We start from the raw sequence: 56,842 nt of genomic DNA, 5'->3' as shown, positions 1-56,842 counted from the left end.
GCTCCCCGCCGAGTTCGGTGCTCCCCGGCACCGAGCTCGGCGACAGGCACCGAAGACGACGCGCCGCGCTCAGGACCCCGCGCGGTCCAGCGCGAGGTTGAGCTCCAAGACGTTCACGCCCGCCTGGCCCAGGAAGCCCAGGTCCGGCCCGGTGGTGGCCGCCGCCACCAGCCCGCGGACCTCGTCCTCGGGCAGCCCGCGCGCGGCCGCGACCCGCGGCGCCTGCAGCTCCGCGTACGCGGGGCTGATCTGCGGGTCGAGCCCCGAGCCCGACGCGGTCACGGCGTCCGCCGGCACCGCCGCCACGTCGACCCCTTCGAGGGCCGCGACGGCCTCGCGGCGCGACTCGATCGCGGCGATCAGGTCCGGGTTCTCCGGCCCCAGGTTCGACCCCGACGACGCGGCCCCGTCGTACCCGTCGCCGGCCGCGGACGGCCGGGACTGGAAGTACTGCGGCAGCGGCGCGCCGTCGGCGTCGGTGAACGACTGGCCGATCAGCGACGACCCGACGACGGCGCCGTCCGCCCCGGTCACGAGGGACCCGTCGGCCCGCACCGGCATCAGCCGGCCGAGCCCCGTGACGAGCAGCGGGTACGCGACCCCGAGGATCACGGTGAGGACCAGCATCGCCCGCAGGGAGACGACGAGGTGCGACCAGGTGGTGCGAGGGGAGCTCACGGCTCTCTCCTTCAGTCCGAGGGGGGTCAGAAGCCGGGCAGCAGGCTGACGACCAGGTCGATCAGCTTGATGCCGAGGAAGGGCGCGACGACGCCGCCGAGGCCGTAGACCAGCAGGTTGCGGCCGAGGATCGACGACGCGGCCGCGGCGCGGTACCGCACCCCGCGCAGGGACAACGGGATCAGCGCGACGATGACCAGCGCGTTGAACACGATCGCGGAGAGGATCGCGGACGCGGGCGATGACAGCTGCATGATGTTGAGCGCTGCCAGGCCCGGGAACACCCCGGCGAACAGCGCGGGGATGATCGCGAAGTACTTCGCGACGTCGTTCGCGATGGAGAAGGTCGTCAGCGCGCCGCGGGTGATGAGCAGCTGCTTGCCGATCCGGACGACGTCGATCAGCTTGGTCGGGTCCGAGTCGAGGTCGACCATGTTCCCGGCCTCCTTGGCGGCCGAGGTGCCGGTGTTCATCGCCACGCCGACGTCCGCCTGCGCGAGCGCGGGGGCGTCGTTGGTGCCGTCCCCGGTCATCGCGACCAGGTTGCCGCCCTCCTGCTCCCGCTTGATGAGCGCGAGCTTGTCCTCCGGGGTGGCCTCGGCGAGGAAGTCGTCGACGCCGGCCTCGGCGGCGATGGCCTTGGCGGTCAGGGGGTTGTCGCCGGTGATCATCACCGTGCGGATGCCCATGGCGCGGAGCTCGGCGAACCGCTCGGCCAGGCCGTCCTTGACGACGTCCTTGAGGTGCACGACGCCGAGGACCCGGCCGCGGCCGGACCAGTCCTTCGCGGCGACGACGAGCGGGGTGCCGCCGTCGGACGAGATGCCCTCGACCAGGCCGTCCAGCTCCCGGCGCACGGGAGCCGGCAGCGTCCCCTCCTCCTCGAGCCACGCGACGACGGCCGAGCCGGCGCCCTTGCGGATCCGGGTGACGTCCGGCAGGTCGACGCCGCTCATCCGGGTCTGCGCGGTGAACGGCACGACCTCCGTGCCGGCGGCGATGGTCGCGGCGTCGCCCGCCACGCCCTGCCCGGCGGCGAGGTCGACGATCGACTTCCCCTCCGGGGTCGGGTCGGCGGCGGAGGCCTGGGCGGCGGACCGCACCAGGTCGTGCGCGTCCACCCCGGCCAGCGGCAGGAAGGCCACGGCCCGCCGGTTGCCGTAGGTGATCGTGCCGGTCTTGTCGAGCAGCAGGGTCGTGACGTCGCCCGCCGCCTCGACGGCGCGGCCGGACATCGCCAGCACGTTCCGCTGCACCAGCCGGTCCATGCCGGCGATGCCGATGGCCGACAGCAGCGCGCCGATCGTCGTCGGGATCAGGCACACCAGCAGGGCGACCAGCACCGGCACGCTCACCGACGCCCCGGAGTACCCGGCGATCGGGTTCAGGGTCAGCGCGACCACCACGAACACGATCGACAGCGACGCCAGCAGGATGTTCAGGGCGATCTCGTTCGGCGTCTTCTGCCGGGCGGCGCCCTCCACCAGGGCGATCATCCGGTCGACGAACGTCTCGCCGGGCTTGGACGTGATCCGCACGACGATCCGGTCGGACAGCACCCGGGTGCCGCCCGTGACGGCCGACCGGTCGCCGCCGGACTCCCGGACCACGGGCGCCGACTCGCCGGTGATGGCGGACTCGTCGACCGAGGCGATGCCCCAGACGATGTCGCCGTCCCCCGGGATCAGCTCCCCGGCGGTCACCACCACGACGTCGCCGAGCGCCAGGTCCGGCGAGGCGACCGGCCGGGTGCGGGCGCGCTCGGCACCCGGGTCGCGCACGGGGTCGTAGCCGTCGACCACCGCGGCCGTGGTGCTCGACCGGGTCTGCCGGAGACTGTCCGCCTGGGCCTTGCCGCGGCCCTCGGCGACGGCCTCCGCGAAGTTCGCGAACAGCACCGTGAGCCAGAGCCACACGGCGATGCCGGCGGTGAACGTGGCCGGGGTGTCGGTCCCGCCGGACTGCTCGGGGCCGCCGGTGAACGGCTCGACGACGGCCAGGACCGTGGTGAGCGCCGCACCGACCTCGACGACGAACATCACCGGGTTGTGCCACATCAGGCGCGGGTCGAGCTTGCGGAACGTGTCCGGGAGCGCCTCCCGGGCCTGGGCGGGGCTCAGCCCCCGGGGGCGGCGCGGGGCGGGCGCGGCCGGGTCGGCCGGGCCCGTCGTCGGGGCGGCGTCGTGCTGCAGGGCAGTGCTCATCGTCGTCACAGACCTTCCGCCAGGGGACCCAGCGCGAGAACGGGGAAGTAGGTCAGGGCGGTCACGATCACCGCGACGCCCGTGAGGAGGCCGACGAACTGCGGCCGGGAGGTGGGCAGGGTGCCGGCGGTGGCGGGGACCTTGTCCTGCGCGGCGAGCGAGCCCGCGAGCGCCAGCACCAGCACGATCGGGACGAACCGGCCGAGCAGGATCGCGACGCCCAGCGCGGTGTTGAACCACGGGGTGTTCGCGGTCAGGCCGGCGAACGCCGAGCCGTTGTTGTTCGCCGCCGACGTGAAGGCGTACAGCACCTCGGAGAAGCCGTGCACCCCGGGGTTCCAGATCGACGTGGACTCCACGGACTCCCGCACCGCCGGGACCGCGAACGACAGCGCGGTGCCGGCCAGGACGAGCGTCGGGGTCACCAGGATGTACAGGGACGCGAGCTTGATCTCGCGCGGGCCGATCTTCTTGCCCAGGTACTCCGGGGTGCGGCCGACCATCAGGCCGCCGACGAAGACCGCGATGACCGCGAGCACGAGCATCCCGTAGAGCCCGGACCCGACGCCGCCGGGGGCGATCTCGCCGAGCATCATGTTGACCATCGGGAACAGCCCGCCGAGCGCCGTGAACGAGTCGTGCATACCGTTGACCGCGCCGGTCGACGTCAGCGTGCTGACGCTGCCGAACAGCGTGGACGCCGCGATGCCGAACCGCTGCTCCTTGCCCTCCATCGCGGCGCCCGCGAGCTGCGGGGCGGTGCCCGCGCCGTGGCTCTCGACGACGGTGAGCAGGACGGTGCTGGCCAGGAAGATCGCGCCCATCGCGGCGAGGATCGCGTAGCCCTGCTTGTGCGAGCCGACCATGCGGCCGAACGTCCGGGGCAGCGCGAACGGGATCGCGAGCATGAGCACGACCTCGAACAGGCTGGTCCAGCCCGTCGGGTTCTCGAACGGGTGCGCGGAGTTCGCGTTGAAGAACCCGCCGCCGTTGGTGCCGAAGAGCTTGATGACCTCCTGCGAGGCCACCGGTCCGCCGGGGATCGACTGCACGCCGCCGGCCAGGGTGGTGACGTCCGTGGGGGCGGCCCAGTTCTGGATGACGCCGCCGGCGATCAGCACCACGGCCCCGACCACCGAGACCGGCAGCAGGACCCGCAGCGTGCCGCGGGTGAGGTCGACCCAGAAGTTGCCGATCGTGCCCGTGCGGCGGCGGGCGAACCCGCGCACCAGGGCGACCGCGACCGCCATGCCGACGGCCGCCGACACGAAGTTCTGCACCGCGAGCCCGAGGACCTGCACGGAGTACCCGAGCGTCTGCTCGGGCGAGTACGACTGCCAGTTGGTGTTGCCGACGAAGGACGCGGCCGTGTTGAACGCCAGGTCGGGACGGACCGCGGGCAGGCCCAGGTCCCACGGCAGCACGGCCTGCGCCCGCTGCAGCAGGTAGACGAGCAGGACGCCGACCAGGGAGAACGCCAGCACGCTGCGCACGTAGGAGCGCCAGGACTGCTCGGACCGGGAGTCGACGCCCACGAGCCGGTACAGGCCGCGCTCGACCCGCAGGTCGCTCGGCGACGTGTACACGTGGGCGAGGTAGTCGCCGAGCGGCCGGTACAGCGCCGCGATCACGACGGCCACGAGCAGCAGCTGACCCGCGGCCAGCCAGCCGGCCATCAGAACCGCTCCGGCTTCACGAGCGCCCACACCAGGTAGACGACCGCCGCGACGCCGAGCGCCGCCGCGACGAGGTCGAGGACGATCACAGCCTCTCGACCCCCGCGGCGACGGCGCTCACGAGCGCGAACAGGGCGACCACGGCCGCCACGAGCACCAGGTCCAGCACGGGGGGACTCCAGACGTCGAACCGCGCCGGCGGGCCCCGGGGTGGGCGCCGCGCCGGCGGACCCGGGTCGGTTCCCCGGGCCGAGTCCCATCCGACCCCCGCCGCGGCGCGGCGGCGGCCGTCCTCACGGGTTCCATACGGGCCGCGGCCGGTTCCTGACGGATCGCGTGCGGACGACCTCCAGGTCAGCCGACGTCGAGCCCCACCGCGCGCGAGCAGCGCTCGACCTCCTCGGCGGTGAGCGCCAGCTCGGCCGCCCGCGCGGAGTCGGCGATCGACGCCGCGCGCCGGGCACCCGGGATCGCGACCAGCACGTCGCTCAGCGCGAGCTCCCACGCGAGGACGACCTGCTGCGGGCTGACCCCGTGCGCCTCGCCGATCTCCCGGAACACGGAGAACCGGTCGCCGACGCCGCGGCCGCCGCCGCCCGTGCCGCCCAGCGGGCTCCACGGCAGGAACGCGATCCCGTGCTCCTCGCAGTACCGCAGCTCGTCGTAGCTGCCGGGGTGCCGCGGCGAGAACTCGTTCTGCACGCTCACCAGGCCGCCGTCGCCCAGCACCTGCTGCGCGATCTCGATCTCCTCGACGCTGGCGTTGGAGATGCCGATCTCGCGGATCTTGCCCTCCTGCTTGAGCGTCGCCAGGTGCTCCATGATCTCGCCGTAGACGAGCCACCGGTCGGGCCGGTGGTACTGGTACAGGTCGATCGCCTCGACGCCGAGCTCGCGCAGGGACTTCTCGACCGCCGACCGCAGGTAGGCCAGGGAGCCGTCGCGGCCCCACTGCTCGCCCTCGCTGCGGGTGATGCCGCCCTTGGTGGTGATCAGCAGGCCGTCGGTGTCACCGCCCCAGGTGCGGACGGCCTCCGCGACGATGCGCTCGTTGTGGCCCATCTGGTCCCACGTCGGCGCGTAGATGTCGGCGGTGTCGATGAGCGTGACGCCCGCGTCGAGCGCGGCGTGCACCGTCGCGATCGCCTCGTCGTGGTCCGGGTAGACCTTGTCGTTGTTCATCGACATCGGCATGGCGCCGAGGCCGATCGCGGAGACGGTGTACGGGCCGATGCTGCGGTGCTGCACGGGTGCTCCTTCGCGGCGGGTGCGCCCCGCGGCGGGCTGCGGCGGGGCCGGGGTCCAGCATGGCGCGGCTCCTGCAGCGGGGCCATCGCGGTCCGCCGCTCGTCAGAATACTGGCGTTGCGCCAGAATAGTTGCATCCGGTCTGGACGAGCGCGAGGATCGACGCATGGACCTGTCCGACCCGCTCCGGTCGCTCATCCCCAGCCTCGACTCCGCGGCCCTCGCGGTGCTGGCGGGCACGGAGTCGGCGCTGTCCGCCAGCCAGGTGACCCGCCTCGCAGGGCGGGGCAGCCGGGCCGGGCTGTCGCTGGTGCTGGAGCGCCTGAGCGTGACCGGCCTGATCACCGCCGAGCCGTCCAACACGGGAGCGATGTACCGCCTGAACCGGAGCCACGTGCTCGCCCCGGCGGTCGAGTCCGCGGTGGCCGCGCGCCGAGAGGTCGTGTCCCGCCTCCGCGCGGCGGTCGGGGCGCTGACGCCCGTGCCGGCGCACGCGTCGCTGTTCGGCTCCTTCGCGCGCGGCGCAGGCGACGAGGCCTCCGACCTCGATCTTCTGGTGGTGACACCGCCCGGCCTGGACCGGCAGGCTGAGTCGTGGCGCGCGCAGGTGCGGGCCCTGGAGGACGACGTGCTGACCTGGACCGGCAACACCCTCGAGCCCCTCGTGCTGTCCACCGACGAGCTCGTCGCCGCGGCCGCCGCCGGGGAACCGCTCGTGGAGGAGCTCGCGCGCGACGCCCTCGTGCTCGTCGGGTCGGCGTTCGACGCGCTCCTGCCCGGACGGAGCGGCCCGTCGTGAACGCACGGCGGCTCGCCACCCGGCGGCAGGACGCGCCGCACGCGACGGCGCGGCGGAGGATCGCGGAGAAGTACCTGGAGGTGGCCGAGCTGATCGAGGCCGAGGACGGCGCGGCGGTCAACGTCTGCGTCGGGCTGTGCGTCCTGGCAGGCATCGCCGCCGGTGATGCGATCTGCGTCGCCGCGACGGGCGAGCGGTATGCAGGTCAGGACCACGCCGCGGCGGCCGAGCTGCTGTCGCGGGTCGACAGCCGGCAAGGCAAGGGACTGCGCGATCTGGTCGCGCTCAAGCCGGCCGCCCACTACGGCACCGGCCTCCTGACCGACCGGGACCGTCGGGCCGCGCTCCGCGCGGCGGGGTCGCTGGTCGAGGAGGCCCGGGCACGCACGACCTGATCGCGCGTCCCGTCCCCTCACCCCACGCGGAAGCGGGCCACCAGGTCGTCCATCACCGCGTCCAGGCGTGCGTCGACCGCGCGGCGTGCCGGGTCGGCGTCGTGCCAGTCGACGATCTCCCGCGCGCCCTGCTCGAACCGGATCGTCGTCGCGAACTCCGGCACCAGCCGGCGCAGCTTCGTCGTGTCGAACACCATCGAGTGCGCCTTGTCCCCCAGCAGCCCCGCGCCCCACTCCGGGTCGGCCGCGGCGATCGCGACGGACGGCACGTGCACGATCCGCGGCTCGACGCCCGCGGCGGCCGCGAGCGCCCGCACGATCTGGTCCCAGGTGAGCGCGTCGTCCGAGGTGATGTGGAACGCCTCGCCGAGCGTCCGCGGGTTCCCGAGCAGCGGCACCATGCCGCGCGCGAAGTCCGCGTGGTGCGTCAGCGTCCACAGAGAGGTGCCGTCGCCGTGCACGACGACCTCCCGGCCCTGGCGCATCCGCTCCATCGCGGTCCAGCCGCCGTCGAGCGGCACGAGCGTCCGGTCGTACGTGTGCGAGGGCCGGACCACCGTCGCCGGGAAGCCCGAGTCGCGGTACTCCCGCACCAGCAGGTCCTCGCACGCGATCTTGTCCCGGGAGTACTGCCAGAACGGGTTGCGCAGCGGCGTCGACTCGGTGACCGGCAGCCGCTCCGGGGGCGTCTGGTAGGCCGACGCGGACGAGATGAACACGTACTGGCCGGTCCGCCCGGCGAACAGGTCGACGTCGGTCTGCACGTGCTCCGGGGTGAAGGCCACCCAGTCGACGACGGAGTCGAACTCGCGGGACCCGAGCGCGGCGCGCACGGACGCCGGGTCGCGCACGTCGGCCTGGACGACCTCGGCGCCGTCCGGGAGCGGGCGGGTCGCGCTCGACCCGCGGTTGAGGACCGTGACGTCGAGCCCTCGCTCGACGGCGAGCCGGGTGACGGCCGAGCTGATGACGCCGGTGCCGCCGATGACGAGGAGCCGCGTTGCTGCCATGCCCGGCACGCTAGCCGAGCGACCGCGGCGCCGCCGGTCCGTGCCGCAGGGCGCGCCCCGGCCGCGCGTCCGTGCGCTCGCCGTCCGCGACCACCGGCTCGCCTCCGAGCAGCACCCAGGGGATCCCGGCCGCGGTCAGCCGCGGCTCCGCGAACGTCGCACGGTCGGCGACGGTCGCCGGGTCGAACGCCACCAGGTCCGCCAAGTACCCGGGGGCGACGCGCCCGCGGTCCCGCAGCCCGAGCCGCTCCGCCGGCGTCCCGGACAGGTGACGCACCGCCTCGGCGAGCGTCAGCACGCCCTCCTCGCGGACGTAGTACCCGAGGTAGCGGGCGAACGTCCCCGCGCCGCGGGGGTGCGGCTTGGCGCCGACGAGGATGCCGTCGCTGCCACCGGTGTGCCGGGGGTGCCGCATGACCGCGCGGACGTTCGCCTCGTCGCCGACGTGCTGCAGGATGCCCGTCCCGAGCCGGTCGGCCACGAGCAGGTCGAGGAACACCTCGGCCGCGGGCCGCGCCTCGTCGCGCGCGATCCCGGCGACGGTCCGGCCGACGCGGTCCGTGAGCGCCGGGTCCCGCACGCCCGCCACCTCGATCGTCGACCAGTCGACGGGCACGCCGTGGCAGCCGTCGCTGCCGACGACCTCGACCTCGTGGGCGACCCACGCCCGGGTCGCGGGGTCCCGCAGCCGCTCGACCGTTGCCTCCGGCCCGCCGGTGGCCACCCGGCTGGGCAGGAGCGCGGACAGCGTGGTGGCGCCCGGCAGGTAGGGGTAGGAGTCGAGCGTGACGTCGACGCCGTCGGCGAGCGCGCGGTCGACGAGCGCGAGCAGCTCGCCGGCCCGGCCCCGGTTCTCCGGGAAGTTCATCGTGGCGTGCGTGAGGTGCAGCGCGCAGCCCGCGCGGCGCGCGACCTCGACCACCTCGGCGTACGCGGCGAGCGCCCCGGCGCCGTAGGAGCGCTGGTGCGGCGCGTAGTACCCGCCGTGCGCGGCGACGACCCCGCAGAGCGTGACCAGCTCGTCGGCGTCGGCGAACATCCCCGGCACGTAGGTCAGCCCCGACGACATCCCGAACGCGCCCTCGCGCATCCCCCGGTCCACGAGCGCGCGCATCGCGGCCACCTCCGCCGCGGTCGCCCGGCGGTCCTCCGTGCCGACGACGTCCATCCGGATGGTGCCCTGCGGCAGCAGGTAGGCCACGTTCGTGGCGCTCCCCCGCCGGTCCACCTCGGCCAGGTACTCCGCGACCGAGCGCCAGCCGTAGCCGGCGTCCGGGACCCCGTTCCAGCCGGCGATCTGCTCGCGGACGGTCGCCATCGTCGCGTCAGTGACCGGCGCGTACGACAGGCCGTCCTGGCCCAGCACCTCGGTCGTGACGCCCTGGGTGGTCTTCGCGAGGTGGTCGCCGTCGACCAGGACCGCCAGATCGGAGTGCGCGTGCATGTCGACGAAGCCCGGGGCGACCGCGAGCCCGTCGGCGTCGACGACCCGGGCCCCCGCGGCGTCCGCGGTCGCCACCCGCCCGACCGCGGCGACCCGGCCGCCCCGCACCAGCACGTCGGCGGTCACGGGATCGGCGCCGCTGCCGTCGACGACCAGCCCGCCGCGGAGCAGCAGGTCGTGCGGCGGCCGAGCACCGGGGTCGGCGAGGCTCACCCGAACGCCGTCTCGACCAGCCCGGTCACCCGCGGCTCGGCGGCCCGGTCGTCGTCGACCGTCACGATCCCGCGCCACTTGTCGAACGTCGTGCACGGGTGGGACAGCCCGAGCCGGACCACGTCCCCGACCTCGACGCCCGCAGCGGGGTCGACGGCGAGGAACGTGTGCTGGTCGTTCATCGCGGTCACCCGCGCGCCGGACAGCGGCTCGGCCACGGCGGCGCCGAGCCGGCGGAGCAGCTGCGGCTCGGGCAGCCCCTCGTCGAACGCGAGGTCCCGCTTGCCGGCGTCGAGCAGCACCAGCCCGGGCTCGGGGTGCGACACGACGGTCGCCCAGCCGTGCAGCGCGGTCCGCAGCGCCGTCGGCCCGGCGCCGCGGGACAGCGGGCTGATTCCCCGGTAGAAGCCGTCGTCGTGCACCACGTACGCGCCGGACCGCAGCAGCACCCGGGTGGGCAGACCGCGGTCGCCCGCCGGGTCGTGCCGGGGTGCGAGCACCTCCGCGACCAGGTCGAAGTACGCGCTGCCCCCCGCGGTGACCAGCAGCTCGCCGCCGTCGTCCGGGTACAGCCCCGCGGCGCCGACCGCGTCGTGCAGCGCGCCGAGGTCGGCCAGGTAGCGGCGCACGGTCGCGAGGGACACGTCCGACGCGTCGTGCGCGAGCGCGCCCTCGTAGCCCGCGATCCCGGCGAGGCGCAGCACCGGCGACGCGGCCACCGCCTCGGCCACCGCCAGCGCCTCGGCGGGGGTCCGCGCGCCGGTCCGGCCGCCGGCCGCCCCGAGCTCGACGAGCACCCCGAGCGGTGCCCCGACCCCGGCCGCCGTCAGCGCCTCGTGCATGATCGCGACCCCGCGGAGCGAGTCCGTCCACACGGTCAGCCGCCCCGCGTCGGCCGCGAGCGCCCGCAGCGCCGCCGGCTGCACCAGGGCGTTCGCGAGCTGCACCCGCGGCACGCCCCAGCCGAGCGCGACCGACGCCTGCCACGGCGTCGCCACGGTGATGCCCCAGGCCCCCGCGGCGAGCTGCCGCTCCCAGAGCGCCCGGCTCATCGTGGTCTTGCCGTGCGGCGCGAGGTCGACGCCCGCCGCGGCGCACCAGGCCGCCATCGTGGCGACGTTGTGCGCCACCGCGGCGTCGCTCAGCGTGACCAGCGGCGTCGGCAGCACGGTCAGCGGCGGCCGGCTCTCCGGCCAGGCCGCGACGTCCTCGGCCGTGGCGCCGAGCGGGACCGCCTTGTGCGCCTCCACGGCTCAGCGCGCCCGGGCCGGCTCGGCGGGCGCGTGCTCGACCCGCACCAGCTCGGTCACCCCGCGCGCGGCGAGCGCGGCCGGGTCGGCGGCGGTCGCGCTGGTCACGACGGTGACGGCCGCACCCCGCTCGCGCAGCTCGTGCCAGCGCCCGAACACGGCCCCGCCCGGCGCGAGCGCGACGCGCGACACCGGCCGGTCGTCCTCGTCGACGTCGACGACCACGCCCACCGTCCGGGGCTCGGCGAGCGGCAGCGCCCCCCGGCGGGCCTCGGCGACCACCTCGGCGAACCGCCGACCGAGCGGCTTCACGCGGTTCTCCGTGTCGAGCAGGCCGAGCGAGTACTCGAGGTCCTTGTAGTCGGCGAGGTCCCGCGAGACGTCGTGCGAGCACCACCAGGTCACCGCGTACAGGTCGGGCGCGGTCAGGGCCGCCGCGATCGTCCGGGAGGCGAACTCCGGCATCTCGGCCTCGGCCAGGTTCATCGACGGGGCGCCGACCTCCTGCAGCCAGACCTGGCGCGCCGGGTCGGTCGCGAACGCCTTCGACAGCTCGACCATCCACTCGGCGTGCCGCACCGACTGCGGCGACAGCGCCCCGTAGCGGGTCGCGGTGCCGTTGAAGATCCACGAGTGCACGGTGGTCATGTCGCCGAGCCGGGAGGCGTGCACCGGCACGAACGGGTGCTCGTCCCGATACCAGAGGTGGTCGTTCTCGCTGTGCGTGATCACGTGCCGGGGGTCGCGGTCCCGCGGGGCCCCGAGCAGCGAGGTCAGCCAGTGCGCCACCTGGTCGGTCGACGCCGGCATGGCCGCGGGGTTGGGCGGCTGGAACTGGTTGACCTCGTTGCCGAGCGTCAGCCCCAGCAGGTTGGGCCGGTCGCGCACCGCGTCGTAGACCGCGGCGACCAGGGCGGCCTGCGCCTCGACCGCACCCGGGTCGGTGAACATGTTGCCGGTGTGCCAGTTGACCAGCCACGCCGGGACGAAGTCGAAGCCCGACATGTGCCCCTGGATCACGTCCACGGCGATGTCGAGCCCGGCCTCGGCGGCCAGGTCGGCGACCAGCGCGACGTCGTCCAGCGCGCGCTGCCGGATGAGCGTGCGGTTGGGCTGCAGCACGGGCCAGAGCGGGAACACGCGGACGTGGTCGACGCCGAGGCCGGCGATCGCCTCGAGGTCGCGCCGCACCACGTCGGCGTCGACGGCGTGCCACTGGAACATCCAGTCCTGCGACGGGGTGTAGTTGACGCCGAAGCGGGGCACACGCGGGTCGGTCGGGGTCACGGGGCTTCCTCTCGGTGCTGCGGGGGCGCGGCGGCCGTCGAGTCACGGACGACCAGGCGGCGACCGCTGACGGTCTCGGAGCCGGCGGGCTCGCCGCGCACGAGGCGCGCGAGCAGCGCGACGGCGGTGCGCGCGCTCTCCTCCACCGGGGCGTCGAACGCGGTGAGCCGCGGCCGGACCAGCGTCGACACCCAGGAGTCCTCCCAGGCGACGACGGACAGCTGCGCGGGGACGGCGACGCCCACCTCGGGGGCGTGCGCGACGATCTCCGCGGCGACCGACTCGGAGTCGACGACGATCGCGGTGGCGCCGCCCAGCCGGCCGAGCAGGTCGGCGACGGGGTCGGCGGCGTCGGGGTGCCAGGCCAGCGACGACGCCGCGACCCCGCGCTCGGCGGCGGCGCGCGCGAACCGCTCGTCGCGGGCGCGGGTGTGCGCCAGCCCCGGGGCGTCGGTGACGCGGGCGACGGCGCGGTGGCCGAGGTCGGCGAGGTGCCCGACGACGGTGGCGAAGGCGGACTCGTCACCGACCGTCACCGCCGGCACCCGGTCGTCGACGGGGGCGCCGAGCAGGACCGCGGGGGCGCCGAGCTGCTCGACCAGCCCCAGGCGGGGGTCGTCCTCGCGCACGTCGACGAGCAGGAACGCGTCGACCCGCTGCTCGGACCACCACTGCCGGTAGACCTGCTCCTCCTCGTCCGCCCGGACGAGGGTCAGCGACAGCGACCAGCCGATGTCGGCGAGCGGCTCGGTCAGCCCGGCGAGCAGGCGCATGAAGAACGGATCCCGGCCGAAGGTGCCGCTGGCGCGGGCGATGACCAGCCCGAGGCTGCGGCCGCCCTGGCCGGAGACCTTCCGGCTCGCGTAGTTGGGGCGCCAGCTCAGCTCGTCCGCCGCCGCCCGGATGCGCGCGGCGGTCGCCTCGGAGACGTTGGGGCGTCCGTTGAAGGCGTGGGACACCGCCGAGGTGGACACCCCGGCGCGGCGGGCCACGTCGGCGATCGTCACGCGTTTCGGTTGCGTTGCAGTCATGGTGCAGCCGAGGTTACGGGGGTTGACCGTCGCCTGTAAAGCGGTATACGTTCCTCGCCAATCGCAGATGTATACCGCTATACACGACGCGGCGGAGGCATTCTCGCTCCGCCTCCCGACGCACCGCAGCCTCAGGAGGACCAGTGACCGAAGGCGTCAGCAGGCGCACCGTCTTGAAGGCCGCGATCGGCGGCGGCGTCCTCGCCCCGCTGCTGTCCGCGTGCGGCGCGCTGACCCCCGCCTCGAGCGGCCCCCGGTCGATCTCGGTGCACACCCAGCTCAGCGGCGCCGTCGCCGGCGCGCAGGTGTTCGCCCAGGTCGTCGCCGACTACCAGCGGCGCACGGGTCGGACCGTGGCGCAGCTCAAGAACGGCTCGGACCTGCCCATCGTGTTCGAGACCAGCACGCTCGCCGGCAAGGAGGCCGACGTCGCGGTCGTCAACATGATGGGCCGCACCCTCGGCTGGACCGGCGCCGGCGCCACGATCCCGGTGGAGGACCTGCTCGACGCCTGGGGCCTGCGGGACAAGATCATCCCCGAGGCCGTGCAGGAGTGGACCGACGAGGACGGGCACCTCCGGGCGTTCCCGTTCACCCGGACCAACTGGCCGGTGTCGTTCAACACCGCGCTGCTCGAGGAGGCCGGCGTCGGCATCCCGACCACCTCCGACGAGCTGATCGCGGCCGCGGACGCCCTGCGGTCGAAGGGCATCGGGCCGGTGACGGTCGGCGGCTCGGACTGGAGCGGCCAGAAGCTGTTCCTGCAGATCCTCCAGGGTTTCGTGACGCAGCAGGAGGCGCGCACCGTCTTCTCGACCGGGAGGCTGTCCGAGAGCCCGGGCGCGATCGCCGGGGTCCGGCACTTCGTGGAGCTGCGGGACGCGGGCGTGTTCGTCGACGACGTCCAGGGCTTCACCTCGGACTCGGAGCTCACGCAGTTCAACACCCGCAAGGCCGCCGTCGTCCCCGCGATGTCGTCGGCCCTGGCGCTGGTGCCCGCCGAGCGGGCGGCCGAGGTCACCGTCGGCGGCTGGCCCGTGCCGTCGGGCGGCGGCGTGATCGAGCGGCCCAGCGTGATCCGCTCGTTCAACGGGCACGGCATCTGGATCAGCGAGAACGGCCGGGAGAAGCTCGACCTCATCGAGCCGTTCGTCAAGGAGCTCTACTCCGACGCCGTCACCGACGCGTTCATCCTCGGCTCCGGCCGGGACATGAACCGGGTCACCGACACCGTCAGCCGGGATTTCCCCCTGGTCGCGCAGGCGTCGCGCCTCACCGACGAGGACGTCACGCCCGTCATGCTCCCCGACCTGCTCATCCCCGACTCCGTGTTCGAGCCGATGATCCGCGTGACCGCGATGGCCTACGGGTCCGCGGGCGCCGACCAGATCGTCGACGCCTTCGAGAAGTCCTACGCCTCGGCGGCCTGACCGCCGGCGCCCGGAAGGGATCCCCCCATGACCGCAGTCGTCGACGCCGTCCGCACCGCGCCGCCCGGCTCCCCCGCACCCGCCCGCCGCCGCGGCGGCCGCACGCTCCGCGACCGGTTCCCGGGCCTCGCCCTGCCCGCCCTGGTCTGGTACGCGGTGTTCATGATCGGCCCGGTGGTGGCGATGCTGGTCATCGCCTTCCTGTCCTGGCCGGGCATGCTCGTCACGCCGTCCTGGACCGGGCTGGACAACTTCCGCGCTGTGCTCGCCGACGCGACCTTCTGGGCCGCGGTGCAGAACTCCGCCGTCCAGATCGTCGTCGGGCTGCCGATCATGATCGTGCTGGCGTTCCTGCTGGCGTTCTACGTCGTGCAGAAGCCCCGCGGCCACCAGGTGCTCCGGTACCTGCTGTTCATCCCCGCGCTGATCTCCGCGCCGGCCACCGCCATGGTGTTCTACGCGATGCTCAACCCCGACGGCCTGGTCAACGGCGTGCTCCGGCCGCTCGGCCTGGAGGGCACCGCCTGGCTCGCCGACCCCGCCACCGCGCTGGGCGCGATCATCGCCGTCGAGCTGTGGAGCGGCATCGGCTACTCCGCCGTGCTCATCGCGGCCCGCCTCGACGGCGTCGACGGCGAGGTCGTCCAGGCCGCGCGCATCGACGGCGCCGGCGACTGGCGGATCGCGTGGCAGATGTACTGGCCCATCGCCCGGGAGTTCATCGGCGTCGTCACGATGCTGCAGTTCCTGTCGATGCTGTTCAACTCCGCGCAGAACGTGCTGCTGCTGACCCAGGGCGGCCCCGGGACGTCGACGACGACGCTCGCGTACCTCATCTACCAGAAGGCCTTCGTGGAGGCGGACCTCGGCTACAGCCAGGCGGTCGGCGTGATCCTCTTCGTCCTCGGCCTCGTGGGCATGGGCGCCATCCGCCGCGTGCTGCGCGCCACCCACTGACCCCGCCGAAGGAGACCGCCATGGCCCGGCGCACCGCCGCCCTCCCCCTGCGTGAGCGCATCGGCTCGATCACGAGCGGCACGCTCGCGTGGCTCTACGCCGCCCTGCTGCTCGTCCCGCTGTTCTACTTCGTCGTCTCCGCGTTCAAGACGAACGAGCAGATCTTCGAGCAGCCGCTCGCGCTCCCCACCTCGTGGGACCTGTTGAACTTCACGACCGCGATCCGGCAGGCCGACCTCGGCCTCGCCGTCGCCAACTCGGCGATCACGACGGTCGCCGCCCTCGCCCTCACGCTGCTGCTCGCGCTGCCGGCGTCGTTCGCGCTGGCCCGGTCCCGCGGCCGCGCCGGCCGGGTGGTCGAGGGCGTGTTCGCGCTCGGCTTCCTCATCCCGTCGTTCGCCGCGCTGTTCCCGACCTTCCTGCTGGCGGCGGCGCTCGGGCTGTTCCACACCCGGACGTTCGTCGTCTTCCTGCTGCCCGCCACGGCACTGCCGCTGTCGGTCGTCATCCTGACGTCGTTCATGCGGACCATCCCGCGGGAGCTCGAGGAGGCCGCCTCCATGGACGGCGCGTCCTCGCTCCAGGTGCTCCGCCAGGTCTACCTGCCGATCTGCGTGCCGGGCATCGCGACCGTGCTGCTGCTCAACTTCCTGTCGTTCTGGAACGCGTACCTGTACCCGCTGATCCTCATCGGGCCGGACACCGCCCAGCGCACCATCCAGGTGGCCCTGCCGACGCTCAAGGTCGACGCCGGCACCGACTACGGCGTGCTGATGGCCGGCACGCTGTTCACGCTGCTGCCCGTGTACCTCGTGTACTCGCTGCTGCAGAAGCAGATGCAGCGCGCGCTGCTCTCGGGGGCGGTGAAGGGATGACGGCGACCGCCCCCGTCGCCGCGGCGGCGCTGCCGCTGCGCACCCGGATCGGCCAGGTCAACCAGCGGCTCAAGGGCTGGGAGGCCGTGCGCTGGGTCGACGGCGCCCCGCGGGTCACCGACGTCCTGCGCCGCGAGGTCGACCGGTGGGGCGGGCTCGGCGCGCTGTACGGCGTGCTCCGGGCCGACCCGTGGTCGGCGGTGCGGTGGTCGGACGGGATCCCGCCCGAGCGCAGCGCCGAGGCGTACGCCGCCGTCCAGGAGCACGTGACCCGGTACGGCGACGGCCTGCCCGTGCTGTTCGTCGAGGAGGCGCCGCACGGCCTGATGGCGCTCGGCGGCACGACGCTGCCGGTCAACCTCGCGCTGGGGGCCGGGATGGACGAGGCGCTGACCGAGGAGCTCGGCGCGCTCGTGGCCGCCGAGGCCCGGGCGCGCGGCACGCACGTCGCGCTGGTGTCCGGGCTGGACGTGCTGCGCGACCCGCGGTGGGGCCGCGCCGAGGAGTGCTTCTCCGAGGACCCGGCGCTGGCCGCGCTGCTGGTGGCGGCGACCGTGCGCGGGATGCAGGGCTCCGCGTCCCCGGGCGCACCGATCGGCGGCGCGCACGTGGCCGTCGTCGCCAAGCACCTGGCCGGCCAGGGCGCCGGCATCGGCGGCCGGAACGGCTCCGGCGCGCCGATCGGCCCGCGCGAGCTCGGCGAGATCCACCTGCGCCCGGCGCACGCCGCGGCCGGCGCCGGCGTCGCGGGGTTCATGGCCGCGTACAACGACATCGACGGCGTCCCGTGCAGCGCCAACCGCGACCTGCTGACCGGGACGATCCGCGACCGCTGGGGCTGGGACGGGCTGGTCATGGCCGACGGCACCGCGATCGACCGGCTACGGGACAGCGCGCCCGACCCGGCGGCCGCGGCGGCGCTCGCGCTGGGGGCCGGGGTCGACCTGAGCCTGTGGGACGAGGCGTTCACCCACGTCGAGGAGGCGCTGGACCGCGGGCTGGTCGGCGAGGACGTGCTGGACCGGGCGGTGGACCGGGTGCTGGACCTGAAGCGGCGGCTGGGGCTGCTCGGGAACGCGGCGCCGGCGCCGGGGGACGCGTCGGCAGCAGCGGCGGCGCGGGACGTCGCCGCCCTCACCGCCCGCGCCGCCCGGCAGTCCGTCGTGCTCGTGCGCGACGCCGGCGTGCTCCCGCTGCCCGCCGGCGCCACGGTCGCGGTCGTCGGCCCCAACGCGGACGACCTCGACGCCCAGCTCGGCGACTACACCCCGCCGCGCCCGCCGGACGACCCCGACGCGTCCACCGTGCTGTCGGCGCTGGCGGACCGGCTCGGCGCCGCACGGGTGCGGTACGCGCCGGGCAGCCGCCTGCGGGGGCCGCTCGACGACCCGGACGCCCTCGACGCCGTGTCGCGGGTGTGCGCCGCCGCCGACCTCGCCGTCGTGGTGCTCGGCGGCAGCAGCCGGCGGAGCTACGAGGACGAGTTCGCCGCGAACGGGGCCGTCGACGGCCCGGCGCCCGACACCACGAACGGCGAGGGCGTCGACCTGTCGTCGGTCGCGCTGCCGGAGGCGCAGCTCGCGGTCGCGCGCGCGGCCCGGGCGGCGGGGCGGCCCGTGGTCGGTGTCGTCGTGGACGGGCGCCCTCGAGTGCTGTCCGCGCTCGACCCGCTGGTGGACGCGCTGCTCGTCGTGCCGTTCCCCGGGCCGGCCGGCGGCGACGCGGTGTCCGAGGCGCTCCTCGCCGGCACCGCCCCCGGGCGGCTGCCCGCGACCTTCCCGGCGGCCGACGGCGTGTTCCCGGTCGCGCACGACGAGCGGGCCGAGACCGCCCGCGGGTACGCCGACAGCCGGGCGCTGCGTGCGCTGCCGCTGGGCACGGCGCACGCCCCTGGCCTGACGGCGACGCTGCGTCCGGATGCCGGTGCGTCGGTCGCGGCCTCGGCGCTGGCCGCCGGCGCCGCGGTCGAGGTCACGGTCGACGTCCGCAACGACGGCCCGACCGCGCTCGACGTCCCGGTCCCGCTGTACGGCCGGCGCCGCGAGCGCGGGGTCCGGCCTCGGCGGCGCGGCCTGCTGGGCGTCCGGCGCGCGCGCCTCGCCCCGGGTGAGACGGTGGTCCTGACCTACCCGCTCGGCCTGGACGCCCTCGGCTCCTGGGCGACCGGCGAGCCCGTCGCCCTGCCGGTGGCCGTGGCCGTCTGGTGCACCCCGGACGCCGACGAGCCCGAGGGCGCCGCCGTCGTGCGGGTCACCGACGACGAGGGGACGACGCCGTGGGAGCGGTGACCACCGGGCTGGACCCGGCGATCGAGGCCGTGCTGGCCGACGCGGCGGAGCGGGTGCGCGCGGTCGCGGGCGACCGCGTGGGCGCCATGGTCGGCGACGCGCTGCGCCGGACCCTGACCGGCACGATCACGGTCGGGGCGGACGGCAGCGCCTTCGTCATCACCGGCGACATCCCCGCGATGTGGCTGCGCGACTCCACCACCCAGCTCACCCCGTACCTGCGGTTCCTCGCGGGGTGCCCGCCGCTCGCCGACCTGGTCGCCGCCGTCGTCCGCCGGCAGCTCGCCTGCCTGGACCACGACCCCTACGCCAACGCGTTCAACGACGGCCCGACCGGCGCGCACTACGACCCCGAGGACGTCTGCGACGACCCGCACGTGTGGGAGCAGAAGTACGAGGTCGACTCCCTGGCCTACCCCGTGACCCTGGCGCACCGGCTGTGGCGGTCGACAGGACGGACGGACGTGTTCGACGACCGCGCGCTGCGCGTGCTGCGGACCGTGGTCCGCCAGCTCCGCGCCGAGCAGCGGCACGACGACTCGCCCTACCGGTTCTCCCGGTCGACGACGATCCCGACCGAGACGCTGGCACGGGACGGGCGCGGCACCCCCGTCGGGTACACCGGCATGACGTGGAGCGGCTTCCGGCCCTCCGACGACGCCTGCACCTACGGCTACAACGTGCCCGCGAACCTGTTCGCCGCGCAGGCGCTGCTGGCGGTCGCGGAGATCGCGGCGGACGTCTACCGCGACCCGGTCCTCGCGGCCGAGGCGCGGGGGCTGTCCCGCGAGCTCGTGGCCGGCGTCGCGGAGCACGGAGTCGTCCCCGACCCCGGCGGCCCGGTCTACGCCTACGAGGTCGACGGGCTCGGCGGCGTGCTGTGCATGGACGACGCCAACACGCCGTCCCTGCTGTCCCTGCCGCTCATCGCGCCCGACGTGCTCGACCACGGCGTCTACGAGCGGACCCGGCGGTTCGTCCTCAGCCCGGCCAACCCGTACTGGTTCGAGGGCACGGTGGCGCGGGGCGTCGGCAGCCCGCACACGAAGCCCGGCCGCGTGTGGCCGATCGCGCTCGCCGTGGAAGGCTTGACCGGCACCCCCGGTGACCGCGAGCGCCTCCTCCGCCTGATCGCCGACACCGACGGGGGCACCGGGCGGGTGCACGAGAGCCTCGACCCGTCCGACCCGACGCAGTTCTCGCGCCCGTGGTTCTCGTGGGCCGACTCGATGTTCTGCGAGCTCGCTCTCGCCGTGGTGGACGACGCCGCGGCGGGTGACGCACCGCACGACCCCCGCACGACAGGAGATCCCGCATGACCGGCAAGACCGCGGTGTCCACCACGGACGCCCCCGCCCCCGCGCACACGTTCCACCAGGGCGTCCGCACCGGCCCGTTCGTCCAGGTCTCCGGCCAGGGCCCGGTCGACCCCGCCACCGGCGAGTACCTGTTCCCGGGCGACGTCGCCGCGCAGACCACGCGGACGCTGGAGAACGTGCGGGCGATCGTCGAGGCGTGCGGCGCGACGTTCGACGACGTCGTCATGCTGCGCGTCTACCTCACGACCCGCGACGACTTCGCCGCGATGAACGACGCCTACGGCGAGTTCGTCACCCGGTACAGCACGCGCGGCGTGCTGCCGGCGCGGACGACCGTGATGGTCGGGCTGCCCCGCGAGGAGATGCTGGTGGAGATCGACGCGTTCGCGGTCGTCGCGGGCTGATCGCCCGCCGCGGGCACCCGGCCGGGGGGGGCGACCCCCGGCCGGGACCGGCCTCAGCCCTCCTCGGCGACGCGGACGAGCATCTTCCCGGTGTTCGCCCCGCGCATCATGTCGAGGAACGCGTCGACGGCGTTCTCGATCCCGTCGACGATCGTCTCGTCGTAGGCGATCTGCCCGGCGCCGAGCCAGCCGGCCATCTTCTCGGAGAACTCCGGGGCGAGGTGCACGTACCCGGCGAGCGTGAAGCCCTTCAGGGTGAGCCCGCGCGTGATGACGTTCGCCATGTTGTCCGGCCCGGCCGGCTTCTCGGTGGCGTTGTACCCGGCGATCGCGCCGCACAGGGCCACCCGCCCGCCGGGGTTCATCACGTCGAGGGCCGCCTCCAGGTGGTCGCCGCCGACGTTGTCGAAGAACACGTCCACGCCCTCGGGGGCGAGCGCGGCGAGCTGCTCCCGCACCGGGGCGTCCTTGTAGTTGAACGCCGCGTCGTAGCCGTACTTGCCGGTCAGCAGCGCGACCTTCTCGGCCGAGCCGGCGGACCCGATGACGCGCTTCGCCCCGAGGAGCCGCGCGATCTGCCCGGCGGCGGTGCCGACGGCGCCGGCCGCCCCGGAGACGAACACGGTGTCCCCCTCGCGCATCCCGGCGATCGCCGTCAGACCCACGTACCCGGTGAGGCCGGTCATGCCGAGGATGCCCAGGCGCACCGAGAGCGGCACACCGGGCAGCTCCGGGACGAGCCGGAAGGCCGCGCGGTCCGCCTGGGCGACGTCGCGCCAGCCGAGCTCGTGCTGCACCAGCGACCCGACCGGCACGTCGTCGGCGGCGGACTCGACCACGTGGCCGATGGCGCCGCCGGTCATCGTCTCGCCCAGCGCGAACGGGGGGGTGTAGCTCTTGACGTCGTTCATCCGGCCCCGCATGTACGGGTCGACCGAGAGGAAGGCGTTGCGGACGCGCACCTGCCCGGGCTCGAGGTCGCCGTACTCGACCGTCACGGTGCGGAAGTCGTCGTGGGTCGGCCACCCCTGCGGACGCGCGACGAGCTGGATCTGGGTGCTGGTGGTGCGGGACATGCATCTCCTCGTCCCGACGACGCCGGGACCTCTGGTTTTTGGACTGACCGGTCCACTATATGCTGGAGGCCTCGGTCCGCACACCGGAGGGATCCCATGGGGCGCAACCAGGCGTTCGACACCGCGGAGGCGGTCCGCGCCGCGAGGGCGGTGTTCTGGGAGCGCGGGTACGAGGCCACGGCGCTGCCCGACCTGGAGCGGGCGACCGGCCTCAGCCGGTCGAGCATCTACCACGCCTTCACGTCCAAGCGCGGACTGTTCGACGCCGCCGTCGACAGCTACCTGGACGAGGTCATCCGGCCACGCCTGCGCCCGCTCGTCGGGGACGACGTCGCCCCCGACGCGCTGGACGACTACCTGCTCGGGCTCCGCGACGCCCTGCTGCGCGGTGGCACGCTCCCGGCGACCAGCGGCTGCCTGCTGGTCAACTCGGCCAACGCGCCGATCGGGCACGAGGACGGCGTCGCCGCGGTCGTCGAGGCGTACGCCACCGAGCTCCGCACAGCGATGGCCGCGGGCGTCCGGGCTCGGCTCCCCCACCTGCCGGCCGACGCACGACGCACGCTGTCCGGCGTCTGCGTCGGCCTGGTGATCTCCGCGTTCGCGCTCGTCCGGGTCAACGCGCAGGAGGCGGCGCGGACCCTGGACACCGCGCGCGCGGTGCTGGCGAGCGCCGTCGCGTTCGCGGACAGGGGCGGCGGAACGGCCTGAGCCGCGCGGCGTCTCGCGCGCGCCGCCGCCAGGAGTCGCTGCGGTCCGAGCCCGACGTCGTCCTCGTCATGCTCGGGACCACCGACGCCCAGGACGTCGGCCGGGACCCGCGGCGCCCGGTGGCGCGCCGTCCCGGGCGTGCTGGATGCTCGTCCCGTGTTCGAGGGCTTCACGGTCGCGGACGTCCCGGTGGACGGTGCCGTCATCCACGTGCGGCACGGCGGGGCGGGCCGGCCCGTCCTGCTGCTCCACGGGCACCCGCGCACCGGGTCCACGTGGCACGCCGTCGCGCCGGCGCTCGTCCGCGCGGGGTTCTCGGTGGTGGTCCCGGACCTGCGCGGCTACGGACGGTCCCGCGGCCCCGCCCCCGCTGCCGACCACAGCGCGCACTCGAAGCGCGCGGTGGCGGGCGACATGGCGCAGCTCATGACCGGCCTCGGCCACGACCGGTTCTCGGTGGTGGGCCACGACCGCGGCAGCTACGTCGGCCTGCGGCTCGCGCTGGACCACGAGACCCGCGTGGACCGCGTCGTGCTGATGGACTGCCTCCCGATCAGCGAGCACCTGGACCGGGCCGACGCCCGCTTCGCCACCGCGTGGTGGCACTGGTTCTTCTTCGCCCAGCCGGAGATCCCCGAGCGGGTCATCACCGCGGACCCGGACAGCTGGTACACCGGCGACCCGGCCGTCATGGGACCGGAGAACTACGCGGAGTGGCGGTCGGCGGTGCGCGATCCCGACGTCGTGCGCGCGATGCTCGAGGACTACCGGGCCGGCATGACGATCGACCGCGAGCACGAGGAGGCCGACCGGGCGCGCGGGCACCGTGTCAGCGCACCCCTCCTCGTGCTCTGGTCGCTGCGGGACGACCTCGCCCAGCTCTACGGCGACCCGCTGACCATCTGGCGCTCGTGGGCGACGGAGGTCGAGGGCCGGGGGATCGACTCCGGCCACCACGTGGCGGAGGAGGCACCCGAGGACCTGGTCGAGGCGCTCGTGCCGTTCCTGCAGCGACGCGGGGCGGGCGGCCGCCGAGCAGGTGCAGACCTCGACTGACCCCACGGGACGCGGCCGGGGTGCACCGGGCGTCGCCCGCCGCGGTGAGCTCGCCCGGCGCTCGCCGCTCAGGCGTCGACCGCCCGGAGGAACGCCAGCACCGCGTCCGCGAGCGCCCGCGGAGCCTCGAGCGCGACGTGGTGCCCCACGTCGCCCAGGACCACCGACCGCACGTCGCCCCGCACGACCTGCTGCAAGGTCGCGGCGGTGAAGCCGCCGCCGGAGCCGCCGACCGCCAGCACCGGGACGGTGATGGGGTGCGCGGCCGCGAGCGCCCGGTTCGCGTCCCCCTCGGCGAGCACCGACCGGTAGAGCCCCGCCGCGCCGCGCCAGCCCCCGGGCCGGGCGAAGCCGCGGGCGAGCTCCGCGAGGTCGAAGTCGGTGACCGCGCCCGCGACCGCCGTCATCGCGCCGAACCACCACTCCAGCAGGGCGCGCTCCCTCCCGGCGAGGAGCAGCTCCGGCACCCCCGGCGCCACGAGCGCGCCGATGTGCCAGGACCCGCCGTGGGTGACGTCGGCGAACGCCTCGAGGCCGTACCCGGCGAGGCCCATCTCGACGGCGACCAGCGACGCCACGTCCTCGGGGTGCCGGGTCGCCAGCCGCAGGACCGTGCCGCCCGCGACGTCCTGCCCGAGCAGGTGCACGGGTCCGAGGCCGAGGTGCTGGACGAGCGCGTGCAGGTCCTCTGCGGCGACGTCGCTGGTGAACGCGTCGTCGGCGACCGCCGAGTCGCCGAAGCCGCGCAGGTCCACCGCGATCACGCGGTGCTCCGCGGCCAGCAGCGGGATGACGCGGTGGAAGGCCCACCAGGACTCGGGGAACCCGTGCACCAGCAGCACGGGCGGGCCGTCCGTGCCGGCAGTGACGTAGTGCAGCGTGGTCCCGTCGAGCTCGGCGCGGTGGTGGCGAGCCGCTGGGAGATCGGCGGGTGCGGACGTGGCGGACATGGCGCCTCCTCGGTTGACAACGTGGTTGTCATCTTCGTGATGGACAACCACGTTGTCAATGAGGCGCGCCCCGCCTAGGCTCGGGGCGTGCCCGAACCCACCCGCGGAGTCCAGCTCGCCCTCCTGCTGCTCGGCGGGTTCGAGTCGATGGTCGACGACGTCGTGGACCACCTGGCGGAGCGCGGGCACCCCGGCGTGACCGCCACGCTCGAGTTCGCGCTCGCCGCGGTCGCCGACGGCGCCGACAGCGCCGCCGCGCTCGGCCGTCGGCTCGGGACGACGAGGCAGGCGGCCGCGAAGACGGTCGCGACGCTCGAGCAGCTCGGCTACGTCGAGCGCGTCGACGACCCTGCCGACGCGCGGCTCAAGCGGCTGCGCGTCACCGCCCGCGGCGACGAGATGACGGCGATCGGGGCCGCCCGGTTCGACGTGCTCCGCGACCGGTGGGTGGCGCAGCTCGAGCCGGGCACCGCCGAGGTCGTGGAGGCGGCGCTCCGGCGGCTTCCGGGCGCACGTCCCGACCTCGCCGGCTGACGCCGCGGCGCCCACCTCCGCCGGCGGCACCGTCGCCCTCGGCGACGCGCGCTGCTCACGCGCGCCCGGACTCCTGCTCACACCACCCGCCGAGGGTGCTCCTCCCCTCGGCACAGGGTGCTCCACCGCACCGCCGCACCCCTGTGCGGCCCCGCGGCGGACGTCGCATGGAGGCGTCACCGCGACCGCAGCAGCGGATCGCGACCGCCTACCTGTGAGGAGGAACCATGTCCACCCTCGCCGTGCCCGCCGCCGCCGTGGCACTGCTGCTCTCCACTCCCACCGCGGGACTCCCCGTCGAGGAGACCCCACCGGCCGAGCCGCCCGTGGTCGGCATCGGGACGACGGCCCCGGTCGACGCCGCGTCCGCGGGGATCGAGCCCGTCGAGACCGATCCGGTCGAGAGCGAGGAGGTCGAGAGCGAGGAGGTCGAGAACGAGGTCGCCACGATCGACGTCGCCGCCGACCTCGAGGGCGAGGCCACCGACCCGGCGGTGCTGCCCGACGACCCGGCCACCATCGAGAGCACCGAGTCGGGCCCCGCCGCCACCGAGTGCGCCACCTGCGACCCCGCGGACCTGCCGAGCCCCCTGGGCGCGGCGGTCACTGACGGCTACCAGGACGACGGGCACGACCGACCGTTCTGGTGGGAGCGCGACGGCCTGCACTTCCGCGACCCGATCCCCGCCAACGGATACGTCAACATCAACGTCCCGGGGGCGAGCAACCTGAACGTCGACGTCCACCGCGACCTCGTCGGGGCGACCTTCGTGCCGTGGTCGGCGTTCGGCCTGGAACCGGGGATGTGCATCGCCTGGACCGAGTCGAACGGGTTCGACTACCACTTCGGCGAGGACAACTCCGGCCGCGGCGGCGTCGACGAGCGGGGCTGGGAGTACTGCGTGCCGGGAGACCCGAGCGAGCCGACCGAGCCGAGCGACCCGACCGAGCCCACCGACCCGAGCGACCCGACCGAGCCCACCGACCCGACCGAGCCCACCGACCCGAGCGAGCCCACCGACCCGAGCGAGCCCAGCGAGCCGAGCGAGCCGACCGACCCCTCCGGCCCGACCGAGCCCGGTGACCCGACCGAGCCCGGCGAGCCCGGCCAGTCGACCGGGCCCGAGGTGCCGACGGCGTCGGCGGCCGGCAGCACCCCCTCCGCCGCGCCCACGGCGACCCCGACCGCCGCGCGGACGACGGCCCCGGCGCTCGCCGTCACCGGCGCGGGTGCCGCAGCGTCCGCCGCGGTCGCGGGCCTGGCCGCCGTGGCGGGTGCCGCGCTGAAGTCGGTCTCCGGGATTCGTCGGCACCGTTGATGCCGAGGCGTCGCCGACCCGGCACCGGGTCCACCCGGTGCCGGGTCCGGCGGCGAGTCCCCTCGGACCGCGACCGATGTAGGTCCCGGCTGGAAGTTGCGGCGGTCGCCCCGCTGACCTGCGGGTCTTCCCTCGTTCCGAACGTCGTTGCGGTGCTCGTTCCGCGCGCACGTTGTGAAACGCGCATACGTCGCCTCAGGACGAGACCGCGCGACGCCAGCCGCGGCACGCATGACGCAGCCTCAGAACATTAGGGGCGAGATGCTCGCCGCAGCCAGCGTCCCGGTCCTGGAGCCTACGAAAAGGCGCCCCATCAACTCGACCCGGCCCCCAAGCCCTGCCGGAACTAGACCCGCACCCTCGCCCAAGCGCCTGAGGCGACGCTGGGCCAAGCATCAAGTCGCGTGAGGACGGGCCTCACGGATCGAGTGGTGCTCAGGTTGTCGAACGCCCACCTCTCGCGAGTTCTGTGACCAGCTGGGATTTGCGGCGGCTAGCGAACCTACCCTGCGCCATCCCGGAGAAGAAATCCCACGCGTTGACGCGGTGGAGTACAAAACGCATCTCCTCCTGCCTGCGCGCGGGCAGGGAATCCAGCCAGTCCAGGGCTTGGTCGGCAGGAGCGAACTGCCCAATTCCGGATATGGCACCCAGTACCGACTCTGCCAATTCGGTTCCCTCAGTACGGTCAATCGAGTAATGCAGGCGACACAGTCTCACGCCGCGAATCAGTACCGGATCCACATGCAACTGAAAAGACAGATCGCCGATATCCTCGCCGATGGTCTCGCAGACCCGGGTAAATAGGTCAACCGCGATATCAGGAGATCGCTCGTATAAAGCGTCGATCTCCGAGAACAGCACAGGCGCCATCTCTCGCGCCGCGTCCAAGACGTCCTCGGGATGCCGGACGAGATGGTTGCCCAGGTCTTCGAATCGTCCATCGGTGATCATCTTGCGCGGGTCGTCAGCCGTCGCCGAGACCGCTGCTTTGCACGCGTCCACGAACTCGTCAAGATTAGAGAACCGGTAGTTTGGCCTCGGTGAAGTCGCCCTGGCCAACGGCCCTGCGAAGGCGTGTCCCGCGAGGCTAGAGGGTGCGAAGTCCCATGGATCGACCCCCGTCACTAGCCACGCGACGATTAGACCAGCCGAATAAACGTCGGCACGGGGGGTGACATCATGTGCGTCACGGTGTTGCTCGGGCGCTGCCCACCACTCAGTGCCGAGCAGAGAGCCGGCGCGCGTGATCTGCGCAGTCGTTGCACCCGCAGCATTTCTAACGATCCCAAAGTCCGAGACAACCCATCCATTGCCCGCCGGCGTTTCCAGCCTCAGTATGTTCGCGGGCTTGAGATCGCGATGCACTTCACCCCGGGCGTGCGGCTCGCGAAGTGCCGCGGCCATCACGCCTAGAATTTCGAGACCCAGCTCCAACGGAGCGGGAACGTCGACGTCAGCGAGCGTCGCGGTCGCACGCGGCATGAGGTACCAGCCGAACTCCGGATCGGCTAGAACGACCGGCATCGTGCTCGACCCGGCGGCGCGACGAAGCGCCTCGATCTCTCGCTGGAACCTCTTGGCAGACGAAACGCTACCGGTGGGTGGCAACTTCGCAGCGAGTTTCGCACCATCTGGGGCGTCGACTTCGTACACGCGCGAGTTCGACGAATTGTGAATGAGGTCACCAATTAAGTACCCGTCCGGCAACAAGAGTCGAACCCTTTCGCATTTTGCTTTCTGCTATCGGAACATCACGCTGCGCGATCTTACAACGATCAGTATCAAGCTGGTCTACAACCTGGAAGACGCTTCGGCGAGCGGGTCCTGCATCATGCTTGGGTAGTGCCGGTTCCGGGCAGTGCTCTTCGGGAGCTCCGCGGTAACGGGATCGGTCTGCGGGTCGAAACTGTGATGGACGGGTCTGGGCTCATCGAAGCCGGCGGGTCGGCACGGCGGGCGACGCCGCGCGGAACGCCGCAGTCCCCGCGGGCTGCCCGTCGTCCTAGCCAGAGCACGCCTCGAGCGCCGCCCCGCCTCGCCGCACCCAGGTCGGCGGGCTCGCGCGCCGGTTCTCGCCGAGCTGCTCGCACCGGTGCCGAGCTCGGCCCGCTCTCCGGCACCGACCTGACAGCGCAGATCCTCGAGCGCGGAGACACGCAAGTCGTTATCGCGGGACTGGCAGTGCTGTTCGGCGTGGAGTGCCCCGCTCGATTCGTGCCGGTGCTCGGCGAGGTGACGCTGACCGACGCGCTGCCGCAACACCTGGCGTGACGGCGATCCCGCCCACCTACGACTGAGGGGGCCGCTGGAATGCGCCCGCTGGGTGCAGAGCCGGTGTGTCGGAGGGGGACGCTAACGTCGCGGCACCGGCCACGAGAGGACGCGCCATGACCCCCATCGACATAACCGAGGCAGAGGCGGCGTTAGGACGCGCGGTCGCCGAGGCCGACGCAACGTTTGCGGAGTGGGTCGCACTCGAAGCTGACGCCTTCGGCGTGTGGGCTCTGGATCAGGCGAAGAAGTTCGTAACGCTGCAGCACACCCACTCCTCCGAACTCGGAGCGGATGGCATCGCGCGTTTCCGTTCCGCGGTCGAACGGTGCGTGGTCGCGCTCCAGGAGGCACTTCCGGCCGCTTACGGCGAGGGGCGCCCTCGGAACTTCACCGAGGTGCGCAGCCCTGCTAGGACCGACGCCCCCGCCCTCGTCGCCGACTTTCGGACCGAGTTCGTCGCACCGCTCGGCGAAGTGGTGGAGGGCGCCGGCTACGACATCGACCGCTGGGGCGCATTTTCCTGGTACGTCGGCGAACGCCGCGAGAGCAGCGTCCGGGGAAAGCTCTACTTCGACGGCGGCCAGGGGGATGCCACCCGTGCACTGCGCGTCTACACCACCGCTGCGGCGCGGGTGCGGACGGCACGAGCCAACGTCGCGCGCGTCCGGGAGCAGAACGCACGGCATGCAGCGGCGGCGTTGTGGGGCAACGACTGAGGTCCGCCTCGCGCGGCGACGAGACGACTGTTCACCTGTACGCCGGTTTCTACCCAGCGGTGGATGCCGCAAGCGCTAGTCTCCGGACATGCAGGAGGGCGATCTCGGCACGAAGGCCGACGAGACCGAGGACGACGAGTACGTCGTCTTCGCTGAGGCACCGCCGATGGCCGAAGAGGTCCAGGCACTGGGTCGCGAAGGAGTGGCGATCGTCAAGCGCTGGCTGGAGGCCACGACCCACATCCGGCTGAACTACGACGTGTACGACTTCGGACCCCAGTGCATGGTGCCGTACGTCGGTGGCGTCAAACGATTCGACTTAGCCGGGAGCTACACCTCGGGTGACCGTGCGCCTGTGGTGGTCGAATGCAAGAGATACAAGACCGTCGGCGGGCAGGCCGGGGAGTTCCGAGAGTTCCTGAGGATCGCGTACTCGTCGGTCCTGGCGGACATCACCCACTACACGCGTGATCGTGGCACACGGTTCATCTGGGTCACTACTCACCCGTTCAGCCAGAAGCAGTGGGCGCATCTTGAGACGCACGACTACATGCGTGCGGCGCTCGAGGAGAAGCCCGAGTACCTGGGGGGTAGCAAGATCGACGAGACCAGACTGCGTGACGTGGCGTCGCGCGTCATGGTCCTGGTCCTGAACATGAAGCAGGAGGCCCTGAGCTTGACAATCGACGAGCTGAACAAGGTTCGGACCGTGCTGGAGCGGAGCTGAGCATGGCCAACTCTGACCTAGTCGCTAGCGCGCGGGAACTTCGGGATCGCCATTCCGAGGACGGATCGAACGACGACTCGTCTGCCTACTCGGAGCGGTTGAAGGATCTGGTCCAGGATCGCCTGGTCGAGTCGAATCCGGACGCGACGGTCGAGCGGACTTCCTATTTCAACCACTCCGCAATCCCCGACTTCGTCATCACGTGGGGATCCTCTCGCTACCCGCGAGGTCTGTACCTCCGCGGTTCGTACGCGGCGATCATCGCAGCCAGCGACGTGCAGACGAATCGCCACGACGATCCGATCTTCATGTCGTTGGACGAGGCTCAGGACTTCCAGCTCGGTGGCGAGGAGTACAGCAGGTCGCGGATCAAGAGCGTCGTGGCCGAGGCGGATGCGACCCTGGTGACCGACCTCGGCGCCTTCGCCGCCGCAACCGCCCACGTGCAGACCTCCGAGCAGGCTCCGCTGCATTCGCTGGTGCGGCAGAACTTCGTGCGTGGTGGCAAGGGGTTGTTCGACGGAGAGCAGGTCGAGCAGTTCGTCAGTCAGCTCGACGGCGACGACGACCGGTCGGTTCTGGACGACATCGGCGCCTTCTTCACGGAGTCCGCGCAGGGTGAGTTCCAACGTGCAGCCGCGCTGATCGACCTTGCCCGATCTACGGAGCACATCGAATCGCTGGACATTGCCCATCTGCTGCGCGGACGACTGACTGGCGAGGAGGTCCGCACGCTCCTGCCTTGGATGCTCGCTAACAGTGTGGCACCGGTGGGAGCGCCGTTGTGGCGCCTCGTCGGCTCTCTTCTCGATCTTCGGCTCCTCGAGAGCGAGTCTTCCTCTCTGCGCGGCGTGGATCTGTCGCGCCTCATCGAGACCAATCTGGACGTCTTCGTCGCGACGAGGGCGACTGCGGGCCTGAACGTCGAAGTCGAGGACCAAGGGCTCGAGGGCGAACCTGTCCCGGGGCCGCGGTGGGAGATGGTGGATACTCGGCTCGCGCGTCTGGAACGGAGCTCCGCGGTGCGGTTTGCGCTGCTGGGGACGCGCTTGAAGCGGTCGTCATCCGGCTCGTTCAGCGCGCCACGCTGGAGCGCGATCAAGCCGCGACTGGCCGATCACACGCTCGCCCGAGCCAGCGTCTACGGGATCGACGAGGTCATCACGGTGGACTCGCGCAGAGGACGCAGCATCCTCGACTACCTGGACCAGGTGATCCCTCAGGGCTCGGCCGACGACTACTTCGTCGAGGACGTTACGGTCCGACTGGCAAACGCCAGTGCCGCGGGAGATGAGCGGGATGTCAAGGTTGACTTCACGAGCCGGCTGATCGTGACGGACGCTGCGGTAACGCTCGGCTCGATGCTCGAGCTGGTGGGCCTGCTTGGGGAGCTGAACCCCGAGTTGGATGGTGACGAGACGGCAGCTCCTGACACCGCGGAGCTCGCGGACGACGCCGACGGGGAGGAGTCTGCCGACGCGTAATGGTGACGAACGGACTACCCCGACGCCGGCCGGTCTGGTCGGCGATGAGGTCAGACGTCGTCGGTGCGGTCTTCGCGAAACGTAACGCTGGTGATCACGGCGGCGTACTCGTCCTGGTGCTAGCCGGCGTGGCGCCTCGCGGCCTGCGCTCACCTTGAGGCGAACAGCACCCTTGCCGTGTTCGTACTGGGCCTGCTCGACGGCGTCCAGCTGCAGTGGCTCCGGCGAGGACGCGGTCCATGACCCATGCGGTCGACAGCTTCCTCGACGCGGTCGACTACCCCGATCACGACCTCCCCACCACGACGGCCGGGCGTCCGCGTTCGCGCGTCCGTGGCAACTCCGCATCGGAGCGCCGGGAGGGCTTGAGCGGGGAGCCGACTCCCGAGATAGGACGTCCTGGGAAGCGGCACGCGCTAGCCACTGCTCCGACCGTGAACCCATAAGCATCGACGGCTTGAGCACCGCCGCCATCCCCTGAGCATGCCGGGTGCGGGGTGCGACGCCGCAGCGGTTCCGGGTGCCGTTCACCCGCGGCGTCAAGCTTCACCTGGGTGTAGGACGCGCGTCGGCGCGGGTCGGGCCAGCATGTGGCGCACGCGAACACCCGCTCGGCGCACGGTTCCACGCCAGGTCAAGGGCAGCATCCGGCGGACGGTGCCAAGGTGCTCCATCGCGGTCTCGTAGCTCATCGACTTCGCGCACGGCGTGCCGTGGCCGAGATGGTACTCATGCTGCTCGCGACCGGTGTGCGCGGCGACGGCCCGCTCGCCGCGCGTCTGGCGCTGCACCTCGACGAGGCGCCCTACGGCATGGTCACGAAGCTGCGCGACGCCTTCGACGTCCACCTCGCCCTGGACAACCACAAGATCCCCAAGCGGCAGCAGGAGCGCCTCCGCGAGCGTCGGCTGCTGCTCAGCAGCGCGTGCTCCGCTAGCCGCTGGGCCGGGCGGGCGCATCTCCCCGGCAGTACGGCGTGTCGGGTGTCATCACGGCGACGTCCGGCACGATGCTGCGGCTATGAGCGGCACGGACGAGGTCTCTGCCTCGCGCTTCGCGCTCCTCCTGGACACGAACGCATTCATCGCCCTCGAGCCGACATCGCCGTCGTTCCAGGCCGACCTGCCGGACGCGGCCGAACTCGTACGCCTCGCCCAACAAGGCGATCATCGGTTCTATCTCTCCGCCGGCACCACCCACGACATCGACCGAGACGCACGACCAGACCGCCGTCGCGCGAACCACGCGCTCGCCGGCAAGTACCAGCACCTCGACCCGATCAATCCGCCCACGGACCTGCTCGCGGTGCTCCGCGAAGACGCCCCGCCACCCGGACGGCACTCGAACAACGACGTCGATCTCGAGATGCTGTCTGCGGTCTGGGTCGGTGCCGTCGACTTCCTCGTCACCCAGGACAACCGACTCCGGCGCCGGGGCGTGCGTGCGGGGCTCGGCGAGCGAATCCTCACCATCGTGGAAGCGGTCGCATTCCTGCGGCGCCTCTCCCCGCGTGCCAGTACCCCTCCGCCCGCCGTCACGCCGCTCCGCACGTACAACCTCGACGTGCACGACCCGATTCTGGAGTCGCTGCGCGAGGACTACGTCGGGTTCGATGCGTGGTTCGCGGGCGTGCGGATCGCACCTGGCCGGCCGGCCTGGGTGATCGAGGTCGACGGTGGTAGCTACGGCGCGCTGATGATCGTCAAGGACGAACTGCCCGGTGCCACGGAGCTCCCCGGCAAGGTACTGAAGCTCTGCACCTTCAAGGTCGCAGCGCACGCGTACGGGCGCGCGTACGGCGAGCTGTTGCTGAAGACGTTGTTCGGGCACATTCACAACGGCGGCCACGACACCGTGTACGTCACCACCTTCCCGAAGCAGGACCGCCTGATCGAACTGCTCGAAGACTTCGGCTTCGTCCGACACAACCATCCGCAGGGTGACGACGAGGAGCTGGTCCTGGTCAAGTACCGCCGGCCGGCTGACCAGATTCTGACCGACCCCTTGGCGGCACACCGGATGCACGGACCTCCGTACGTCCACCCGGACGCCCGCGCGTTCGTCGTCCCGGTCATCCCGGTGTGGCACGACGCTCTGTTCCCCGACTTCCAGATGGGGTTCGGGTTGTGGACCGGTAGTCACGCCTACGGAAACGCGCTGCGCAAGGCGTACGTTTCGGGCTCCAGGTCACGTCTCGTGAGCGCCGGCGACACCCTGCTGCTCTACCGGTCGGAAGACCTGCAGGCGGTCACTGTCGTAGGCGTAGTGGAGGATGTGCACGTCTCAAGCGACGCAAGGACGATCCAGCGGTTCGTCGGAAGGCGCACCGTGTACACGCCGATGGACCTCGGGGTCATGGCGCTGGAACACGCCGAGCTACACGCGGTGATCTTCCGACAGGACCGGCTGCTCGATCCGCCCGTGTCACTCAAGACCCTGCGGCTCATGGGCGTGCTCAACGGCCCGCCGCAGAGCATCACCGAAGTACGTAGAGGAGGACGAACGTGGGTGCACCAGCATCTGGCCGCGTCGCAGTGATGTCGATCAAGCCGCAGTTCGCCGAGGCGATCCTCAACGGGACGAAACTCGTGGAGTTCCGCAAGCGACGCCTGGCACCGGACGTCACGACAGTCCTCATCTACGCGACGATGCCCGTCGGCCGCGTCATCGGAGCGTTCGAGGTCCACGGGTACGACGTGGCGTCCCCAACGGCCGTGTGGGAGCGGCACAAGGGTCACGCTGGCATCGCACGGTCCGGCTACCGCGCCTACTACCGAGGGTCCGAGGCCGCGGTCGGCATCCTCGTGAAGGACGCGCGCAGGCTCGCGCGCCCCCTGACGCTCAAGGAGCTGGACGCATCGTTGCCCGTGCCGCAGAGCTTCGTGTACGTCACGCTCAACCCGCATGGCCCACACGGCGACACGCAAGCGCGCCTGCACGACGAGCTCGCGACCGCGCACTGAGAACGAAAGGCGCAAGCGCGTGGATTCAGGTGAGGACATGCACGAGCTCACGACACGCTCGTGGGCAACCGAGGGGGCCACTGCAGATGGGTAAGGCTCGTCCGCAGCTGTGCCAGACCTTCCGGGCCGTCGCCAGGACTACCTTTCGCGACTACCAAGCCGGTCGCCCCGTTGGCCTGGTGCCATGGGAGACGTCCTTCACTGACGCCGCGTTGCTCCGAATCGCTACCCGGCGTCCGCGTGAAGTCCTCGCGCACCGCTTTGACGGACAGTCTGAGCGCGCAACGGGAGCCGACTGGGAGTGGTGGTTCTGCAGTCCCAGAGGATTCGCCGGCCTACGAGTACAGGCGAAGCGCATGGCTCCGAAGACGAACTCGTTTCCCGTGTCGAAGTCCGTCGATGGGGTGCAGCAGGCCGAAGTGCTCATTCGCGCCGCTCGATCCCGACGAGCGACGCCCTTCTACGTTCTGTACGGCGACAGAGTGCCAACGGCGACGCAGCCCGCAGTCGCCCCTGGACCTTGCCCACACGGGCCGTTCGACCCCACTCTCTGGGGCGCCGCACTCGTACACGCGGAAGTTGTGCACCAGCGCCTCGTCGGCCCACGCCCGCGCCGCTCGCTGCTCGCGGACGCGTGGCCTTGGCATCATCTTGTCTGCGGCTCCTGCGAAGACGACACAGTCGATGAGGCGGCCCGGCGCTTCGTGCTGGAAGACGAAGCACACCGTGCCCGCCACCTTGATCCCGATTACCAGGACATAGCGATGGAGGGCCCGATCGACCGCGCGCACTCCGCCCAGAACGCGCCTTCCGACGTGATCAGAGCGTACGAACAACGAGATCCGTCTTTGATCGAAGGTGGAGACGGGCTCGCCGGAACCGTACTTGTGCTCGACGCGGGACGGCGACGCTAGGAGACGGAGGTCTGCACTCCTCGGGGTCAGAAGCACTACGGAAGGACCTCCCGGCACCGCGGGTCGCGATCGCTCGCACATCAGTCGCTACTTCACGGTGGCCGTGGGCGTCATGCGAGCGCAGCGGTGCTGCGCTCGCTAGCTTCCTTGAGACGCACGCCGCCCGCGGACACATCACCACCAAGGCGGGACAGACGAGCGGCGAGAAGCAAGCAAGCCACCACAGCCTCGGCAGTCACGCCGCTTGGCTCAGGGCGCACCTCAAACAAGTCCGGCCACCGCGCTCCCGGGCCCGTCGCGGTTGAGCGGCGCTCACAGACCGCCGACCGTGGAGCTCCAGGCCGGAGCGCCACAACCGTCTCCGGAACGCCGCAAGGGAGCCACAATTACCCGCCGGAAACCACACCACTCAATCGGAACCTACAACCGACCTAGGCCTGCATGTCCACGAACCGCGAGTAGTGCCCCTGGAACGCCACGGTGATGACGTCGGTCGGGCCGTTACGGTGCTTGGCCACGATCAGGTCGGCCTCGCCCGCGCGCGGCGACTCCCGCTCGTACGCGTCCTCGCGGTGCAGCAGGATGACCATGTCGGCGTCCTGCTCGATGGAGCCGGACTCACGCAGGTCGGACATCGCGGGCTTCTTGTCCGTGCGCTGCTCGGGACCACGGTTCAGCTGCGACAGCGCGATGACCGGGACCTCGAGCTCCTTGGCGAGCAGCTTGAGCGCACGGGAGAACTCCGAGACCTCCTGCTGGCGCGACTCGACGCGCTTGCCGGACGACATCAGCTGCAGGTAGTCGATGATCACGAGCTTGAGGTCGTGCTTCTGCTTGAGCCGCCGGCACTTCGCCCGGATCTCCATGAGCGACATGTTGGGCGAGTCGTCGATGAACAGCGGCGCCTCGGTGAGCTTGCCCTGGATCTGGGCGAGCTTCTGCCAGTCGTCGTCGCCCATCGAGCCGTTGCGCATCTTCTGCAGGGGCACGCGGCCCTCCGCGGACAGCAGACGCATGGTGATCTCGGAGCGGCTCATCTCGAGCGAGAAGACGACGGACGCCTGCTGGTGCTTGATCGACGCCGCGCGCGCGAAGTCCAGCGCGAGCGTCGACTTGCCGATGGCGGGGCGGGCCGCGATGACGATCATCTGGCCCGGGTGCAGGCCGTTGGTCAGGCGGTCGAGGTCGGCGAAGCCGGTCGGCACCCCCACCATGCCCTCGCCGCGGTGCCCGGCGGACTCGATCTCGTCCAGGGTGCCGGCGACGACCTCGCCGAGGCGGTGGTAGTCCTCGGTGGTGCGGCGGTCGCTGACCGCGTAGACCTCGGCCTGGGCGTTGTTGACGATCTCCTCGACGTCGCCGCCGTCGGTCGCGTAGCCGAGCTGGACGATGCGGGTGCCGGCCTCGACGAGGCGGCGCAGGACGGCGCGCTCCCGGACGATGCGGGCGTAGTAGCCGGCGTTGGCCGCGGTCGGCACCATCGAGATGAGGGTGTGCAGGTAGGGCACGCCGCCCACGCGGCCGATCTCGCCGCGCTTGGTCAGCTCGTCCGCGACGGTGACGGCGTCGGCGGGCTCGCCGCGGCCGTAGAGGTCCAGGATCGCGTCGTAGATCGCCTCGTGCGCCGGGCGGTAGAAGTCGCTGCCGCGGATCTCCTCGACGACGTCCGCGATGGCGTCCTTCGAGATCATCATGCCGCCGAGCACGCTCTGCTCGGCGTCGAGGTCCTGCGGCGGGGTCCGGTCGAACGCCGCCCGGCCCTGCCCCGCGGGGGCCCCGTACTCGAGCTCCTCGATCGTCACGCTGCTGCCCGCCCCACCTTCGCTCGTCCCCCGGCGACTGCCGTCGAACACCCGTTCTAGCACCGCCCTCCGACACGTCGGCGGAGGCGGGCGACCGTGTCCGGTGCGCGCGCCGACGCGAGGTTAGGACCCCGGAGGACGGTCCGTCGAGCGAGACGTCCACAGGGGGTGGGGACAGGGTTGTGGAAGGCTGTGGACACGCACCGTGAGATGTCCACAGGTCGTGGACACAGGTGTGGATGAAGCCGGGCACGCCTGTGATCAGGGCGTTCTCACCGGCGCAAACACCGTGAACCCATGTGGACGGGAAGAAGTTGGCCGCCATTTCACGCCTCGGACAGGTGCCGTCCACCGTCGACCGCCAGATCCTCGGCCTCGCCGTGCCCGCGCTGGGCGCGCTGGTGGCCGAGCCGTTGTTCGTGCTGGTCGACTCGGCCATAGTCGGACGCCTGGGGACGACCGAGCTCGCCGGGCTGTCGCTCGCCTCGACGCTCCTGGTGACCGTCGTCGGCCTGTGCGTCTTCCTCGCGTACGCGACCACGGCGGTCGTCGCCCGGCGGCTCGGCGCGGGCGACCGCACCGGCGCGCTGCAGGTCGGCGTCGACGGGCTCTGGCTCGCGGCCGGCCTGGGCGTGGTCCTGGCGGCGGTCGCGATGCTGGTGGCTCCCTGGGCGGTCGGGGCGCTCGGCGCGACCGGGGACGTCGCGCACCAGGCCGTGCTCTACCTGCGCGCGTCCGCCCCGGGGCTGCCGGGGATGCTCGTCGTGCTCGCCGCCACCGGGGCGCTACGCGGCCTGCAGGACACGAAGACGCCCCTGGTCGTGGCCGGGGTCGGCGCGGCGGTGAACGCGGTGCTCAACGTCGCGCTCGTCTACGGCCTGCACCTCGGCATCGCCGGTTCGGGCGCCGGCACCGCCGCCACGCAGGTCGCGATGGGCGTCGCGCTCGTCGTGGTCGTGGTCCGGGGCGCGCGGGCGGCCGGGTCCTCGCTGCGGCCGGCGCCCGGTGGCATCCTCGCCGGCGTCCGCACCGGCACCCCGCTGCTGCTGCGGACCCTGTCGCTGCGCGCGGCGATCCTGCTGACCGTGTGGGTGGCCACGGGCCTCGGCCCTGTCGCCCTGGCGGGGCACCAGGTCGTCAACGCGATCTGGGGCTTCGTGGCGTTCGCCCTGGACGCGCTCGCGATCGCCGCGCAGGCGCTCATCGGCCACGCGCTCGGCGCCGGCGACACGGGGCTGGTGCGCGCGCTGCTGCGCCGGACGCTGGCCTGGGGCGTCGGCGCGGGCGTGGTGCTCGGCGTGCTGACCGGCGGGCTGGGCTGGTGGCTGTCGGCCCTGTTCACCTCGGACCCGGACGTGCGGCACGCGGTGACCCTGAGCCTGGCGGTCGCGGCGGTCCTCATGCCCATGGCCGGCTGGGTGTTCGTACTGGACGGCGTCCTCATCGGGGCCGGCGACGGCCGGTTCCTCGCCGCGGCCGGGATGGTGACGCTCGCGGTCTACGTGCCGTTCGCCCTGGCGGTGCGGGCCTGGGCGCCGGACGGCTGGGCCGGGCTGGCGTGGCTCTGGGCGGCGTTCGCGGGGGTGTTCATGCTCGCGCGGGCCGTGACGACCGGGCTGCGGGCGCGGCGGGACACGTGGATGGTCACCGGGGCCTGAGGTGCCCGGGTGGCTCGCTCCGGGTCAGCGTCCCGGGACCGCCGCCGCGAGCGCGTCCGTGACCTCGCCCAGCGCACCCGGGCGGAGCGCGTAGTAGGCCCAGACCCCGCGCTTGTCCCGGGTCACCAGGCCCGCGTCCACGAGTTGCTTCAGGTGGTGCGAGACGGTCGGCTGGGAGAGCCCGACGGGCTCGGTGAGATCGCACACGCACGCCTCTCCCCCGTCGTGCGCGGCGATGATCGACAGCAGCCGGAGCCGGGTGGGGTCGGCGAGCGCCTTCAGCCGGCGCGCGAGGTCGTGCGCGCCGACGTCGTCGAGCGCGGGTGCGCCGCCCGCGGTGCAGCAGCCGTCGGAGGCGAGCGGCAGGAGGGTGGGCGTCGCGGAGGCCATCGCCCCATCGTGCCGTAGACATCGACGACTGTCGATGGTTGACAGGGGCCGCGGCGCGCGTCACGATCGCATCGACAACCTTCGATGCGAGGAGACGGCGATGGACGACGTGCGCGACGAGGTCCGCCGCCGGTACGCGGAGGCCGCCACGTCGGTCACCCGCGCGGCGACCGCGACCCCCGCCCAGGACTGCTGGGGCGGGGCCTGCGGCACGGACGCCGTGGAGACCCGGTTCGGCGCCACCTTCTACGACGCGACGGCGCTGACGGGCATCCCGGTCGAGGCGCAGCTCGCCTCGCTCGGCTGCGGCAACCCCGTGGCGGTCGCCGACCTGCGCCCGGGCGAGCGCGTGCTCGACCTCGGGTCCGGGGGCGGCATCGACGTGCTCCTGTCCGCGCGGCGCGTCGGCCCGACCGGGTTCGCCCACGGGGTGGACATGACGGACGAGATGCTCGCGCTCGCCCGGGACAACGCCGCGCGCGCCGGCGCGACCAACGTGGCGTTCCACCGCGGCACCATCGAGGACCTCCCGCTCCCGGACGCCTCGGTCGACGTCGTGATCTCGAACTGCGTCGTCAACCTGTCGCCCGACAAGCCGCGGGTGCTGGCCGAGGCGTTCCGCGTGCTCGCACCGGGTGGCCGCCTCGGCATCTCCGACGTCGTGGCGGAGGACCGGCTCACGCCCGACCAGCGAGCCGAGCGGGGCTCGTACGTCGGCTGCATCGCGGGCGCACTCTCCCAGGGCGAGTACCTCGCGCTCCTGGCGGCGGCCGGGTTCGTGGAGGCCGACGTGACCCTGACCCACGCCGTCGCCGACGGCATGCACGGCGCCCTCGTGCGCGCCACCAAGCCGGCCGCCGCGCCGACGACCGAGGAGAGCCGATGACCGACCACCGCCCCAGCGTCCTGTTCGTGTGCGTGCACAACGCCGGGCGCTCGCAGATGGCCGCGGGCCTGCTCACGTCGCTGTCGGGCGGAGCCGTCGAGGTGCGCTCCGCCGGGTCCGCGCCTGCTGACCGGGTCAACCCGGTGGCCGTCGACGCGATGGCCGAGCTCGGGATCGACCTGACGACCGAGCAGCCCAAGGTCCTCACGCCAGAGGCCGTGCAGGCGTCCGACGTCGTGGTGACGATGGGCTGCGGCGACGCGTGCCCGTACTACCCCGGGACGCGGTACGAGGACTGGGTGCTCGAGGACCCGGCCGGCCAGGACCTCGCGATGGTGCGCGGCGTGCGGGACGAGATCCGCGGGCGCGTCGAGGCGCTCCTGGCGTCGCTGGCCGTCCCCCAGGCAGGGCCGCTCGCGCGGGTCTGACCCGGGGGCCGATCTCGCGGCGGCGGCGCCGGCGTCGTCAGCCGGCCGGCGGGCGGTCCGCGTCGCTCGCGCCCTGACCGGCGTCACCGTGCTCGGCGTCGTCGCCCGACCGCCCCTGCAGCGCCAGGACCAGGAAGACGAACCCGACCGGCAGGAACGCGATCGCGCCGTACCGCAGGGTGTCGTTGAAGAGACCGGAGAACCCGAGCACGAGGAACACGAGCCCGATGGGCAGGTAGGCGAGCCGGGCCTGCGCGTCGTCGGACGCGGGCTCCGGCTGCGGCGGGCTCGAGGGCTCGGGCTGATCGGCCATGCCTCGACGGTAGGCGGCACGCGCCCCGGGTCGCCTCCGCCGCGGGACGGAGATCCTCCTGCGACCCCCGGGAACGACCGCGCCCCCGCCCCGGGGACCGGGACGGGGGCGCGGTACGCGCTGGCGCGTGGCGTCAGGCCGCGACGACCTTGACGGTCAGCTTCGCGGAGACCTCCGGGTGCAGGCGGACCTGCACCGCGTACTCGCCGGTCGCCTTGATCGGCTGCGCGACCTCGATCTTGCGGCGGTCGATCGACGGGCCGCCGGCGGCCTTGACCGCGTCGGCGATCTCGGCGGTCGTGACCGCACCGAAGAGGCGGCCGGCGTCGCCGGACTTCGCCGCCACGGTGACCGGGTTGCCCTGGAGCGAGTCGCGCACGGCGCGCGCCTCGTCGAGGGTCGCGATCTCGCGGGTCTTGCGAGCACGGCGGATCGCCGTGATCTCCTTCTCCGCGCCCTTGCTCCACGCGGTCGCGAGACCACGCGGGACGAGGTAGTTGCGGGCGTACCCGTCCTTGACGTCGACGACGTCGCCGGGAGCGCCGAGGCCCGTGACCTCGTGGGTCAGGATGAGCTTGGCCATCTTGTTGCTCCTTCTCAGCGAGCCGACGACGAGTACGGCAGGAGCGCCATCTCGCGGGCGTTCTTCACGGCCCGCGCGATCGCGCGCTGCTCCTGGACGGACACGCCGGTCACGCGGCGGGCGCGGATCTTCCCGCGGTCGGAGATGAACTTCCGCAGCAGGGCGGTGTCCTTGTAGTCGACCGACTCGATCTTCGCCGCCTTGAGCGGGTTCTGCTTCTTCTTGGGCTTCCGGACAACGGCCTTGGCCATCGTGGTGCTCCTTGTTCTACGTACGGAGCCCGGGGCGTTGCCATGCCCCGGGATGGGATGTTCGTGATGGCGCGCGCGGCGCCGGTGCCGACCTGGCGGTCAGCGGTGCTCGATCAGAACGGGGGCTCGTCGGAGTAGCCACCCGCGCCGCCGCCGCCCGCGGGCGTGGCCCACGGGTCGTCCTGCTGCGCGGACTGGCCGCCGCCGTTGAACCCGCCACCGCCGCCGCCACCGCCGTTGAAGCCGCCGCCACCACCGCCGCCGAACCCGCCGCCGCCACCACCGGACCGCTGGGTCCGGGTGACCTTGGCCGAGGCGTAGCGGAGCGAGGGGCCGACCTCGTCGACCTGCAGCTCGTAGACGGTGCGCTTCTCGCCCTCGCGGGTCTCGTAGGACCGCTGGACGAGCCGGCCGCTGACGATCACGCGGGTGCCCTTGGTGAGCGACTCGGCGACGTTCTCCGCCGCCTCCCGCCAGATCGAGCAGCGGAGGAACAGCGTGTCGCCGTCCTTCCACTCGTTGCTCTGGCGGTCGAACGTGCGCGGCGTGGACGCCACGGTGAAGTTCGCGACCGCGGCGCCGGACGGCGTGAACCGCAGCTCCGGGTCGGCGGTCAGGTTCCCGATCACCGTGATGGTGGTGTCACCAGCCATGCCAGCTCCTCGTTCTCGTCGATGCTCGTCGAAGGGGTGTCCCGCACGGTACGCGCGCGGTCTGACGCGTCAGGACTCCTTGCGGAGGACCTTCGTGCGCAGGACGACCTCGTTCAGGCCCAGCTGACGGTCCAGCTCCTTGGCGGTGTCCGACGTCGAGGAGAAGTCGACGACGGCGTAGATGCCCTCGGACTTCTTCTTGATGTCGTACGCCAGGCGGCGACGGCCCCAGATGTCCACGTTGTCGACGGAGCCACCGTCGGTCTTGACGACCGACAGGTACTTGTCGAGCGACGGGGCGACGGTGCGCTCGTCGATGCTGGGGTCGAGGATCATCATGATCTCGTACTGACGCAGGCTCATACCCACCTCCTCTGGTCTCGGCGGCCACGGTCGTTCCGTGGCAGGAGGGTGTCGTTGCGTCGCTGCCCCGCGCCCGTCCATCGATGGCGACGGTCGGTCGGGCACAGCAGCACACCAGTCTACCCGGTCACGCGACCCCTCGGGGCCGCCCGTCCGGGTGGACGGCGTGGGTCGTGGTGGCGCCGCGGCGGTCAGCCGCCGGTGCCGGCGTTGCCGCCGGCCTGGCCGTTGTTCCCGGCCTGCCCGTTGTTGCCGGGCTGGCCGGTCGGCTGCTGCGTCGGCTGCGGCTGCGGCTGGGGGCCCTTGGACACCCGCAGGGTGACGGTCGACCCCGGGGCCACCTGCGACCCCTCCCCCGGGCTGACGCCCAGGACCGTGCCGGCCGCCGCCGCGTTGAACTCCTCCGCGACGGAGGGCACGAGCCCGGCGTTCTGGAGCGCGGCCTGCGCGTCGCCGGACAGCTGCCCGGTGAGGCCTGACGGCACCGCGACGGTCGTCGGCTGCTCCGGCTCGGGCGCCTGGGTCTCGACGGGCGCGGACGTCGTCGGCTCGGAGGTCGGCACGGCGGCGCCGTTGACGTTCGCCCGCTTGGGGAAGTCGACCACAGCGGCGTACTGCGGCAGCTCGAAGACCGGCTTCATGTAGGCGGCCCAGAGCTCGGACGGGTACGTGCCGCCGGTGACCTCCTTGACCCCGCCCCACGGCGTGATCGTGACCTGGTCCTTGCCGTTCTCGCCGACCTGGCTGAGCCCGACGGCGGTGACGATCTGCGGGGTGAAGCCGACGAACCACGCCGACTTGTTCTCCTGGGAGGTGCCCGTCTTGCCGGCGATCGGCCGGTCCAGCGGGCTGACGTACTTCTCCGCGGAGCCCTTCTGGACCACCTGGGTCATCGCATAGGTCGTGTCGGCCATGACGCCGGCGTCGAACGTCTGCACCGGCTGGGTCTGCCCCGCGTAGGCGACGTCCCCGTCGGGGTAGACGGCCTGCGCCACCATGAACGGCTTGTGGTACACCCCCTGCGCCGCGATGGTCGCGTAGGCGGACGCCATGTCGATCGGTCGCACCGCGTCGGCGCCGAGCACGTTCGAGTTGACGGACGACACCGGCGTGGTCACGCCGGCCCTCGTCGCGACGTCGGCGGTCTTCTCGGGGCCGACCTCGAGGTTGACCTGGGCGTAGACCGTGTTCACGGACTGCTCGGTCGCCTTGACCAGGTCGATGTTGCCGAAGTCCTGGCCGCTGAAGTTGTTGACCTTCCAGTCGCCAAACTCCTGCGGGGACACGCCCGAGTACCGCTTGCTCAGCGGGATCCCGTTCTCGAGGGCCGCGATCAGCGTGAACGGCTTGAACGTCGAGCCACCCTGGATGGCGTCGCGGCTCGCGCGGTCGATCTGGTCGGCGAGGAAGTCGGAACCGCCGTACAGCGAGACGATGCCGCCCGTCGCCGGGTCGATCGAGACCAGGCCGACCTTGAGCGCGGCGGACGGGAGCTCGCCGTCGGAGAGGCCGCCGTCCCGCATGCTCTGCACGGCGGCCACCGCGTTCCCCTGCACCGCGGGGTCGATCGTCGTCGTGATCGTCAGGCCGCCCGAGCTGATCATCTCGTCGGTGATCGACCCGGTCGCCGTGAGCTCGCGCTTCACGTACTGCAGCAGGTAGCCGGTCGTGCCGCCGTAGGTCTCGTTGCGCTGGTACTCGGCGATGGCGGGGAACGTCTGCGCGTCCCGGTCGGCCTGCGTGAGGTAGCCGTCGCGGACCATCCCGTCGAGGACGTACTCCCAGCGCTGCTGCGCCTTCTCCGGGCTGACGGCGGGGTCCCAGTTGTTCGGAGACGGGATGACGCCGGCCAGGAGCGCCGCCTCGGACACCGTGAGGTCCGCCGACGGGTGGCCGAAGTACGCCTGCGACGCGGCCTCGACGCCGTACGCGTCCCGGCCGAAGTAGATCGTGTTGAGGTAGCGCCCGAGGATCTGCTCCTTGGTCTCCGACTGCGCGATCTTGATCGCGAGCAGCGCCTCCTTGGCCTTGCCGACGTAGCCCGTCGTGGTCTGGCCGACGTAGTACCGCTCCACGTACTGCTGGGTGAGGGTCGACCCGCCCTGCGTCGCACCGCCGCGGACGTTGTTGATGAACGCGCGGGCCATGCCCGTGATGGAGATGCCCTGGTTCTCGAAGAACGTGCGGTCCTCGGCCGACACCACGGCCTGGCCCATGAACTCGGGCAGGGACTCGTACTCGACGATGGTGCGGTTCGGGCCGGGGAAGGTGCCCATCGGCGAGCCGTCGGCGTAGAGCACGGTCGACTTCTGCGCCTCGACGAACTCGTCCGGCGCCGGCACGTCGGTGAGCGCGTAGGCCGCGACCCCGAGCCCGAGGCACAGGAAGACGAAGCCGATGACGGACCCGACGACGAACCGCCACGAGGGCAGCCAGCGGTGCAGACCGCGGTAGCCCCGCCGGGGGTAGTCGATGATCCGCCGCCGTCCGCCGGACGCGGCGGTACCGCGTGCGGCGGACGCCGCGGACCGTCGGTTCGAGCCTGCCACGGCACTGCCTTCCTGTGGACTGCTGGGGGGAGGGCCGGCGGCAGGGAGCCGCCCGGGCCCGGATCAGTATGCGTGAGCGGTCGCGCGCCGCCCGCGGGCGGACGACCCCTCCCGGCGACCTGCACACGATCGCCACGAGGCCCCCCGCCCGGCTTCCCGGCCCGATGAGCATCTTGGCAGCCGCGCGCCCGCCGGGCACGTGACCTGCGTGCCGAACCGCCGTCCACCGCCCCGCCACGCCGGATGGACCCGAGGTGTTGCCCGGATCACCCGCTTCGTCCTACCCTCCCCGATGTATCAGTTCGATACATCGGTGCGCGGACAGCGAGAAGGGAGGCCACGGTGCGCGGACGTTCCGACGTGCTCGAGTCGGCCATCCTCGGGCTGCTGCACGACTCCCCGATGCACGGGTACGAGCTGCGCAAGCGGCTCAACCTCCTGCTGGGCTCGTTCCGCGCGCTGTCCTACGGGTCGCTGTACCCGGCCCTCAAGTCGCTGGTGGCGCGCGGCCTCATCGCGGGCTCCGACCCGCAGCAGGCCCCGGCCCACGGGCTGGCCGGCAAGCGGGCCCGGATCGTCTACCAGCTCACGGCCGAGGGCAAGGAGCAGTTCCAGCACGTGCTGGCCTCCTCCGGCCCCGCCGCGTGGGAGGACGAGAACTTCGGGTTCCGGTTCGCGTTCTTCGGGCAGACCGACGCCGAGACCCGGCTGCGGATCCTCGAGGGCCGGCGCACCCGGATGACGGAGCGCCTGGAGCTGATCAAGGACTCCGTGTCCCGCACCCGCGTCCGCATGGACGAGTACACCCTCGAGCTGCAGCGCCACGGGCTCGAGCAGGTCGAGCGCGAGGTCCGCTGGCTCGACGACCTCATCGACCACGAGCGCAGCAACCGCGGCGCCCGTCCCCGCGGCGTCGGCCGGCCGGCCGACGCCCGCACGAACGCTGTCGAGGATGACTCCATCGTCGCGGCACCAACCCCTCAGAAGGAGCGAGGATGACCGCCATCCGCGTTGCGATCGCGGGCGTGGGCAACTGCGCCTCGTCGCTTGTCCAGGGCGTGCACTACTACGCCGACGCCGACCCGAGCACCAAGGTGCCCGGCCTCATGCACGTGCAGTTCGGCGACTACCACGTCTCCGACCTGGAGTTCGTGCTGGCGTTCGACGTCGACGCCAAGAAGGTCGGCTTCGACCTGTCCGAGGCGATCGTCGCGTCGGAGAACAACACCATCAAGATCGCCGACGTCCCGCCGCTCGGCGTGACCGTCCAGCGCGGCCCGACCCTCGACGGCGTCGGCAAGTACTACGCGCAGACGATCGAGGAGTCGGACGCGGAGCCGGTCGACGTCGTCCAGGCCCTCAAGGGCGCGAAGGTCGACGTCCTCGTCTCCTACCTGCCGGTGGGCTCCGAGGAGGCCGACAAGTTCTACGCGCAGGCCGCGATCGACGCGGGCGTGGCCTTCGTCAACGCGCTGCCGGTGTTCATCGCCTCCGACCCGGAGTGGGCGGCGAAGTTCGAGGCGGCCGGCGTGCCGATCGTCGGCGACGACATCAAGTCCCAGGTCGGCGCGACCATCACGCACCGCGTGCTGGCCCGTCTGTTCGAGGACCGCGGCGTCATCCTGGACCGCACGTACCAGCTGAACGTCGGCGGCAACATGGACTTCAAGAACATGCTCGAGCGCGAGCGCCTGGAGTCCAAGAAGATCTCGAAGACGCAGGCCGTCACCTCGAACCTCGAGGACGGCCCGCTGGCCGGCAAGAAGGACGACCGCAACGTCCACATCGGCCCGTCGGACTACGTCGCCTGGCTCGACGACCGCAAGTGGGCGTACGTCCGCCTTGAGGGTCGCGCGTTCGGCGAGGTGCCCCTGAACCTCGAGTACAAGCTCGAGGTCTGGGACTCCCCGAACTCCGCCGGCATCATCATCGACGCCGTCCGCGCCGCGAAGATCGCGCTGGACCGCGGCATCGGCGGCCCGATCCTGTCGGCGTCGACCTACTTCATGAAGTCCCCGCCGGTCCAGCACGAGGACCAGCACGGCCGGGAGCTCGTGGAGAAGTTCATCCGCGGCGAGATCGAGCGCTGATCCGAAGTGCAGCGGAGGGTGGGTCGCGAGCGCAGCGAGTGACCCGCCCGTAGCGGAACGCAGGATCAGCGCGACCGCGAGATCGAGCGCTGATCCACCCGTAGCGGAGCGCAGGATCAGCGCGACCAGGAGATCGGCGCGCTGCTTCCCGGGCGACCACGACGAAGGGCCCGGCACCACACGGTGCCGGGCCCTTCGCGTGCCTCAGCCCCCCGCGATCTCCGCCCGCAGCTGGTCGAGCAGCTCCGCGAGCCCGTCCGCGAGCGCCTCGGCCTGCGCGCGGGTCGCGGTCGCCGACACGGTCCACACGGTCGCGGGCCCACCGTCGGCGCCGGGGACGGCGACGAACTCCTGCACCTGCGTCATCGGCACCGCGACGCCGTCGACCGTCGTCGTGAAGTGCACCTGCTGCGCGACGACGAAGTCGCCGGTCTGCTCGCGGCGGGCCAGTGCGACGTCCTGCTCGGTGGCCTCGATCGCGGCGACCGCCTCGGCGCCCAGCTCGAGGGCCAGGCCGGGGTCGGCGGAACGCTGCACGCCGACGGTGACGTTGGCCGTGAAGCCCGCGTCGGGGGTCTCGTGCGCGGCGGCGAACGCGATGCCGGGCGTGCCGAGCGTCTGCGGCGGGATGAGGTGCCAGCCCTCGGGCAGCGCGGGCGCGTCCTGCGGCTCGGTGGTCATGCGTCTCCTCGGGTCCGGGGTCCGCCGAGTCTAGGCGGCGGCCCGGATAGCCTGTGCCGGTGCAGGTGGTCTCCGATCTGAAGCAGCTCTGGCCCCTGGTGGACTTCCGGCGGCTGCTCACGGTCCGCCTGGTCAGCCAGTGCTCCGACGGCCTGTTTCAGGCGGGGCTGGCGACGCTGTTCTTCTTCTCCCCCGAGAACGCGACGACCGCGACGGGCGTCGCCGCGGCGTTCGCGGTCCTGCTGCTGCCGTTCACCGTGGTCGGGCCGTGGGCAGGCGTGCTGCTCGACCGCTGGCGCCGTCGGCAGGTGCTGCTGGTCGGCAACCTGGTGCGCACCGGTCTCACGCTGCTGACGGCGCTGGTGATGGCGACGGCCGGCGTCGGGCCCGCGGTGTACGTGCTGGCGCTCGTCACGCTCTCGGTCAACCGGTTCCTGCTGTCGGCGCTGTCGGCGTCCCAGCCGCGGGTCGTCGCGGGCCCGCTGCTGCTCACCGCCAACTCGATCACCCCGACGCTGGGCACGGTGTCGTCGGGCGTCGGCTGGGGCATCGGGTTCCTGCTCGGGCTCGTCCTGCCGTCGGGCACCACCCGCGACGTGGCATCGCTGGTCGCGGCCGCCGTGCTGATGACGACCGCCTCGCTCGTGGCGACCCGGCTCGGCAAGGACCTGCTGGGGCCGGACGCCCGGGCCGACGCGTCCGACGTCCGCCGTGCGCTCGGCACGCTGGCCCGCGGTCTCGTCGGCGGCGCCCGCTACCTCGTGCGCCGGGGCACGCCGGCGCGGGCGCTCGGCGTCATGGCGGTGCACCGGTTCCTCTACGGCGCGGTGTTCATCGCGAGCCTGCTCATCTCGCGCAACCTGCTGTCCGACCCCGCCGACGCCCGCGCCGGGCTGGTCACCTTCAGCACGGTGGCCGCGGTGACCGGGATCGGCTTCGCGCTGGCGATCGTCGCGACGCCGATCGTGTCGCCGCTCGTCGGCCCGCAGGGCTGGATCTCGATCTGCCTGGTCCTGGCGGCCGCCACGCAGGTGCTGCTCGCGATCACGGTGGCCTACCCAGCGGTGCTGGCCGGCTCGTTCGTGCTCGGCCTCGCGGCGCAGGGGGCCAAGATCGCCGTCGACACGATCGTGCAACGGGACACCGCGGACGCGTTCCGCGGGCGGGCGTTCGCGCTGTACGACGTCCTCTACAACGCGGCGTTCGTGGGTGCAGCGGCGCTGGCCGCGGTCGCGCTGCCGGACACCGGCTGGTCCCGCGGGGTGTTCGCGCTGATCGCGGTCGCCTACCTCGCGACGGCCGTGGTCTACCGCACCCGCGCCACGGAGCCCGCCGAGGTCCCGGTCACGGCCTGACCCCCCGCCCGGTCAGGCCTGGCGGGCAGCCCACCACGACTCGAGCTCGGCGCGGGCGCGCTCCTCCCCCAGCGGGCCGTGCTCCATGCGCAGCTCGAGCAGGTGCTTGTACGCCTCGCCGACCTCGCGGCCGGGCCCGATGCCGAGCACCGCCATGATCTGGGTGCCGTCGAGGTCCGGGCGGATCGCGGCGAGCTCCTCCTCCTCGGCCAGCCGGGCGATCCGCTCCTCGAGGTCGTCGTAGGCCTCGGAGAGCCGGCGCGCCTTGCGGACGTTCCGCGTGGTGCAGTCCGACCGGGTCAGCCGGTGCAGCCGCTCCAGCAGCGGGCCGGCGTCCGTGACGTAGCGCCGCACCGCCGAGTCCGTCCAGGCGCCCTCGCCGTAGCCGTGGAACCGCAGGTGCAGCTCGGTGAGGCGCGCGACGGCCTGCACCGTCGCCTTGTCGAAGTGCAGCGCGCGGAGCCGCTTCGCGACCAGCTTGGCGCCGACGACCTCGTGGTGGTGGAACGAGACGCCGCCGCCGGACTCGAACCGGCGGGTCGCAGGCTTGCCGATGTCGTGCAGCAGCGCGGCGAGGCGCAGCACGAGGTCCGGACCGGGCACCGGGCCGTCGGGACCGGTCTCCAGCGCGATCGCCTTGTCGAGCACGGTGAGCGAGTGCTCGTAGACGTCCTTGTGCCGGTGGTGCTCGTCGATCTCGAGCCGCAGGGCCGGCAGCTCCGGGAGCACGTGCTCCGCGAGGCCGGTGTCGACGAGGACGCGCAGGCCGGGTCGCGGCTGGCGGGACATCAGCAGCTTGACCAGCTCGTCACGGACCCGCTCCGCGGACACGATCGCGAGCCGGTCCGCCATGTCCGTCGCGGCCGCGAGCGTCGCCGGTTCCACGTGGAACCCGAGCTGCGCGGCGAACCGCGCGGCCCGCAGCATGCGCAGCGGGTCGTCGTCGAAGGACTGCCGGGGGTCGACGGGGGTGCGCAGCACGCCGCGCGCCAGGTCGCGCAGGCCGTCGAACGGGTCGACGAAGGTGAGCTTCGGCAGCCGGATCGCCATGGAGTTCACGGTGAAGTCGCGGCGGGACAGGTCGCCCTCGAGCGAGTCCCCGAACGCGACCTCCGGCTTCCGCGAGGACGGGTCGTACGCGTCGGTGCGGTAGGTCGTCACCTCGACCACCACGTCCTGGGCGCCGCGGCGCCCGTGCCGCCGCGCGCCGATGGTGCCGAACGCCCGCCCGATGTCCCAGTGGGCGTCGCCCCACGCCGCGAGGATCCGCTCGGTCTCGTCGGGGGTGGCGGACGTCGTGAAGTCGAGATCCGCGCTCGGCCGGCCGAGGAACGCGTCCCGCACCGGGCCGCCCACCAGGGCGAGCTCGTGCCCCGCCGCCTGGAAGAGGTCGCCGAGCTCCAGCGCCGCCGGCGCGAGGCCCGCGATCACGCCGAGCGCGCGCTTCTGCAGCGCGAGCAGCGCGTCGGCGTCGACGGCGGAGCCCGCGCCCGCCGGGGCGGCACCGGTCCCCGCGGCCGGGGTGGGGTCGGGCGCGGTGCGGGGGGTCAGGTCGTCGGACGGCACGACGCCCAAGCCTGCCAGATCCGGGCCGCCACCCGCCGACGCCGAGGTCCCGGGACGCTCCGCCGCCGGTCGGCGCGCACAGGTCCTCCACGCCGAGTCCGTCCGGCGGCCGTGACGGAGTCGTTACAGTGGCCTGCATGCCTGAGCACGCGCGCGCCCTGCCCCCGCAGGGCGTCCCCGCGCCGCCGGGCGGTCACGCGCTGCGGATCGACCCCCGGTCGACGCGCACGCGGCACCCGCACCTGCCCGTCGTCGAGGAGACCTCCGCGGGCGGGCTGGTCGTGCGCCTCGACGCCGGCCTGCACGTCGCCGCCGTGATCGCGCGCCGCAACCGGGCGGGCCGGCTGGAGTGGTGCCTGCCCAAGGGGCACCTCGAGGGCGAGGAGACGCCGGAGCAGGCCGCGGTCCGCGAGATCGCCGAGGAGACCGGCATCGTCGGCCGGATCGTGCGCCGGCTCGGCGTCATCGACTACTGGTTCACCGGGGACGACCGCCGCGTGCACAAGATGGTGCACCACTACCTCCTCGGTGCGGTCGGCGGCGAGCTGACGGTCGAGGGCGATCCGGACGGCGAGGCGGAGGACGTGGCGTGGGTACCGGTGGTGGACCTGCCCGGGCGCCTGGCCTACCCCAACGAGCGACGACTGGCCGAGGCCGCGCACGTGGTCCTCGTCGGCGAGGCATGAGGCTGCGCGGCACGGCGGGGCGCGCACGAGCGGTCACGGCGGCGGTCCTGGCCGCCTGCGTGGTCGCGCTGTCCGGCGCGCCCGCGCTCGGGTCGGCCGCGGTCCCCGCCGCGGGCGCGGCCAGCCTGCCGGCCCCCGCCGCCCCCTCGACGGACGACCTGCCCGTGTCCGTCGCGATCACGGCCGTCGCGCCCCAGGTGCTCGAGCCCGGCGAGGACCTCACGGTGACCGCCACGCTGCGCAACGACGGGGACGAGGTCGTCGAGCAGCCCCGCGCGTCGGTGCGCATCTACCGCTACCGGATGTCCACGCGCGAGCAGGTCTCCGCCTGGGCCGACGCCGGGGACTCCAGCCCGATCGGCGACGTCGCCGCCACGACCGCGCTGGAGGCCCCGCTCGAGCCCGGGGCCACCACGACCGTGCAGGTGACCGTGCCCGCCGCGGACATCGGCCTGCTCCGCACCGAGGACGCCTGGGGACCGCGCGGGCTCACGCTCGACGTCGGCGACGGACGCAGCCGCGTCGGGCTGGACCGCAGCTACCTGCTGTGGGACTCGGCGGACGAGCTGCCCAGCGCGCACGTCGGCGTGCTGTCCGCCGTGGTCGGGCCCGCGACGGACCCGTCGGTGGACGACGCGACGGACGACTCCGGCGACGACGCGGCCGGCGACACCGCGGGCGCCGCCCCGAGCCCGTCGCCGTCCGCGTCCGCCGACGACGCCACCGAGCAGGGCGACGACGCGGCGGGCACCGACGACCGCCTCACCGCCCTCACCGCCGCGGGCGGCCGGCTCAGCAAGCTGCTGCAGGCCACGGCCGACCACCCGTTCGTGTCCTGGGCGGTGGACCCGGCGCTCGTCGACGGCGCCGCGGCCGGCACCCGGGCGGACCAGGCCTGGCTCACGGCGCTGACCGGCGCGGCCGAGGAACGCGAGGTCCTGCGGCTGCCGTGGGCGGACCCCGACCTCGCCGCGGTGGCCCACGCGGGCGCGGCCGACGGCACCGCCGACCTGCTGGCCCTCGCCCGCGGCGTCGCGTCGACGTCCGGGGCCGACCTGTGGGCCGACGCCGACCCGGTCCTCTGGGCCGCGGACGACGTGCCGGACCAGGTCACGGCGGCCCGCGCGGCGCAGTCCGACCCGGGCACCCCCCTCGTCGTCGGCCCCGACGCGATGCCCGCGCGCGGCTCCGAGGCCCCGAGCTCACCCACCACCGTCGACACCGCCGGTGGCTCCGTGACGGCCCTGGTCCCGGACCCCACCCTGTCCGACCTGCTGTCCGACCCCGCGACGTCCCAGCCCGGCGTCACCCCCGCGACCGCCGCGCAGCGCGTGCTCGCGGAGACCGCCGTGCTGGCCCGGTCCGACGACGCCCGAAGCACCTACGTCCTCGCGACGACGCCGCGGGACTGGCAGCCCTCGACCGCGATCACCCAGGCGCAGCTCGCCGCGCTGGGGTCCGCGCCGTGGGTCGAGACGGCCACGGTCGCCGAGATGCTCACCGCGCACGCCGCGGGCCGCGCGGACGGGGACGACGCCGAGCGCGCCGCACTGCCCGAGTCGCAGCGCACCGACACCGAGCTCACCCCCGCCTGGGTGAACGCGCTGGCCGCGCAGTGGCGCTCCGCGGGCGAGTTCGCGGCGGTCGTCCCCGACCCGGCCGCGCTGCTCCGCGGCCTGGACGCCGACCTCGTGGCCCCGCTGGCGGTCGCGTGGCGCGACGACCCCGACGGCCGGGCGGCCGCGATCAACGACGCCATCGCCGAGTCGCAGCAGCGGCAGTCCGGGCTCGACGTGCTGCTCAACGAGCAGTTCACCGTGATCTCCAGCTCCGCGCAGATCAGCGTCGCGGTGAGCAACGAGCTGGACCAGCCGGCGCGCGTCCGGGTCGAGCTGCGCCCGCAGAAGGCCTGCCTGGACACCGCGCGGTCGCCTGTCACCGAGGTCGCGCCGAACGCCGACACCACCGTGACGATGACGCTGCGCGCCAGCGCCAACTGCGACGTGACGGTCGACGTGTCGCTGGTGTCCGAGACGGGTCGCCAGCTCGCGACGCCGCAGCAGTTCTCCGCGCGGGTCGCGCCGACCATCGAGAGCGTCGGCGGCATCGTCGTCGGCGTGCTGCTCGCCCTGGTGCTGGCCTTCGGCATCTGGCGCACCGTGCGCCGCGGCCAGACCTCGCGGCGCGGGGCCCGGGTGGTCCGGGACGCGACGCCGCCGCCGGGCGGCGCGGCACCGGCACCGGCACCGGCGCCGGCGCCCGAGCACACCCCCGCCGACCGCTCCGCGGACGCGCCCCCCGACCGACAGGACCAGCCATGACCTCCCCCGCCACCGGACCTGCCGCCGGTGACCCGGACGGCACCGCGGCCGGCGCGACGGCCGGCGGCGGCACGGACGCCGGGACCGGCGCCCCGGCCGGGACCGGCGCCCCCGCCGGGACCGCCGTCCGCACGCCGGGCCTCGGCCGGTCCTCGCTCATCATGGCGTCGGGCACCGCGGCGTCCCGGGTGCTGGGCGTCGTCAACACCGCCCTGCTCGGCTGGGCCATCGGCGTCACCGGGCACATCGCGAACGCGTTCTCGGTCGCGAACAAGCTCCCGAACACGCTGTACCTGCTGATCGCCGGCGGCGTGCTCAACGCGGTGCTGGTCCCGCAGGTCGTCCGCGCGTACCAGCGCGCCGACGGGCAGCAGTACGTCGACCGCCTGCTCACCGTCGGCATCGTGCTCCTCGGCGGGCTCACGGTCGTGCTCACGGCGGCCGCTCCCCTCTTCGTGGCTTTCTACTCCTCGTTCCCGGACCCCGAGGTCACCCGCGTCGCGACCGCGCTCGCGTTCTGGTGCATCCCGCAGGTGTTCTTCTACGGGCTCTACTCGCTGCTGGGTCAGGTGCTCAACGCGCGGGGCTCCTTCGGGCCGTACATGTGGGCGCCGGTCGTGAACAACGTCGTGTTCATCGCCGGGCTGCTCGTGCTCGCGCAGGCGTTCGGGCGGAACAGCGACGGCGCCGACGCCGGGTCCTGGACCGCCGGCCAGACCGCGCTGCTCGGCGGCGCCGCGACCCTGGGCATCGTCGTGCAGGCGCTGGTGCTCCTCGTCCCGCTGTACCGCAGCGGTTTCCGGTACCGGCCCCGGTGGGGTCTGCGCGGGTCCGGCCTGGGCAGCGCCGGGCGGGTCGCCACCTGGACGTTCCTCGGGCTGCTGATCGGGCAGGTCGGCGTCTGGCGGATCAGCGTCGTCGCGAGCTCCGTGGCGACGGAGGGCGCGGCGGGCAACGCGGTCTACGACCGGGCCTTCCTCATCTTCATGCTGCCGCACTCGCTGGTGACCGTGTCGCTCGCGACCGCGCTGTTCACCCGGCTGTCGGGCCGCGCCGCGGCCGGCGACACCGCGGCGGTCCGGTCGGACCTGTCCCTGGGCCTGCGCACGGTCGGGGTGTTCACCGTGCTCGCCACCACGGGCATCGCGGTCCTCGCGTTCCCGCTCGGCCGGGCGCTGTTCCCGGAGTCGCCGGACGGCGAGGTGCACGCGCTCGCGACGACGGTGGTGGCGCTCGTCCTCGGCCTGGTGGCGTTCGGCGTCTGGTCGCTGTGCCAGCGCGTGTACTACGCCTACGAGGACGCCCGGTCGATGGTGCCGGTGCAGGTGCTGATGGCGGTCGTGGTCGTCGGCGGCACCGAGCTCGGGCGGGCCACCCTCGACGACCGGTACTGGGTCGCGGCCGCCTGCCTCTCGATGGCCGTGTCCTACGCGGTCGGCGCGGCCGTCGCGCTCGTGTCCGTGCACCGGCGGCTCGGCGGGTTCGACGGGCGGCGGGTGCTGGCGCTCCACCTCAAGGCGGGGGTCGGCGCGGTGCTCGCCGCGGGCGCCGGCCTCGGGCTGCTCGCCCTGCTCGGCCCGGTCGACACCTGGGGCCGCGCCGTGCTGGCCTGCGTGCTCGGCGCCGCGGTCATGTCGGCCGTGTACGTCGGCGTCCTGCTCCTGCTGCGCGTGCGCGAGCTGCGGTCGCTCGCCGCCCCGGTGCTGCGGCGGCTCGGGCGCGCGTGAGCCGTCGGGCGCACCCCCACGGGACGGTGCGCGGGCGGCCGCGCATCGGACGCGGGACCCGCCCGCCCGTCTAGCATGACGGGGAGCCTCGGCCCCACCCGGCCGGGCTCGACGCACACCGACGACCGGACGGAGGACGAGTGGTGCAGGCCCGCCCCGGCGACCCCGGACGCCCCGACGCCCCCGCGCTCGGCCGGCTCGGCGGCACCGTCGCCGGTCGGTACCGGCTGGACGAGCGCCGCCCCACCGACCTGCCGTCCGCCGAGCGCTGGACCGCGACCGACCAGATCCTCGCGCGGCCCGTGACCGTGACGCTCGTGTCCGGCGCACGGACCGCGGCGGTGCTGGACGCCGCTCGCCGCGCCGCGCTCGTCGTCGAGCCCCGCCTCGCCCGAATCCTCGACGTCGGCCAGGCCGAGGGCACCGGGTACGTGGTGACCGCCGCCGTCGACGGCCGCAGCCTCGCGTCGCTCGCCGGCCGGGCCCCCCTCCCGGCGGACCAGGCCCGCGCCGTCGTGGGCGAGGTCGCCGCCGCGCTCGAGGCCGCGCGCCGCCGCGGCGTGCACCACCTCGCGCTCCGCCCCGACGCCGTCGTGCTGACGGCGGGCGGTCGCGTCGTCCTCGAGGGCCTCGCGGTCGACGGGGAGCTGGTCGGCGCGTCCGGCGGCACCGCGCACGCGATGAGCCGCTCCGACGCGGTCGGCCTGGTGCGCGTGCTCTACGCCGCCCTCACCGGTCGGTGGCCCGCCGTGTCCGCCACGGGGACCGGATCCCTGCCGAGCTTCGCCGAGTGGTCCGCCGCCGGCACCGCGCCCGCGCGCGAGGCCGTCGAGCTGGACGCCGGCCTGCCGCTCGCGCCCGAGCACGACGGCGCGCCGCTCCCGCCCGTCGACCTGGTCCCGAGCGTGCCCGCCGACCTCGACACGCTCTGCGCCGTCACGCTCGGGCCGCACGACGACGGGCCGCACAGCCCCGGCGAGCTCGTCCGCGAGCTCGAGCCCTGGCGCGCCGTCCGCGCCGACGAGATCTTCCGTGCCGCCGACGCCGGGCGCTGGCCCGCCCTCCCGGGGCAGCCGCCCGCCGCGGCGGCCGCCGCGACCGGGACCGGCTCCGGCACCACCACCGCACCTCCGACGGGAAGCAGCCCGATGACCGACGACCAGAAGCGCGCAGCGGACGACACGACGACCCCGGCGCAGGGCGGGGCGGCGACTGCCGGCGCGGCCGGCGCGGGCGCCGCGGCCGGTGCGGGTGCCGCCGCTGGTACGGGTGCGACTGCCGGGGCCGGCGCGGGTGCCGTCGGGGA

At 73.2% G+C, this 56,842-nt stretch carries 51 protein-coding genes and 2 pseudogenes; 29 read left to right on the top strand and 24 right to left on the bottom strand.

Annotated elements, in window-relative coordinates; genetic code table 11:
• Nucleotides 1-69: 69 nt before the first annotated feature.
• From kdpC to J5O08_RS06835, 5 genes are all read right to left on the bottom strand, one after another.
• A complete protein-coding gene (gene kdpC, locus J5O08_RS06855) occupies nt 70-678 on the bottom strand; it encodes a potassium-transporting ATPase subunit KdpC (RefSeq protein ID WP_218706137.1) in 609 nt (202 codons plus the stop codon).
• 26 nt (nt 679-704) lie between these two features.
• Entirely contained in the window at nt 705-2,882 is a 2,178-nt protein-coding gene (gene kdpB / locus J5O08_RS06850; RefSeq protein WP_218706136.1) for a potassium-transporting ATPase subunit KdpB, read from the bottom strand.
• A gap of 5 nt (nt 2,883-2,887) precedes the next feature.
• Nucleotides 2,888-4,558, bottom strand: coding sequence for a potassium-transporting ATPase subunit KdpA (gene kdpA, locus J5O08_RS06845; protein WP_218706135.1), 1,671 nt, complete (start codon nt 4,556-4,558; stop codon nt 2,888-2,890).
• A complete protein-coding gene (locus J5O08_RS21575; RefSeq protein WP_147795050.1) occupies nt 4,558-4,647 on the bottom strand; it encodes a potassium-transporting ATPase subunit F in 90 nt (29 codons plus the stop codon). Before J5O08_RS21575 ends, kdpA begins: the two co-directional genes overlap by 1 nt.
• 265 nt (nt 4,648-4,912) lie before the next feature.
• A complete protein-coding gene (locus tag J5O08_RS06835; protein ID WP_218706133.1) occupies nt 4,913-5,806 on the bottom strand; it encodes an aldo/keto reductase in 894 nt (297 codons plus the stop codon).
• 165 nt (nt 5,807-5,971) lie between these two features.
• Here J5O08_RS06835 and J5O08_RS06830 point away from each other — a divergent pair, with 165 nt between their 5' ends.
• Both J5O08_RS06830 and J5O08_RS06825 read left to right on the top strand, forming a co-directional pair.
• A complete protein-coding gene (locus tag J5O08_RS06830) occupies nt 5,972-6,604 on the top strand; it encodes a nucleotidyltransferase domain-containing protein (RefSeq protein ID WP_218706131.1) in 633 nt (210 codons plus the stop codon).
• On the top strand, nt 6,601-6,999 hold the full coding sequence (locus J5O08_RS06825; RefSeq protein ID WP_218706129.1) for a hypothetical protein: 399 nt from the start codon (nt 6,601-6,603) through the stop codon (nt 6,997-6,999). Before J5O08_RS06830 ends, J5O08_RS06825 begins: the two co-directional genes overlap by 4 nt.
• Before the next feature lie 17 nt (nt 7,000-7,016).
• On the opposite strand, the gene J5O08_RS06820 is transcribed toward J5O08_RS06825, so the two are convergent.
• The 5 genes from J5O08_RS06820 to J5O08_RS06800 are packed head-to-tail and all read right to left on the bottom strand — an operon-like array spanning nt 7,017 to nt 13,210.
• Nucleotides 7,017-8,009 (bottom strand): SDR family oxidoreductase, encoded by a 993-nt coding sequence (locus J5O08_RS06820; protein WP_218706127.1) that lies wholly within the window; start codon nt 8,007-8,009, stop codon nt 7,017-7,019.
• A 10-nt stretch (nt 8,010-8,019) separates the two neighbouring features.
• Entirely contained in the window at nt 8,020-9,666 is a 1,647-nt protein-coding gene (locus tag J5O08_RS06815) for a D-aminoacylase (RefSeq protein ID WP_308281438.1), read from the bottom strand.
• Entirely contained in the window at nt 9,663-10,916 is a 1,254-nt protein-coding gene (locus J5O08_RS06810) for an alanine racemase (RefSeq protein ID WP_308281437.1), read from the bottom strand. The genes J5O08_RS06815 and J5O08_RS06810 overlap by 4 nt, the downstream gene beginning before the upstream one ends.
• 3 nt (nt 10,917-10,919) lie before the next feature.
• On the bottom strand, nt 10,920-12,203 hold the full coding sequence (locus J5O08_RS06805) for a glycosyl hydrolase (RefSeq protein WP_308281436.1): 1,284 nt from the start codon (nt 12,201-12,203) through the stop codon (nt 10,920-10,922).
• Complete coding sequence (locus J5O08_RS06800) at nt 12,200-13,210, bottom strand: LacI family DNA-binding transcriptional regulator (protein WP_308281435.1); 1,011 nt, start codon at nt 13,208-13,210, stop codon at nt 12,200-12,202. The genes J5O08_RS06805 and J5O08_RS06800 overlap by 4 nt, the downstream gene beginning before the upstream one ends.
• A 167-nt stretch (nt 13,211-13,377) precedes the next feature.
• Here J5O08_RS06800 and J5O08_RS06795 point away from each other — a divergent pair, with 167 nt between their 5' ends.
• Genes J5O08_RS06795 through J5O08_RS06770 form a run of 6 tightly spaced genes read left to right on the top strand, consistent with a single transcriptional unit; the run spans nt 13,378 to nt 20,507 of the window.
• A complete protein-coding gene (locus J5O08_RS06795; protein WP_218706123.1) occupies nt 13,378-14,664 on the top strand; it encodes an ABC transporter substrate-binding protein in 1,287 nt (428 codons plus the stop codon).
• Nucleotides 14,665-14,691: 27 nt separating this feature from the next.
• On the top strand, nt 14,692-15,621 hold the full coding sequence (locus J5O08_RS06790) for a carbohydrate ABC transporter permease (RefSeq protein WP_218706121.1): 930 nt from the start codon (nt 14,692-14,694) through the stop codon (nt 15,619-15,621).
• Nucleotides 15,622-15,641: 20 nt separating this feature from the next.
• Nucleotides 15,642-16,496, top strand: a complete 855-nt coding sequence (locus tag J5O08_RS06785; RefSeq protein WP_218706119.1) for a carbohydrate ABC transporter permease — start codon at nt 15,642-15,644, stop codon at nt 16,494-16,496.
• Nucleotides 16,493-18,784, top strand: a complete 2,292-nt coding sequence (locus J5O08_RS06780) for a glycoside hydrolase family 3 protein (protein ID WP_218706118.1) — start codon at nt 16,493-16,495, stop codon at nt 18,782-18,784. The genes J5O08_RS06785 and J5O08_RS06780 overlap by 4 nt, the downstream gene beginning before the upstream one ends.
• Nucleotides 18,772-20,103: a glycoside hydrolase family 125 protein gene (locus J5O08_RS06775; RefSeq protein ID WP_308281434.1), complete on the top strand. Its 1,332-nt coding sequence runs from the start codon at nt 18,772-18,774 to the stop codon at nt 20,101-20,103. Before J5O08_RS06780 ends, J5O08_RS06775 begins: the two co-directional genes overlap by 13 nt.
• Nucleotides 20,100-20,507 (top strand): RidA family protein, encoded by a 408-nt coding sequence (locus tag J5O08_RS06770; RefSeq protein WP_218706116.1) that lies wholly within the window; start codon nt 20,100-20,102, stop codon nt 20,505-20,507. Before J5O08_RS06775 ends, J5O08_RS06770 begins: the two co-directional genes overlap by 4 nt.
• 53 nt (nt 20,508-20,560) lie before the next feature.
• Here J5O08_RS06770 and J5O08_RS06765 read toward each other — a convergent pair whose 3' ends face one another.
• Nucleotides 20,561-21,583: an NADP-dependent oxidoreductase gene (locus J5O08_RS06765; protein WP_218706114.1), complete on the bottom strand. Its 1,023-nt coding sequence runs from the start codon at nt 21,581-21,583 to the stop codon at nt 20,561-20,563.
• A gap of 96 nt (nt 21,584-21,679) precedes the next feature.
• Here J5O08_RS06765 and J5O08_RS06760 point away from each other — a divergent pair, with 96 nt between their 5' ends.
• Both J5O08_RS06760 and J5O08_RS06755 read left to right on the top strand, forming a co-directional pair.
• Nucleotides 21,680-22,294: a TetR/AcrR family transcriptional regulator gene (locus J5O08_RS06760; protein ID WP_218706112.1), complete on the top strand. Its 615-nt coding sequence runs from the start codon at nt 21,680-21,682 to the stop codon at nt 22,292-22,294.
• Between the two features lie 156 nt (nt 22,295-22,450).
• The gene (locus tag J5O08_RS06755; protein WP_218706110.1) at nt 22,451-23,350 is read left to right on the top strand and encodes an alpha/beta fold hydrolase; all 900 of its coding nucleotides are present in this window, start codon (nt 22,451-22,453) and stop codon (nt 23,348-23,350) included.
• Nucleotides 23,351-23,418: 68 nt separating this feature from the next.
• Here the strand turns inward: J5O08_RS06755 and J5O08_RS06750 are convergent, their stop codons facing one another.
• Nucleotides 23,419-24,300 carry an alpha/beta hydrolase gene (locus J5O08_RS06750; RefSeq protein WP_218706109.1) on the bottom strand — a complete coding sequence of 294 codons (882 nt, stop codon included), beginning with the start codon at nt 24,298-24,300 and terminating at the stop codon, nt 23,419-23,421.
• 87 nt (nt 24,301-24,387) lie between these two features.
• Between J5O08_RS06750 and J5O08_RS06745 the strand changes: the two genes are divergently transcribed.
• Both J5O08_RS06745 and J5O08_RS06740 read left to right on the top strand, forming a co-directional pair.
• Nucleotides 24,388-24,834 (top strand): MarR family winged helix-turn-helix transcriptional regulator, encoded by a 447-nt coding sequence (locus tag J5O08_RS06745; protein WP_218706108.1) that lies wholly within the window; start codon nt 24,388-24,390, stop codon nt 24,832-24,834.
• Nucleotides 24,835-25,061: 227 nt separating this feature from the next.
• Nucleotides 25,062-26,153 (top strand): hypothetical protein, encoded by a 1,092-nt coding sequence (locus J5O08_RS06740; RefSeq protein ID WP_218706107.1) that lies wholly within the window; start codon nt 25,062-25,064, stop codon nt 26,151-26,153.
• 435 nt (nt 26,154-26,588) lie between these two features.
• Here J5O08_RS06740 and J5O08_RS06735 read toward each other — a convergent pair whose 3' ends face one another.
• On the bottom strand, nt 26,589-27,809 hold the full coding sequence (locus J5O08_RS06735; protein ID WP_218706106.1) for a protein kinase: 1,221 nt from the start codon (nt 27,807-27,809) through the stop codon (nt 26,589-26,591).
• A gap of 734 nt (nt 27,810-28,543) precedes the next feature.
• Here J5O08_RS06735 and J5O08_RS06730 point away from each other — a divergent pair.
• The 3 genes from J5O08_RS06730 (at nt 28,544) to J5O08_RS06720 (ending at nt 31,357) form a co-directional block, all read left to right on the top strand.
• A complete protein-coding gene (locus tag J5O08_RS06730; protein WP_218706105.1) occupies nt 28,544-29,146 on the top strand; it encodes a hypothetical protein in 603 nt (200 codons plus the stop codon).
• 88 nt (nt 29,147-29,234) lie between these two features.
• Entirely contained in the window at nt 29,235-29,873 is a 639-nt protein-coding gene (locus J5O08_RS06725; RefSeq protein ID WP_218706104.1) for a hypothetical protein, read from the top strand.
• Nucleotides 29,874-29,875: 2 nt separating this feature from the next.
• Nucleotides 29,876-31,357: a hypothetical protein gene (locus J5O08_RS06720; RefSeq protein ID WP_218706103.1), complete on the top strand. Its 1,482-nt coding sequence runs from the start codon at nt 29,876-29,878 to the stop codon at nt 31,355-31,357.
• A gap of 539 nt (nt 31,358-31,896) precedes the next feature.
• Here J5O08_RS06720 and J5O08_RS06715 read toward each other — a convergent pair.
• Entirely contained in the window at nt 31,897-32,316 is a 420-nt protein-coding gene (locus J5O08_RS06715; RefSeq protein WP_218706102.1) for a hypothetical protein, read from the bottom strand.
• Between the two features lie 61 nt (nt 32,317-32,377).
• Here J5O08_RS06715 and J5O08_RS06710 point away from each other — a divergent pair, with 61 nt between their 5' ends.
• From J5O08_RS06710 to J5O08_RS06700, 4 genes and pseudogenes are all read left to right on the top strand, one after another.
• Nucleotides 32,378-33,895: a hypothetical protein gene (locus J5O08_RS06710; RefSeq protein ID WP_218706101.1), complete on the top strand. Its 1,518-nt coding sequence runs from the start codon at nt 32,378-32,380 to the stop codon at nt 33,893-33,895.
• The gene (locus J5O08_RS06705; protein ID WP_218706100.1) at nt 33,895-34,320 is read left to right on the top strand and encodes a hypothetical protein; all 426 of its coding nucleotides are present in this window, start codon (nt 33,895-33,897) and stop codon (nt 34,318-34,320) included. The genes J5O08_RS06710 and J5O08_RS06705 overlap by 1 nt, the downstream gene beginning before the upstream one ends.
• Nucleotides 34,321-34,406: 86 nt before the next feature.
• Nucleotides 34,407-34,787 (top strand): annotated as a pseudogene (locus J5O08_RS21845) (hypothetical protein); the annotation flags it as partial.
• A 114-nt stretch (nt 34,788-34,901) separates the two neighbouring features.
• Nucleotides 34,902-35,234 carry a hypothetical protein gene (locus J5O08_RS06700; protein WP_218706099.1) on the top strand — a complete coding sequence of 111 codons (333 nt, stop codon included), beginning with the start codon at nt 34,902-34,904 and terminating at the stop codon, nt 35,232-35,234.
• Between the two features lie 431 nt (nt 35,235-35,665).
• Here the strand turns inward: J5O08_RS06700 and dnaB are convergent, their stop codons facing one another.
• Entirely contained in the window at nt 35,666-37,036 is a 1,371-nt protein-coding gene (dnaB, locus tag J5O08_RS06695; protein WP_218706097.1) for a replicative DNA helicase, read from the bottom strand.
• Between the two features lie 341 nt (nt 37,037-37,377).
• On the opposite strand from dnaB, the gene J5O08_RS06690 reads away from it, so the two are divergent.
• A complete protein-coding gene (locus J5O08_RS06690) occupies nt 37,378-38,694 on the top strand; it encodes an MATE family efflux transporter (RefSeq protein ID WP_308281432.1) in 1,317 nt (438 codons plus the stop codon).
• Between the two features lie 24 nt (nt 38,695-38,718).
• Here J5O08_RS06690 and J5O08_RS06685 read toward each other — a convergent pair whose 3' ends face one another.
• Nucleotides 38,719-39,084, bottom strand: coding sequence for a metalloregulator ArsR/SmtB family transcription factor (locus tag J5O08_RS06685; protein WP_218706095.1), 366 nt, complete (start codon nt 39,082-39,084; stop codon nt 38,719-38,721).
• A 100-nt stretch (nt 39,085-39,184) separates the two neighbouring features.
• Between J5O08_RS06685 and arsM the strand changes: the two genes are divergently transcribed.
• Together arsM and J5O08_RS06675 are read left to right on the top strand one after the other, a co-directional pair.
• Nucleotides 39,185-39,970, top strand: a complete 786-nt coding sequence (gene arsM, locus J5O08_RS06680) for an arsenite methyltransferase (protein WP_218706094.1) — start codon at nt 39,185-39,187, stop codon at nt 39,968-39,970.
• Nucleotides 39,967-40,398 (top strand): arsenate reductase ArsC, encoded by a 432-nt coding sequence (locus tag J5O08_RS06675; protein WP_218706093.1) that lies wholly within the window; start codon nt 39,967-39,969, stop codon nt 40,396-40,398. Before arsM ends, J5O08_RS06675 begins: the two co-directional genes overlap by 4 nt.
• A 37-nt stretch (nt 40,399-40,435) precedes the next feature.
• Here the strand turns inward: J5O08_RS06675 and J5O08_RS06670 are convergent, their stop codons facing one another.
• The 6 genes from J5O08_RS06670 to J5O08_RS06645 all read right to left on the bottom strand — a co-directional run bounded on the left by J5O08_RS06670 (nt 40,436) and on the right by J5O08_RS06645 (nt 45,110).
• The gene (locus J5O08_RS06670; RefSeq protein ID WP_218706092.1) at nt 40,436-40,711 is read right to left on the bottom strand and encodes a hypothetical protein; all 276 of its coding nucleotides are present in this window, start codon (nt 40,709-40,711) and stop codon (nt 40,436-40,438) included.
• 133 nt (nt 40,712-40,844) lie between these two features.
• Nucleotides 40,845-41,294, bottom strand: coding sequence for a 50S ribosomal protein L9 (rplI, locus tag J5O08_RS06665; RefSeq protein ID WP_147795062.1), 450 nt, complete (start codon nt 41,292-41,294; stop codon nt 40,845-40,847).
• 14 nt (nt 41,295-41,308) lie between these two features.
• Nucleotides 41,309-41,545: a 30S ribosomal protein S18 gene (gene rpsR, locus J5O08_RS06660; RefSeq protein ID WP_013772910.1), complete on the bottom strand. Its 237-nt coding sequence runs from the start codon at nt 41,543-41,545 to the stop codon at nt 41,309-41,311.
• Nucleotides 41,546-41,658: 113 nt separating this feature from the next.
• Entirely contained in the window at nt 41,659-42,198 is a 540-nt protein-coding gene (locus J5O08_RS06655; protein WP_147795063.1) for a single-stranded DNA-binding protein, read from the bottom strand.
• Nucleotides 42,199-42,267: 69 nt separating this feature from the next.
• On the bottom strand, nt 42,268-42,561 hold the full coding sequence (gene rpsF / locus J5O08_RS06650; RefSeq protein WP_218706091.1) for a 30S ribosomal protein S6: 294 nt from the start codon (nt 42,559-42,561) through the stop codon (nt 42,268-42,270).
• Between the two features lie 191 nt (nt 42,562-42,752).
• Complete coding sequence (locus tag J5O08_RS06645) at nt 42,753-45,110, bottom strand: transglycosylase domain-containing protein (RefSeq protein WP_218706090.1); 2,358 nt, start codon at nt 45,108-45,110, stop codon at nt 42,753-42,755.
• Between the two features lie 342 nt (nt 45,111-45,452).
• On the opposite strand from J5O08_RS06645, the gene J5O08_RS06640 reads away from it, so the two are divergent.
• Both J5O08_RS06640 and J5O08_RS06635 read left to right on the top strand, forming a co-directional pair.
• On the top strand, nt 45,453-46,109 hold the full coding sequence (locus J5O08_RS06640) for a PadR family transcriptional regulator (protein WP_217615975.1): 657 nt from the start codon (nt 45,453-45,455) through the stop codon (nt 46,107-46,109).
• Nucleotides 46,106-47,200 (top strand): inositol-3-phosphate synthase, encoded by a 1,095-nt coding sequence (locus J5O08_RS06635; RefSeq protein ID WP_218706089.1) that lies wholly within the window; start codon nt 46,106-46,108, stop codon nt 47,198-47,200. The genes J5O08_RS06640 and J5O08_RS06635 overlap by 4 nt, the downstream gene beginning before the upstream one ends.
• Before the next feature lie 204 nt (nt 47,201-47,404).
• Here J5O08_RS06635 and J5O08_RS06630 read toward each other — a convergent pair whose 3' ends face one another.
• Nucleotides 47,405-47,881, bottom strand: coding sequence for a hypothetical protein (locus J5O08_RS06630; RefSeq protein ID WP_218706088.1), 477 nt, complete (start codon nt 47,879-47,881; stop codon nt 47,405-47,407).
• Between the two features lie 59 nt (nt 47,882-47,940).
• On the opposite strand from J5O08_RS06630, the gene J5O08_RS06625 reads away from it, so the two are divergent.
• A complete protein-coding gene (locus J5O08_RS06625; protein ID WP_218706086.1) occupies nt 47,941-49,236 on the top strand; it encodes an MFS transporter in 1,296 nt (431 codons plus the stop codon).
• A 12-nt stretch (nt 49,237-49,248) separates the two neighbouring features.
• Here the strand turns inward: J5O08_RS06625 and J5O08_RS06620 are convergent, their stop codons facing one another.
• Nucleotides 49,249-50,697 (bottom strand): CCA tRNA nucleotidyltransferase, encoded by a 1,449-nt coding sequence (locus J5O08_RS06620; RefSeq protein ID WP_255589420.1) that lies wholly within the window; start codon nt 50,695-50,697, stop codon nt 49,249-49,251.
• Between the two features lie 242 nt (nt 50,698-50,939).
• Here J5O08_RS06620 and J5O08_RS06615 point away from each other — a divergent pair, with 242 nt between their 5' ends.
• The 4 genes and pseudogenes from J5O08_RS06615 to J5O08_RS06600 all read left to right on the top strand — a co-directional run.
• Complete coding sequence (locus J5O08_RS06615) at nt 50,940-51,488, top strand: NUDIX hydrolase (RefSeq protein ID WP_217615978.1); 549 nt, start codon at nt 50,940-50,942, stop codon at nt 51,486-51,488.
• The gene (locus J5O08_RS06610; RefSeq protein ID WP_218706085.1) at nt 51,485-53,809 is read left to right on the top strand and encodes a DUF6049 family protein; all 2,325 of its coding nucleotides are present in this window, start codon (nt 51,485-51,487) and stop codon (nt 53,807-53,809) included. Before J5O08_RS06615 ends, J5O08_RS06610 begins: the two co-directional genes overlap by 4 nt.
• Complete coding sequence (gene murJ / locus J5O08_RS06605; RefSeq protein ID WP_218706084.1) at nt 53,806-55,536, top strand: murein biosynthesis integral membrane protein MurJ; 1,731 nt, start codon at nt 53,806-53,808, stop codon at nt 55,534-55,536. Before J5O08_RS06610 ends, murJ begins: the two co-directional genes overlap by 4 nt.
• Before the next feature lie 143 nt (nt 55,537-55,679).
• Nucleotides 55,680-56,842, top strand: a pseudogene (locus J5O08_RS06600) (hypothetical protein); the annotation flags it as partial.

Source organism: Cellulomonas sp. PS-H5, from assembly GCF_019265565.1.
In the GTDB taxonomy this organism is placed as follows: domain Bacteria; phylum Actinomycetota; class Actinomycetes; order Actinomycetales; family Cellulomonadaceae; genus Cellulomonas.
Note: the sequence above shows the minus strand (reverse complement) of the source record. Positions and strands in the feature narration are given on the sequence as shown.

Excerpts from the sequence above, each read along its gene's own strand:
- kdpB (WP_218706136.1), bottom strand. The coding sequence starts at position 2,882 with ATGAGCACTGCCCTGCAGCACGACGCCGCCCCGACGACGGGCCCGGCC.
- kdpA (WP_218706135.1), bottom strand. The coding sequence starts at position 4,558 with ATGGCCGGCTGGCTGGCCGCGGGTCAGCTGCTGCTCGTGGCCGTCGTG.
- J5O08_RS06830 (WP_218706131.1), top strand. The coding sequence starts at position 5,972 with ATGGACCTGTCCGACCCGCTCCGGTCGCTCATCCCCAGCCTCGACTCC.
- J5O08_RS06820 (WP_218706127.1), bottom strand. The coding sequence starts at position 8,009 with ATGGCAGCAACGCGGCTCCTCGTCATCGGCGGCACCGGCGTCATCAGC.
- J5O08_RS06790 (WP_218706121.1), top strand. The coding sequence starts at position 14,692 with ATGACCGCAGTCGTCGACGCCGTCCGCACCGCGCCGCCCGGCTCCCCC.
- J5O08_RS06785 (WP_218706119.1), top strand. The coding sequence starts at position 15,642 with ATGGCCCGGCGCACCGCCGCCCTCCCCCTGCGTGAGCGCATCGGCTCG.
- J5O08_RS06780 (WP_218706118.1), top strand. The coding sequence starts at position 16,493 with ATGACGGCGACCGCCCCCGTCGCCGCGGCGGCGCTGCCGCTGCGCACC.
- J5O08_RS06770 (WP_218706116.1), top strand. The coding sequence starts at position 20,100 with ATGACCGGCAAGACCGCGGTGTCCACCACGGACGCCCCCGCCCCCGCG.
- J5O08_RS06765 (WP_218706114.1), bottom strand. The coding sequence starts at position 21,583 with ATGTCCCGCACCACCAGCACCCAGATCCAGCTCGTCGCGCGTCCGCAG.
- J5O08_RS06760 (WP_218706112.1), top strand. The coding sequence starts at position 21,680 with ATGGGGCGCAACCAGGCGTTCGACACCGCGGAGGCGGTCCGCGCCGCG.
- J5O08_RS06750 (WP_218706109.1), bottom strand. The coding sequence starts at position 24,300 with ATGTCCGCCACGTCCGCACCCGCCGATCTCCCAGCGGCTCGCCACCAC.
- J5O08_RS06740 (WP_218706107.1), top strand. The coding sequence starts at position 25,062 with ATGTCCACCCTCGCCGTGCCCGCCGCCGCCGTGGCACTGCTGCTCTCC.
- J5O08_RS06730 (WP_218706105.1), top strand. The coding sequence starts at position 28,544 with ATGACCCCCATCGACATAACCGAGGCAGAGGCGGCGTTAGGACGCGCG.
- J5O08_RS06725 (WP_218706104.1), top strand. The coding sequence starts at position 29,235 with ATGCAGGAGGGCGATCTCGGCACGAAGGCCGACGAGACCGAGGACGAC.
- J5O08_RS06720 (WP_218706103.1), top strand. The coding sequence starts at position 29,876 with ATGGCCAACTCTGACCTAGTCGCTAGCGCGCGGGAACTTCGGGATCGC.
- J5O08_RS06715 (WP_218706102.1), bottom strand. The coding sequence starts at position 32,316 with ATGCGCCCGCCCGGCCCAGCGGCTAGCGGAGCACGCGCTGCTGAGCAG.
- J5O08_RS06710 (WP_218706101.1), top strand. The coding sequence starts at position 32,378 with ATGAGCGGCACGGACGAGGTCTCTGCCTCGCGCTTCGCGCTCCTCCTG.
- J5O08_RS06705 (WP_218706100.1), top strand. The coding sequence starts at position 33,895 with ATGTCGATCAAGCCGCAGTTCGCCGAGGCGATCCTCAACGGGACGAAA.
- J5O08_RS06685 (WP_218706095.1), bottom strand. The coding sequence starts at position 39,084 with ATGGCCTCCGCGACGCCCACCCTCCTGCCGCTCGCCTCCGACGGCTGC.
- arsM (WP_218706094.1), top strand. The coding sequence starts at position 39,185 with ATGGACGACGTGCGCGACGAGGTCCGCCGCCGGTACGCGGAGGCCGCC.
- J5O08_RS06675 (WP_218706093.1), top strand. The coding sequence starts at position 39,967 with ATGACCGACCACCGCCCCAGCGTCCTGTTCGTGTGCGTGCACAACGCC.
- J5O08_RS06670 (WP_218706092.1), bottom strand. The coding sequence starts at position 40,711 with ATGGCCGATCAGCCCGAGCCCTCGAGCCCGCCGCAGCCGGAGCCCGCG.
- rplI (WP_147795062.1), bottom strand. The coding sequence starts at position 41,294 with ATGGCCAAGCTCATCCTGACCCACGAGGTCACGGGCCTCGGCGCTCCC.
- rpsR (WP_013772910.1), bottom strand. The coding sequence starts at position 41,545 with ATGGCCAAGGCCGTTGTCCGGAAGCCCAAGAAGAAGCAGAACCCGCTC.
- J5O08_RS06655 (WP_147795063.1), bottom strand. The coding sequence starts at position 42,198 with ATGGCTGGTGACACCACCATCACGGTGATCGGGAACCTGACCGCCGAC.
- rpsF (WP_218706091.1), bottom strand. The coding sequence starts at position 42,561 with ATGAGCCTGCGTCAGTACGAGATCATGATGATCCTCGACCCCAGCATC.
- J5O08_RS06635 (WP_218706089.1), top strand. The coding sequence starts at position 46,106 with ATGACCGCCATCCGCGTTGCGATCGCGGGCGTGGGCAACTGCGCCTCG.
- J5O08_RS06630 (WP_218706088.1), bottom strand. The coding sequence starts at position 47,881 with ATGACCACCGAGCCGCAGGACGCGCCCGCGCTGCCCGAGGGCTGGCAC.
- J5O08_RS06615 (WP_217615978.1), top strand. The coding sequence starts at position 50,940 with ATGCCTGAGCACGCGCGCGCCCTGCCCCCGCAGGGCGTCCCCGCGCCG.
- J5O08_RS06610 (WP_218706085.1), top strand. The coding sequence starts at position 51,485 with ATGAGGCTGCGCGGCACGGCGGGGCGCGCACGAGCGGTCACGGCGGCG.
- murJ (WP_218706084.1), top strand. The coding sequence starts at position 53,806 with ATGACCTCCCCCGCCACCGGACCTGCCGCCGGTGACCCGGACGGCACC.